The organism is Nostoc sp. JL33, assembly GCF_017114985.1.
Lineage (GTDB): Bacteria > Cyanobacteriota > Cyanobacteriia > Cyanobacteriales > Nostocaceae > Nostoc.
Window position 1 is genome coordinate 57,672 of sequence record NZ_JABXKP010000077.1, and the last position, 57,671, is coordinate 115,342.

At 42.0% G+C, this 57,671-nt stretch carries 55 protein-coding genes and 1 pseudogene (1 of these 56 only partly in view); 30 read left to right on the top strand and 26 right to left on the bottom strand.

What is annotated here, in order from left to right; all coding sequences use genetic code 11:
• Nucleotides 1–256: the 3' portion of a DOPA 4,5-dioxygenase family protein gene (locus HWQ23_RS22400; protein WP_292832987.1), read on the top strand. It extends 107 nt beyond the left edge of the window; only the last 256 of its 363 coding nucleotides appear in the window; the start codon falls outside the window, past its left edge; it ends in the stop codon at nucleotides 254–256.
• A 37-nt stretch (nucleotides 257–293) separates the two neighbouring features.
• On the opposite strand, the gene HWQ23_RS22405 is transcribed toward HWQ23_RS22400, so the two are convergent.
• Nucleotides 294–563, bottom strand: coding sequence for a hypothetical protein (locus tag HWQ23_RS22405; RefSeq protein ID WP_292832990.1), 270 nt, complete (start codon nucleotides 561–563; stop codon nucleotides 294–296).
• 473 nt (nucleotides 564–1,036) lie between these two features.
• Complete coding sequence (gene coaE, locus HWQ23_RS22410) at nucleotides 1,037–1,633, bottom strand: dephospho-CoA kinase (RefSeq protein WP_292832993.1); 597 nt, start codon at nucleotides 1,631–1,633, stop codon at nucleotides 1,037–1,039.
• A 281-nt stretch (nucleotides 1,634–1,914) separates the two neighbouring features.
• On the opposite strand from coaE, the gene HWQ23_RS22415 reads away from it, so the two are divergent.
• On the top strand, nucleotides 1,915–2,385 hold the full coding sequence (locus tag HWQ23_RS22415; protein WP_292832996.1) for a DNA phosphorothioation-associated protein 4: 471 nt from the start codon (nucleotides 1,915–1,917) through the stop codon (nucleotides 2,383–2,385).
• 31 nt (nucleotides 2,386–2,416) lie between these two features.
• Nucleotides 2,417–3,358, top strand: coding sequence for an HNH endonuclease (locus HWQ23_RS22420; RefSeq protein WP_292832999.1), 942 nt, complete (start codon nucleotides 2,417–2,419; stop codon nucleotides 3,356–3,358).
• Here HWQ23_RS22420 and HWQ23_RS22425 read toward each other — a convergent pair whose 3' ends face one another.
• Nucleotides 3,359–4,507 (bottom strand): DGQHR domain-containing protein, encoded by a 1,149-nt coding sequence (locus tag HWQ23_RS22425; RefSeq protein WP_292833002.1) that lies wholly within the window; start codon nucleotides 4,505–4,507, stop codon nucleotides 3,359–3,361. It abuts the gene before it with no gap.
• A 172-nt stretch (nucleotides 4,508–4,679) separates the two neighbouring features.
• On the opposite strand from HWQ23_RS22425, the gene dndC reads away from it, so the two are divergent.
• The 12 genes from dndC (at nucleotide 4,680) to HWQ23_RS22485 (ending at nucleotide 15,239) form a co-directional block, all read left to right on the top strand.
• Entirely contained in the window at nucleotides 4,680–6,332 is a 1,653-nt protein-coding gene (gene dndC / locus HWQ23_RS22430) for a DNA phosphorothioation system sulfurtransferase DndC (RefSeq protein ID WP_292833005.1), read from the top strand.
• Between the two features lie 78 nt (nucleotides 6,333–6,410).
• Nucleotides 6,411–6,824 (top strand): IS200/IS605 family transposase, encoded by a 414-nt coding sequence (gene tnpA, locus HWQ23_RS22435; protein WP_292833009.1) that lies wholly within the window; start codon nucleotides 6,411–6,413, stop codon nucleotides 6,822–6,824.
• Between the two features lie 107 nt (nucleotides 6,825–6,931).
• Nucleotides 6,932–8,971 (top strand): DNA sulfur modification protein DndD, encoded by a 2,040-nt coding sequence (gene dndD / locus HWQ23_RS22440; protein ID WP_292833011.1) that lies wholly within the window; start codon nucleotides 6,932–6,934, stop codon nucleotides 8,969–8,971.
• A 62-nt stretch (nucleotides 8,972–9,033) separates the two neighbouring features.
• The gene (locus HWQ23_RS22445; RefSeq protein ID WP_292833015.1) at nucleotides 9,034–9,288 is read left to right on the top strand and encodes a hypothetical protein; all 255 of its coding nucleotides are present in this window, start codon (nucleotides 9,034–9,036) and stop codon (nucleotides 9,286–9,288) included.
• Nucleotides 9,285–9,632 carry a type II toxin-antitoxin system PemK/MazF family toxin gene (locus HWQ23_RS22450; protein ID WP_292833018.1) on the top strand — a complete coding sequence of 116 codons (348 nt, stop codon included), beginning with the start codon at nucleotides 9,285–9,287 and terminating at the stop codon, nucleotides 9,630–9,632. Before HWQ23_RS22445 ends, HWQ23_RS22450 begins: the two co-directional genes overlap by 4 nt.
• A gap of 30 nt (nucleotides 9,633–9,662) precedes the next feature.
• A complete protein-coding gene (gene dndE, locus HWQ23_RS22455; RefSeq protein WP_292833021.1) occupies nucleotides 9,663–10,049 on the top strand; it encodes a DNA sulfur modification protein DndE in 387 nt (128 codons plus the stop codon).
• A 41-nt stretch (nucleotides 10,050–10,090) separates the two neighbouring features.
• The gene (locus HWQ23_RS22460) at nucleotides 10,091–11,548 is read left to right on the top strand and encodes a DNA phosphorothioation-associated putative methyltransferase (protein WP_292833024.1); all 1,458 of its coding nucleotides are present in this window, start codon (nucleotides 10,091–10,093) and stop codon (nucleotides 11,546–11,548) included.
• A gap of 153 nt (nucleotides 11,549–11,701) precedes the next feature.
• Nucleotides 11,702–13,003: an AmpG family muropeptide MFS transporter gene (locus HWQ23_RS22465; protein ID WP_292833027.1), complete on the top strand. Its 1,302-nt coding sequence runs from the start codon at nucleotides 11,702–11,704 to the stop codon at nucleotides 13,001–13,003.
• Nucleotides 12,988–13,395, top strand: a complete 408-nt coding sequence (locus HWQ23_RS22470) for an ABC transporter permease (RefSeq protein ID WP_292833030.1) — start codon at nucleotides 12,988–12,990, stop codon at nucleotides 13,393–13,395. Before HWQ23_RS22465 ends, HWQ23_RS22470 begins: the two co-directional genes overlap by 16 nt.
• Before the next feature lie 191 nt (nucleotides 13,396–13,586).
• Nucleotides 13,587–13,775, top strand: a complete 189-nt coding sequence (locus HWQ23_RS22475) for a hypothetical protein (protein ID WP_292833032.1) — start codon at nucleotides 13,587–13,589, stop codon at nucleotides 13,773–13,775.
• A gap of 23 nt (nucleotides 13,776–13,798) precedes the next feature.
• A complete protein-coding gene (locus HWQ23_RS22480) occupies nucleotides 13,799–14,308 on the top strand; it encodes a GNAT family N-acetyltransferase (RefSeq protein WP_292833036.1) in 510 nt (169 codons plus the stop codon).
• Between the two features lie 172 nt (nucleotides 14,309–14,480).
• Nucleotides 14,481–15,239 carry a HEAT repeat domain-containing protein gene (locus HWQ23_RS22485; protein WP_292833039.1) on the top strand — a complete coding sequence of 253 codons (759 nt, stop codon included), beginning with the start codon at nucleotides 14,481–14,483 and terminating at the stop codon, nucleotides 15,237–15,239.
• 156 nt (nucleotides 15,240–15,395) lie between these two features.
• Here HWQ23_RS22485 and HWQ23_RS22490 read toward each other — a convergent pair whose 3' ends face one another.
• The 8 genes from HWQ23_RS22490 to HWQ23_RS22525 form a co-directional block, all read right to left on the bottom strand.
• A complete protein-coding gene (locus tag HWQ23_RS22490; protein ID WP_292833042.1) occupies nucleotides 15,396–15,803 on the bottom strand; it encodes a phosphomannose isomerase type II C-terminal cupin domain in 408 nt (135 codons plus the stop codon).
• A gap of 179 nt (nucleotides 15,804–15,982) precedes the next feature.
• Nucleotides 15,983–17,329 (bottom strand): PQQ-dependent sugar dehydrogenase, encoded by a 1,347-nt coding sequence (locus HWQ23_RS22495; protein ID WP_292833045.1) that lies wholly within the window; start codon nucleotides 17,327–17,329, stop codon nucleotides 15,983–15,985.
• Between the two features lie 86 nt (nucleotides 17,330–17,415).
• Nucleotides 17,416–18,627, bottom strand: a complete 1,212-nt coding sequence (locus HWQ23_RS22500; protein WP_292833048.1) for an EAL domain-containing response regulator — start codon at nucleotides 18,625–18,627, stop codon at nucleotides 17,416–17,418.
• Nucleotides 18,628–18,789: 162 nt separating this feature from the next.
• Nucleotides 18,790–18,993, bottom strand: a complete 204-nt coding sequence (locus tag HWQ23_RS22505; RefSeq protein ID WP_292833051.1) for a hypothetical protein — start codon at nucleotides 18,991–18,993, stop codon at nucleotides 18,790–18,792.
• Nucleotides 18,994–19,011: 18 nt separating this feature from the next.
• On the bottom strand, nucleotides 19,012–19,206 hold the full coding sequence (locus HWQ23_RS22510) for a CBS domain-containing protein (protein WP_292833054.1): 195 nt from the start codon (nucleotides 19,204–19,206) through the stop codon (nucleotides 19,012–19,014).
• A gap of 347 nt (nucleotides 19,207–19,553) precedes the next feature.
• Entirely contained in the window at nucleotides 19,554–22,349 is a 2,796-nt protein-coding gene (locus tag HWQ23_RS22515; protein WP_292833057.1) for a glycoside hydrolase family 10-like protein, read from the bottom strand.
• Nucleotides 22,350–22,446: 97 nt separating this feature from the next.
• Complete coding sequence (locus HWQ23_RS22520; protein WP_292833163.1) at nucleotides 22,447–23,787, bottom strand: TIGR03279 family radical SAM protein; 1,341 nt, start codon at nucleotides 23,785–23,787, stop codon at nucleotides 22,447–22,449.
• Nucleotides 23,788–23,870: 83 nt separating this feature from the next.
• Nucleotides 23,871–24,695 carry an undecaprenyl-diphosphate phosphatase gene (locus HWQ23_RS22525; protein ID WP_292833060.1) on the bottom strand — a complete coding sequence of 275 codons (825 nt, stop codon included), beginning with the start codon at nucleotides 24,693–24,695 and terminating at the stop codon, nucleotides 23,871–23,873.
• Nucleotides 24,696–25,155: 460 nt separating this feature from the next.
• On the opposite strand from HWQ23_RS22525, the gene HWQ23_RS22530 reads away from it, so the two are divergent.
• The 3 genes from HWQ23_RS22530 (at nucleotide 25,156) to nadB (ending at nucleotide 28,684) form a co-directional block, all read left to right on the top strand.
• Nucleotides 25,156–25,935: a DUF3120 domain-containing protein gene (locus tag HWQ23_RS22530; protein ID WP_292833063.1), complete on the top strand. Its 780-nt coding sequence runs from the start codon at nucleotides 25,156–25,158 to the stop codon at nucleotides 25,933–25,935.
• Nucleotides 25,936–26,413: 478 nt separating this feature from the next.
• Nucleotides 26,414–26,842: a photosystem II complex extrinsic protein PsbU gene (psbU, locus tag HWQ23_RS22535; RefSeq protein WP_292833066.1), complete on the top strand. Its 429-nt coding sequence runs from the start codon at nucleotides 26,414–26,416 to the stop codon at nucleotides 26,840–26,842.
• A gap of 174 nt (nucleotides 26,843–27,016) precedes the next feature.
• The gene (nadB, locus tag HWQ23_RS22540) at nucleotides 27,017–28,684 is read left to right on the top strand and encodes an L-aspartate oxidase (RefSeq protein ID WP_292833069.1); all 1,668 of its coding nucleotides are present in this window, start codon (nucleotides 27,017–27,019) and stop codon (nucleotides 28,682–28,684) included.
• Nucleotides 28,685–28,771: 87 nt separating this feature from the next.
• On the opposite strand, the gene HWQ23_RS22545 is transcribed toward nadB, so the two are convergent.
• The 4 genes from HWQ23_RS22545 to btpA form a co-directional block, all read right to left on the bottom strand.
• Nucleotides 28,772–29,008, bottom strand: a complete 237-nt coding sequence (locus HWQ23_RS22545; protein WP_292833072.1) for a hypothetical protein — start codon at nucleotides 29,006–29,008, stop codon at nucleotides 28,772–28,774.
• Between the two features lie 837 nt (nucleotides 29,009–29,845).
• The gene (locus HWQ23_RS22550; protein ID WP_292833075.1) at nucleotides 29,846–32,050 is read right to left on the bottom strand and encodes a CHASE2 domain-containing protein; all 2,205 of its coding nucleotides are present in this window, start codon (nucleotides 32,048–32,050) and stop codon (nucleotides 29,846–29,848) included.
• A 364-nt stretch (nucleotides 32,051–32,414) separates the two neighbouring features.
• Entirely contained in the window at nucleotides 32,415–33,398 is a 984-nt protein-coding gene (locus tag HWQ23_RS22555) for a vitamin K epoxide reductase family protein (RefSeq protein ID WP_292833078.1), read from the bottom strand.
• A 140-nt stretch (nucleotides 33,399–33,538) separates the two neighbouring features.
• Nucleotides 33,539–34,387 (bottom strand): photosystem I biogenesis protein BtpA, encoded by an 849-nt coding sequence (btpA, locus tag HWQ23_RS22560; RefSeq protein WP_292833166.1) that lies wholly within the window; start codon nucleotides 34,385–34,387, stop codon nucleotides 33,539–33,541.
• Between the two features lie 723 nt (nucleotides 34,388–35,110).
• Between btpA and rimO the strand changes: the two genes are divergently transcribed.
• The 3 genes from rimO (at nucleotide 35,111) to HWQ23_RS22575 (ending at nucleotide 38,909) form a co-directional block, all read left to right on the top strand.
• On the top strand, nucleotides 35,111–36,430 hold the full coding sequence (rimO, locus tag HWQ23_RS22565; protein WP_292833081.1) for a 30S ribosomal protein S12 methylthiotransferase RimO: 1,320 nt from the start codon (nucleotides 35,111–35,113) through the stop codon (nucleotides 36,428–36,430).
• Between the two features lie 169 nt (nucleotides 36,431–36,599).
• The gene (locus HWQ23_RS22570) at nucleotides 36,600–38,105 is read left to right on the top strand and encodes a DEAD/DEAH box helicase (protein WP_292833169.1); all 1,506 of its coding nucleotides are present in this window, start codon (nucleotides 36,600–36,602) and stop codon (nucleotides 38,103–38,105) included.
• Between the two features lie 225 nt (nucleotides 38,106–38,330).
• On the top strand, nucleotides 38,331–38,909 hold the full coding sequence (locus HWQ23_RS22575; RefSeq protein ID WP_292833084.1) for a Uma2 family endonuclease: 579 nt from the start codon (nucleotides 38,331–38,333) through the stop codon (nucleotides 38,907–38,909).
• Nucleotides 38,910–38,919: 10 nt separating this feature from the next.
• Here HWQ23_RS22575 and HWQ23_RS22580 read toward each other — a convergent pair whose 3' ends face one another.
• Nucleotides 38,920–39,867, bottom strand: coding sequence for an aldo/keto reductase (locus HWQ23_RS22580; protein ID WP_292833087.1), 948 nt, complete (start codon nucleotides 39,865–39,867; stop codon nucleotides 38,920–38,922).
• Between the two features lie 54 nt (nucleotides 39,868–39,921).
• Here HWQ23_RS22580 and HWQ23_RS22585 point away from each other — a divergent pair, with 54 nt between their 5' ends.
• Entirely contained in the window at nucleotides 39,922–40,089 is a 168-nt protein-coding gene (locus HWQ23_RS22585; protein WP_292833090.1) for a hypothetical protein, read from the top strand.
• Between the two features lie 145 nt (nucleotides 40,090–40,234).
• On the opposite strand, the gene HWQ23_RS22590 is transcribed toward HWQ23_RS22585, so the two are convergent.
• The 4 genes from HWQ23_RS22590 to HWQ23_RS22605 form a co-directional block, all read right to left on the bottom strand.
• On the bottom strand, nucleotides 40,235–40,459 hold the full coding sequence (locus HWQ23_RS22590; protein ID WP_292833093.1) for a hypothetical protein: 225 nt from the start codon (nucleotides 40,457–40,459) through the stop codon (nucleotides 40,235–40,237).
• A gap of 544 nt (nucleotides 40,460–41,003) precedes the next feature.
• Nucleotides 41,004–41,702, bottom strand: coding sequence for an Rpn family recombination-promoting nuclease/putative transposase (locus HWQ23_RS22595; RefSeq protein WP_292833096.1), 699 nt, complete (start codon nucleotides 41,700–41,702; stop codon nucleotides 41,004–41,006).
• Nucleotides 41,662–41,802: a DUF2887 domain-containing protein gene (locus HWQ23_RS22600; protein WP_292833099.1), complete on the bottom strand. Its 141-nt coding sequence runs from the start codon at nucleotides 41,800–41,802 to the stop codon at nucleotides 41,662–41,664. The genes HWQ23_RS22595 and HWQ23_RS22600 overlap by 41 nt, the downstream gene beginning before the upstream one ends.
• A gap of 9 nt (nucleotides 41,803–41,811) precedes the next feature.
• Entirely contained in the window at nucleotides 41,812–41,952 is a 141-nt protein-coding gene (locus HWQ23_RS22605; RefSeq protein ID WP_292833102.1) for a hypothetical protein, read from the bottom strand.
• 100 nt (nucleotides 41,953–42,052) lie between these two features.
• On the opposite strand from HWQ23_RS22605, the gene HWQ23_RS22610 reads away from it, so the two are divergent.
• The 3 genes from HWQ23_RS22610 to HWQ23_RS22620 all read left to right on the top strand — a co-directional run bounded on the left by HWQ23_RS22610 (nucleotide 42,053) and on the right by HWQ23_RS22620 (nucleotide 45,125).
• Nucleotides 42,053–43,486: a BCD family MFS transporter gene (locus HWQ23_RS22610; RefSeq protein ID WP_292833105.1), complete on the top strand. Its 1,434-nt coding sequence runs from the start codon at nucleotides 42,053–42,055 to the stop codon at nucleotides 43,484–43,486.
• A 70-nt stretch (nucleotides 43,487–43,556) separates the two neighbouring features.
• Entirely contained in the window at nucleotides 43,557–44,363 is an 807-nt protein-coding gene (locus HWQ23_RS22615) for an inositol monophosphatase family protein (RefSeq protein WP_292833109.1), read from the top strand.
• Nucleotides 44,364–44,579: 216 nt separating this feature from the next.
• A complete protein-coding gene (locus tag HWQ23_RS22620; protein ID WP_292833112.1) occupies nucleotides 44,580–45,125 on the top strand; it encodes a hypothetical protein in 546 nt (181 codons plus the stop codon).
• A 62-nt stretch (nucleotides 45,126–45,187) separates the two neighbouring features.
• On the opposite strand, the gene HWQ23_RS22625 is transcribed toward HWQ23_RS22620, so the two are convergent.
• The 3 genes from HWQ23_RS22625 to HWQ23_RS22635 form a co-directional block, all read right to left on the bottom strand.
• Complete coding sequence (locus HWQ23_RS22625; protein ID WP_292833115.1) at nucleotides 45,188–45,547, bottom strand: cupin domain-containing protein; 360 nt, start codon at nucleotides 45,545–45,547, stop codon at nucleotides 45,188–45,190.
• Between the two features lie 213 nt (nucleotides 45,548–45,760).
• Nucleotides 45,761–46,408: a pentapeptide repeat-containing protein gene (locus HWQ23_RS22630; protein ID WP_292833118.1), complete on the bottom strand. Its 648-nt coding sequence runs from the start codon at nucleotides 46,406–46,408 to the stop codon at nucleotides 45,761–45,763.
• A 257-nt stretch (nucleotides 46,409–46,665) separates the two neighbouring features.
• Nucleotides 46,666–47,160, bottom strand: coding sequence for a hypothetical protein (locus HWQ23_RS22635; protein ID WP_292833121.1), 495 nt, complete (start codon nucleotides 47,158–47,160; stop codon nucleotides 46,666–46,668).
• A 1,166-nt stretch (nucleotides 47,161–48,326) separates the two neighbouring features.
• Here HWQ23_RS22635 and aroF point away from each other — a divergent pair.
• The 4 genes from aroF to fcmC all read left to right on the top strand — a co-directional run bounded on the left by aroF (nucleotide 48,327) and on the right by fcmC (nucleotide 51,971).
• Nucleotides 48,327–49,199, top strand: a complete 873-nt coding sequence (gene aroF / locus HWQ23_RS22640) for a 3-deoxy-7-phosphoheptulonate synthase (RefSeq protein WP_292833124.1) — start codon at nucleotides 48,327–48,329, stop codon at nucleotides 49,197–49,199.
• Nucleotides 49,200–49,468: 269 nt separating this feature from the next.
• Nucleotides 49,469–50,092, top strand: a complete 624-nt coding sequence (locus HWQ23_RS22645) for a DedA family protein (RefSeq protein WP_292833127.1) — start codon at nucleotides 49,469–49,471, stop codon at nucleotides 50,090–50,092.
• Between the two features lie 239 nt (nucleotides 50,093–50,331).
• Entirely contained in the window at nucleotides 50,332–51,486 is a 1,155-nt protein-coding gene (fcmB, locus tag HWQ23_RS22650; RefSeq protein WP_292772190.1) for a filament morphology actin-like protein FcmB, read from the top strand.
• Between the two features lie 5 nt (nucleotides 51,487–51,491).
• Nucleotides 51,492–51,971 carry a filament morphology membrane protein FcmC gene (fcmC, locus tag HWQ23_RS22655; RefSeq protein WP_292833130.1) on the top strand — a complete coding sequence of 160 codons (480 nt, stop codon included), beginning with the start codon at nucleotides 51,492–51,494 and terminating at the stop codon, nucleotides 51,969–51,971.
• A gap of 141 nt (nucleotides 51,972–52,112) precedes the next feature.
• Here the strand turns inward: fcmC and HWQ23_RS22660 are convergent, their stop codons facing one another.
• On the bottom strand, nucleotides 52,113–53,909 hold the full coding sequence (locus tag HWQ23_RS22660) for a caspase family protein (protein WP_292833133.1): 1,797 nt from the start codon (nucleotides 53,907–53,909) through the stop codon (nucleotides 52,113–52,115).
• Between the two features lie 159 nt (nucleotides 53,910–54,068).
• Entirely contained in the window at nucleotides 54,069–55,484 is a 1,416-nt protein-coding gene (locus HWQ23_RS22665) for a TolC family protein (protein ID WP_365742353.1), read from the bottom strand.
• 375 nt (nucleotides 55,485–55,859) lie between these two features.
• Here HWQ23_RS22665 and HWQ23_RS22670 point away from each other — a divergent pair, with 375 nt between their 5' ends.
• Nucleotides 55,860–57,299 (top strand): phosphoglucomutase/phosphomannomutase family protein, encoded by a 1,440-nt coding sequence (locus HWQ23_RS22670; protein ID WP_292833136.1) that lies wholly within the window; start codon nucleotides 55,860–55,862, stop codon nucleotides 57,297–57,299.
• Between the two features lie 36 nt (nucleotides 57,300–57,335).
• Here HWQ23_RS22670 and HWQ23_RS22675 read toward each other — a convergent pair.
• A pseudogene (locus HWQ23_RS22675) lies at nucleotides 57,336–57,629 on the bottom strand (RNA-guided endonuclease InsQ/TnpB family protein); the annotation flags it as partial.
• Between the last annotated feature and the right edge of the window lie 42 nt (nucleotides 57,630–57,671).

Consider the following 57,671-nt stretch of genomic DNA (forward strand, 5'->3'; position numbering starts at 1 on the left):
TGAGGTGCAACTCGGACGCTGGTTTGACAAGCCCATCGGGCCTCACCCAAAAGCGATGTATCAAGTTGCTTTCTTACCAAATCAGTTTGATCAAGTCGTTCCTTGGTTAATGCTCAATCGTCAGGGATTGGATATTCTCGTCCACCCTGAGACAGGCGATGCTGTGGCAGACCACGCGAATCATTCCTTATGGTTAGGGAAAAAGCTAGATTTGAATATTGAGTTTCTTCGACAGGTTAGTTCGATATCCAATTAAGGAAAATGCAATTGAAGCAATTGATTGACTTTTATATTTAGTCAATCGTTACTTGCTTGAGTAAAGCCATCCACATATCAGATGGATCGGAGTAATAATCAATTTCTTCAATTTGATATTGATAAGATTCACAACCTTGTCGGAAAATAATGCGATCGCCGGCTTTGATGCTTTTCCCTATTCCAGTCATGTACCCCATGATTCCTTCATTGATGCGTTCAAATACATAGTCACTTCCCCAAACTTGTTGGCTGTAATCGTGTATTTTTTTCTTCTGTTTTAATTCTTTTACTGGAGAACTAACCAAAGATAATTTATTGAAAAAACTAAAACTTAAGTTCATACCTGTTCTGATTGAAGAGAAGGCATTTAACAACAATTTAAAAATATAACTAATAATTCAAAATTAAGTTTTTTTAAGACAGAATTTTGAGAAATTAATGTTTGATTTATACTAAATTGTATTTTTTTTAAAATCAACCATTGATGTGATTAATGATGTTATGTATCTCAGGTAAAAAAATCACTGTTACTAATACTATTGATTACTTTATTACCTTCAATCTTGAATATCTCATACAACACCATCGGTGATAGCAGCTTTACTATCAACTTCAATTTACAGTATTATTAACCGCAGCTTCAACTGTAAAATCACCGAATTATTGGACAACATTGGGTCAGATATGAGTATTTTTCGCTTAATTAGATAATATTAATTTATAAATCTTTTATGTCTTAAGAATGTCGTCTAAGTATATTATTTAAAATAAATAGGTTCTAGTCTCTACTTGTGGTTTTTAGAGCTACATCTACATACTTCAGTAATACTTCTAGGGTGGAGGAGTTATCTAAAACGACATCTGCATGAGCCACTTTTTCTTCGATAGATAATTGGCTATTGATCCTAGCTCGTGCCTGTTCTCTATTTAAATGGTTTCGTTGTATCAATCTTTGTAGCTGTTGCTCTTGAGAACAACGGACTACCCAGATTTCTGTAACCAAATCAGTCATCCCAGCTTCAAATAATAGAGGCACTACTAACACCAGTGTTTGCGAAGAAGATTGGGCAATTGCTTTGAGGAAGCGATCGCGCACATCAGGATGAATCAAATTCTCTATCCAGTTGCGTTCATCCTGACGATTAAAGATAATTTCGCCTAGCTTTTGGCGGTTGAGGCTGCCATCTGGGAGTAAAATTTGTTCGCCGTAACGTTGAGCGATCGCACCCAGAATAGGCGAACCTAAAGATACTGCCTCTCTAGCATAAATATCTGCATCCAAAATCGGCAGGTTATAAGTGCTAGCTAAATAATTGGTGACAGTGGTTTTGCCTGTGGCAATACCGCCGGTTAAGCCGATTATACGTTTAGTCACGTTATTTCTCTACTATACGGCAAGGGCGATCGCTGCGAATTCAAAATTAACAATTTCCATAAATAAATTTAGCTCTTTAGTAGATAGTATGCTAAAAACCGCAAGTGTATCGTCGTAATCAGGTGGCTGAACCCGCAGTGCCAGGATAGATAATTTATTTGTTTAAGCGATCGCGTGTATATTAGTATAAAATAATGAGTTAATAATTGCGTAGGCAAAGCTAGCCGTAGGCATCGCTTTTGGCTTTCGGTTAATATAGCAACAATGTAGATATTAATATCATGGCTGCAAATAGAATTAGGGTTGCTAAAGATAAGGCTGAGTTGGTGAAATCTCTAGTAGCATCAAAAGACACAACTGGGCCTTTTCAGACTTATGTAGAAGTTATAGTGTTTGCAGCAGCATTAGGCGTTAAATATAAAAAGCGCGTTCCTTTGGGAGAAACAACAAAAAGAGAACCATCTCCAATTCCACAAGAAAATTTTGCTTCATTGGGATATGACCTGATAATTAAATTATTAGGAATCAATGAAACTAAAGATATCAACATACTCTCATCTAGAGAAGAACAAGATGAAGATAAACGTACTCAAATTTTTGAAGAATATGCTAATGGAGGACTGGAAATTTTACAAAATGAGTTACGGGGTTCTGTTGACTACTCAGAGCGACTTCTATTAGTTCTGATTTCTGAAAGAGGAACAAAAGAACAGCTAGAAGAAGAATTTGATCTCAGTAAATTCTTAAATTGATTTTTTGGCTTACTTAATTAAGTTATTAAATATGAAAAATATAACATATTATTGTCAACGGTTTGCCGAATTAAATGTAAGTAGTAGCCGGAAACGTGGTAATGCTCAATATAAACCAATATTACTTTTATCTGTAATTGATTTGATTGCACGAAGTATCATTACTACTAATGAGATTCCAGTTTCAGATGAATTAATTCAAACATTTGAGAGGTATTGGAATGTAATCGGTTCTCCGTCTTACAAAGGTGGTTTACACTATCCTTTCTTCCATCTGCAAAATGAGGGTTTTTGGTACTTAAAATTTCAGCCTGAATTTAATGGGTTACAACCAAAAACAATTAACAAACTAAAGGAGGCTGTTGAATATGCATATCTAGACAGTGAATTATTTAACTTTTTGCAAGATGAATTTTATAGAAAAGAACTAATTGACGCGCTTGTGGCAGCTTTCTTTTCTGATAATGAAAATGATATAGAAGCTATTTTACAAATAAATCAAACTTTTCAAGATGGCTCAGGAGAGATAGAAAAATTAATTGAAACGGCAAATTTAGATAATAATCCAAGGTGGAGCTTGAAACGAGCAGTGATTAGAAATGCTTTTTTTAGGACAGCAATTATACATATTTATGATTACAGATGTGCCTTTTGTGGACTCAAAGTAACTAAAAAAGTAAATCAAAACATTGTAGATGGCGCACACATAAAGCCATTTTCACAGTTTTATGATAGTAGAATTCATAATGGAATTGCTCTTTGCAAAAATCATCATTGGGCATTTGATAGGGGTTGGTTTGCTGTAGATGAGCGATACAAAATTATAGTTAGCAATGATTTGGAAGAAGTATCTCCCCATGCTAACCCTATGAAAGATTTTCATGGTGAAACAATACTTCTACCAAATACAGAGCTACACTTTCCACAACTGGAAGCGCTGCAATGGCATCGCCAAAATATATTTCAAGCATAATTACAGGACAGATGGAAGTCCTACCGCTTTCGGTTCAACAAACTTGCCATCAAAACCTATAGTTTTATCTTCCACAGTCCTAGCATCCGCCAAAGCCTTACGAAGTTCAGCACGTTCCATCTGTTCCTGAATTCCACCCAGAATATAAACCAATAACTTCGTAGCCAAATCTCGTCCAGCAACCTGTACCCGCCTTTTATTTGGGTCATACAAAACCCCATACCAAAGAGATTGGGGATATTCCATACCACTAAAACCACCTTGCTGGTCAAACTTCCGCAGCTTCTTAAAAATATCTACCAGAGAAAAACCTTTTTTAAACACTAAAATTCCCAAAGCTTGCGCTAATGCAACTTGAGCAACCGGACGGAAAAGCATATTTCCTTCACCTCCATCTTTCTCAAAGCTGAAGCGCCGCAAAGCTGGTGTATCCTCATGTTCTAAAATTTTATAACTGGAAAGACTAGCCAAATAATCAAATAGCTTTCTGAATTCCTCAATTCCCTGCTCAAGTTCTTCATCCTCTGGTCGCATGGGAATTAGACCTTTTTCCAAGGGTTTCCAATGGGGGAACTTTTGACCCAAATATCGCTCAGACATATCTTGCAGAGCTTGCAAAGTGGTCAAAACTGTAGAATCAGAAATATTTAGCAGACCTACTTTAGCGTCTTTATCTAGGGGGATAAAATCAGTAGTAGACTTTGTGGCGCGTCCTTCACTATCCCACTCAGCAGCTTTGGAATTATCCACCCACGGTTGATTAATTACTACCAGCACGGGCGGAAATTTGTGATTTTGTCGAGCTGCTAAATACTGCACTAGCGGTGCTTGACGTGACCAATCAAGCGGACGCTGCTGAATTTCATCAATACTATCCGCGTCAATCTCGACATTATCAGTCTCATGATTATACTTTTTTTGAAACAGAGGTAAGCCAGAGGCGAAGTGAACCCGACCTGCAAACCATTCCAAGGTAACAGAGCTAACATAAGCCTCAGTACCACCCATTTCGGTTTTTTGAACGAGAATCTGATCTTTTCTCCCTAAAAAGTTCTCTAGCAGTAAAGCTAGTACCTGTTTTTCCTTGTTTTCCCGTTCCAGGTACTCTCTAGCGATGTCAGCAGTTGGGTCAGATGTACTATCTTTCATGTTAAATTTTAAAAACAAAATAGTATTATGTAGTTTAATTATCCAAAAATTTGGATATTAGTAGTAAAGTTTTTAAAAACTTTTCTTCAACCCAGGTCGGTGGGTTTTGTATGTGTAGCCGCGAATTCTATTCGCCGGGATATTACGCCAGTGTTTCCAGAGAGAAGGAGAAATGACTACAGCACAACAACCAGAAAATAAAGTTCAGCAAGCACGTACTGTAGCAGAGTTAGTGGACTATATCCAAGCTCTCACCACTGAAATTCAAGAATTGTATTGTTTAGATGAGATTCCTTGGGTGGTGGGCTATTCGGGCGGAAAAGATAGTACTGCTACTTTACAGCTTATCTGGAATGCGATCGCAGCACTCCCCCAGGAAAAACGAAAAAAGACTATTCATGTTATTACAACTGACACACTGGTAGAAAACCCTGTGGTCGCTGTTTGGGTACGCAAATCCTTAGAAAGGATGAGGGTTACTGCTAAAGAACAGAAAATGCCCATTGAACCCCATTTGTTACAACCAGAAATCAAAGAGACATTCTGGGTAAGCTTGATTGGGAAAGGTTATCCAACGCCGCGAGGGAAATTTCGTTGGTGTACAGACCGTCTGAAAATTCATCCTTCTAACCGCTTTATCCGTGATGTGGTTAGAGTAAATGGAGAAGTTATTCTTGTTTTAGGTACGCGCAAGGCTGAAAGTATCAAACGTGCTATCTCAATGGAAAAACATCAAGCGGGTACCCTAAAAGATCGCCTCGTTTCTGATTCAAGTTCACCTACGTCTCTGCTTTACCATAGTGCAAGCTTACCTAATTCTTTAATTTACAGCCCCATCGAAGATTGGCGTACTGATGAAGTTTGGATTTACCTAAATCAGTGGCAAAACCCTTGGGGATATAGCAACAAAGACTTGTTTATTATGTATCGAGGTGCAACAGCAGATAATGAATGTCCACTAGTTGTTGATACTTCTACTCCTAGCTGTGGTGATTCCCGATTTGGCTGCTGGGTTTGTACAATCGTTAGTAAGGATAAATCAATGGAGGCAATGATTCAAAATGATGAAGAGAAAGAATGGATGCAGCCTCTATTAGATATCCGTAACGAACTAGATATTAAAGATGACTGGGGCAAGAGAGATTTCCGTCGGATTTGGGGAGATGTTCAACTATTTGAACGCAATAAAAACGGGGAAATTTCTGTTGAACCAATACCTGGCCCTTATACCAAATATTGGCGGGAACATTGGCTCAGACGATTATTAGAAGCGCAAACAAAAACTCGTCGGACAGCGCCAGAAAATATGCGCGACATCACCCTAATTACTCTCGAAGAAATGAGCGAAATCCGCCGCATTTGGCTAGAAGAAAAACACGAATTTGATGATAGCTTACCCCGGATTTATCAAGAAGTGACTGGCGAAGAATTTCAAGACCCGCGCCCTGGTGCTGACTATAGCCTACTAGGTCGTGATGAATGGATAGTATTAGAAGAAATCTGTGAAGGTGACGCGATGCACTTGGAACTCATGGCGAAATTGTTAGATACAGAACGCCAATATCGCAAAAAGACTCGTCGCGTGGGGATATACGAAACCCTAGAAAAATGTTTTAATACGAGTTCCCGTTCCCCAGAAGATGCGATTAAAAATGCTCGTTTGAAACGCGAATTGAGCGAAGCAGTTAGTCAAGGTGATGTTGCAAAAGTCAAGCAGATGACTTTAGGCGATGTTGCAGCAATAAATGAGGTAGATGAAGGTGAAAGTGATGAACAGGTAACTTGGGCAAGTATGAAATTTAAAAAGGAAAATTCAGAAGAATAAGAATAAGAATAATATAATACCGGGCGATTGGAAATCGCGGCTACACAGACGAAACCCACCTCCGTGGGTTGAAGAAAAATGAGAGCAAGTTTTACACAATTGTATGTGCATTATGTTTGGGCGACCTGGGACAGATTACCCATAATTACGCCTGATATTCAGAAGTTAGTTTATGCAGCGATCGCTCAGGAGTGTGAACAGTTAAAATGTACCGTAATTGCAATTGGTGGTATTGAAGATCATGTTCATCTGCTAACGGGTTTTCCGCCAACCATCAGTATCTCTGAATTGGTTAAACAAATTAAGGGAAGTTCTTCCCATTTCATCACCCACGAAATCAAGCCAGGTGAGTTTTTTAAATGGCAAGGTAGCTATGGAGCTTTTACGGTTAGTCATGATGCCATTGATAATATACCCAATTACATCAGAAACCAAGCTACCCATCATAGTCAAAAATCAATCATTCCCACCTGGGAACTAACTCCCAAATAAACCAAAAATTATGTACTAATTTAGTCCACGAAGGTGGACTTTGCTTGTGTAGCCGCGAATTCCATTCGCCCGGTATTCCTTCACCCGGTATTTAATAATCTCCAATCATGATATTTCTTGAACTCGTATTACAAAACTTTGGCCCCTACAGTGGGAAACAGGTAATCAATCTTAACCCAAAAACTGATGAAGAAAACTCGCGTCCAATTATCCTATTAGGTGGCATGAATGGCGGTGGAAAAACTACGCTGATGGATGCCATTCGTCTCGCACTTTACGGCCCCCGCGCCCAATGTTCAACCCGTGGTAATTTAAGTTATAGCGATTTTCTCAATCAATGTGTTAACAACAAAGCGGAAAGTGCGGTCTTGGGGTCTCCCCAAGAGGAGCAACTTTCCAAGAGGATAGATCCAGTTGCCGACACCCGGATTGAATTACTTTTTGAACATATCGAAAACGATAAACCAATAAAATACCGTGTTGTGCGTAGTTGGACAAAAAATCCGAAAGATGGTAAAGATACATTAGGTATTTTAGGCGACAGTGATACATGGCCTGATGCTTTAGTTAATATCTGGGATGAATATATTGAAAATCTCCTGCCATTAGGGATTTCTAACTTATTTCTCTTTGATGGTGAACAGGTTAAAGAACTCGCAGAACAGGAAATACCACCACCAGTTGTAGTAGATGCAATTCGTGGACTTTTAGGGCTAGAGTTAGCAGACCGTTTAGCAGTTGATTTAGATATTTTAGTTAACCGTAAACTTAAAGAAGTTGGTAATAGTAAGGATTTAGCAAACCTAGAGGAAATTGAAACTAGGTTAACCCAACAGCAAGAAGATTATCAAACCACAGAAGAGAAAGTAGAAATTCTCAAAAATCAGGTAGAAGAATTAGAACAAAAGCAGCAAGAAGCCTTTGATAAATTTATTTCTGAAGGTGGGAAGATTGCAGCAGAACGCAATCAACTAGAACTACAGCAAAATACAAAAACTGCGGAAATTGAACAAGTACGTCAGTCAATGTGTGAATTAGCATCTGATGTTTTACCTCTAGCATTAATTCCCAATTTGCTTACTCAGGCGCAAGCACAGGGAGAAAAGGAATTTCGCCATCAACAGGTACAAATTTCTAAAGATTTGTTAATTGAACGAGATCAGCGTTTACTCACTTGGCTAAATCAAGTAGAAATTTCTCCGATACAAGTTGAAAAAATCCAATCATTTTTAATCCAAGATGTAGATAGTTTGTATGCAAAGACTATCCAGATAGAAGCACCTTGGTTATTAGCTGATGATGAGAGTTTAAGTCAGCTAGATAATCTCATATATCACTTACAAAATTCTAAACTTTCTGCGAAAGAAAAATCAGCTATTATCAAAAATAAAGAAGAAGAAATTATCACTCTGGAAAGACAAGTGCAAACAGCAGCAGCACCAGAAGATTATACAAAGCTGCGTCAAGCATTAGAAGCTGCACAAAATCAAGTCGTTGAAGCTAAAGCAAATTACGAAACAATCCGCCGTCGTTTAGCTGAATTAGAAACTATTATTGCTAAGTCAAAAAGAGAATTAAGTGATTATACTGTAGAAAATATTAAACATAAAAATAGCGAGCATATTATTACCTCTGCGGCTAAAGTTCAAAATACACTCAAGATTTTTCGTGAAAAGTTAACCCTGCGAAAACTCAATAAATTAGAGGAGGAAGTTAAAAACTGCTTCCTTTATCTCCTCCATAAATCAGACTTAGTGCATCGCATCACTATTGATACTAAGACTTTTAGCCTTTTGCTTTATGATTTAAATGGTAAACCTGTTCCTAAACATCGTTTATCAGCAGGCGAAAAACAACTACTTGCGATCGCCTTCCTCTGGGGTTTAGCTAAAGTCTCTGGACACCGCCTACCTGTAGCAATCGATACGCCACTAGGTAGACTAGATTCCTCTCACCGCAGTAACTTAGTTGAACGTTACTTTCCATCCGCCAGCCATCAAGTAATTTTGTTATCTACGGATACTGAGATTGGCAAAAAAGAAGTAGAAACACTGCGAGAAAACGAAGCGATCGCTCGTGAATACCTGCTAAAATACGACTCTTCTACCCGTCAAACAACAGTGATAGAAAATCAATATTTTTGGTAGTAGATATCGTCTAAAAAAGATATTTACAATATATATAACGACCTTTGGAAAGTAGATAAGCAATGATGAACTCACCACATTTATTAAAAATAGAGCGTGACCTACGTGCTTTGTCATTAGAAGAACTAGAATGGCTGTTAGAACTTATGACAATACAAGTGCAAGAAAGGAAGCAAATATCAAATAAATTTACTAATGTGAAATATATGAAGGAACAACTAGCTGAAATGGCTAGCGATTTAGAGATACAGGCAGAAATGGACTCTATCAATAATGAATTCGGTGTAACAGAAATGGATGCTTTAGAAAAGTTGTGAGCATTGAGAGAGGACAAATTTATTTCATCAATCTTAATCCAGTGCAGGGACGAGAACAGGCAGGAACACGACCAGTTTTAGTGTTATCTATAAACGCTATCAATGAATCACCCTTGGTTGTGACTGTAGTTGTAGGTACGAAAGGAACGAATATTAAGCGTGATTATCCAACTAATATACGAGTCTCTGTAACTGACAGTGGATTGCTTATAAAAACAGTGTTCTTATGTTTTCAAATTCGTTCTTTAGATCAAAATCGCTTTCCTGCTGACCCATTGGGTAAAATTTCTGACTCCAAAATGCTTGAAGTTGAAACTGCGGTTCGCTACTGTTTGGGTTTATAAGCGAAAACTACCTCAATTTTTAGGAAGATTATGGAATCCCCAATCGAAAGAATAAAACTCTCCCAAGCAGCCAAAGACCAACTTACCAAACTCAGACGTAGCACCAAAATCGACCAATGGAATATCTTATGCCGTTGGGCGTTTTGTCGCTCTCTGGCAGAACCAACCACACCCTCGCCCGTCCCAATTCCCCAAGATAGCAACGTCGAAATGAGTTGGCGCGTCTTTGGCGGCGAAATGTCCGATATTCTCCTCCTCGCCCTCAAGCAACGCTGTCACAATGACGGTTATCCCACCGACAAAGAAACCCTCGCCACCCAATTCCGCTTACATTTGCATCGCGGTATTGGCTACTTAGCAGGCGATCCAAATATCAAGAAAATTGAAGATTTAATTGAACTGGCCATTAAAAATTGAAAGAATATTAGTTATCGGTGTCTTAATTACGAATTATTCTTATGCCGGAAGCGCTAGAAATCGAGCGTCACAGAGCTGCGATCGCTCGTACTGATTTATCTCGCCCCGTGCGATTGGCAATAGAATGGGCAATCCTACATCAAGACACCACTTTTTTTGATTACGGTTGCGGCTATGGTGGTGATGTCCAGCGAGTAAAAAACTTAGGTTACACCAGCACAGGCTGGGACCCTTACTACTATCCCGATGTACCACGCACCGCCGCCGATGTGGTGAATTTTGGTTATGTCCTCAACGTCATTGAAGACTCAGAAGAACGCCGTCAAAGCCTAATCAAAGCTTGGGAGCTTACCGGCAAAGTTTTAATTGTCGCGGCTCAAATACTGATTAACGCTCCCAGCAAAACCCAACTTGCTTACAATGATGGCATTGTGACGCGCCGCAATACTTTTCAGAAATATTACGAACAAGAAGAACTCAAAACTTATATTGATCAGGTGCTAAATGTAGATGCAGTACCGATCGCGCTAGGCGTCTACTTTGTTTTTCGAGATGAAGCAGAAAAAGAAAGTTATAAAGCTATCCGCTTCTTTTCTACCTCTTCTACACCGCGAGTCCGCATCCCTACTAAGCGGTTTGAAGATTATCAAGAACAGCTGCAACCATTAATGGCGTTTTTCACCAAGCGCGGTAGACTACCTGCAAAAGGCGAATTGGAAAATGAACAGGAATTAGTGAGCGAATTTGGTAACTTTCGCCGCGCCTTTGGTGTAGTTTTGCAAGCCACCGACGAAGCAGAATGGGATGCGATCGCTTACCGTCGTTCTCTAGATATCCAAGTTTATCTCGCCCTCACTCATTTTGATCAACGTCCTACATGGCAAAAGCTAGCCCCAGAAATGCGTCACGATATCAAAGCCTTTTTTAGTAGCTACGAGGAAGCTTGTCAAGTAGCCGACCAAAAGCTTTTCAGCTTAGGTAAACCTGGGGTGATTCAAACTGCTTGCGAAAAAAGCAGAATTGGTAAACATACACGCGGTGCGCTTTACGTGCATGTTTCGGCATTAGCAGCACTTGACCCGGTACTACGAATTTGTGAAGGTTGCGCTAGCCGTACCATTGGGCGTATAGATGAAGCCACATTAATCAAATATCACACTGATAAGCCGCAAATATCCTATCTGTCTTACCCCGAATTCGACACTGATCCCCATCCAGCATTAAAAGCCAGCATCGGTATTGATTTAAAAACCCTATTCGTCACTCATCGAGACTACGAAACTAGGGCAAATCCGCCGATTTTGCACCGGAAGGAAACATTTGTTACCAGCAACTACCCACGTTACGAAGAATTTGCTAAACTCACTCAACAAGAACAGGAATTAGGATTGCTCAAGGATAAAAGCGACATCGGTACGCGTGAAGGTTGGGAAAAATGCCTCGCCGCACACCGGGTAGAAATAAGGGGACATCAGGTTTATTCCATTAAGGAAAATTAAGGAAAATTAAGGAATAATCACACTGTTAGAGCATTGCTGATATGTATCTTAAATAAAGAAAATCTTAGCAGGTTTGTGTACTTACACGAAATTAGGCAGCAGTTATGGCAAGATAACTGCAATTCAATTAAATAAAAAGGAATCTTCAAGATTGTGGAAGTAAATAAATCGCTGCTACGAATTTTTGGCAGCCCGAAGATGGGAGCTTTGTTATTTCTTGGCTTTTCATCAGGGTTGCCGTTATATTTAACCAGTCAGACATTACAAGCATGGTTGACCAAAGAAGGAATTAGCTTGGCAGCGATCGCCGCTTTTAGTTTAGTAAAGCTGCCCTATTCTTTAAAATTTCTCTGGTCGCCTTTACTAGATAGATTTGTACCGCCTTTTTTGGGGCGACGTCGAGGTTGGCTGGTAATTACACAAGTAGTATTACTGTTAAGTATAGCTGCGATGGCTCTACAACACCCATCCCAAGGGCTACAACCTTTAATAATTGCTGCTGTTACCGTTGCTTTTTTTAGCGCCAGTCAAGACATTTTAGTTGATGCTTACCGCACTGATGTAGTGGAAATAGAAGAAAGAGGTGCTGGAGCATCTATTTACTTATTGGGTTATCGCATTGCGATTCTAGTAACCGGTTACCTCAGCCTATTTTTGGCAGATAGAATACCTTGGCAAGCTGTTTATTTATTGATGTCGCTGCTGATGCTCGTAGGCGTGGTAAGTTCTATTTTTGCACCAGAACCAGTCCTACGCGATCGCCCGCCTCAGACTTTAGGAGCCGCCGTCAAATTACCCTTCATTGAATTTTTCCAGCGTCATGGCTGGCTACAAGGACTTTTAATCCTGATATTCATTGTGATCTACAAGTTAGGGGATTCTTTACTAAAGAATGTATCCACCCCATTTTTGTTAGATAAAGGCTTACATTTCACTCAAAGCGACATCGCATTTCCTGGTGCGCTGGGAATTTTCGCCACTATTATTGGCACCTTAGCCGCAGGAGCAATAATGACCAAAATTGGTGTTAATCGCTCGCTCTGGATATTCGCAATATTGCAAGCTGTCGGTAATTTGGCTTTCTTTGCGTTAGCAGTAGTAGGTAAAAACTTTTATCTAATGTTAGCTGCCGTTAATATAGAACAATTCTGTGCCGGTTTAGAAACTGCTGCTTTTGTAGCATTTTTGATGAGTCTTTGTAACCAAAGCTTTTCAGCTACACAGTACGCCTTACTTTCAAGTTTACAGGCTTTTAGTAGAGATATTCTCACGGCTCCAGGAGGTACATGGGCGCAAACCACCGGTTGGTCTACATTCTTTCTACTCACAGCAATAGCTGCTTTGCCAGGATTACTATTATTGCCATTCTTTGCCCCTTGGAATCCAAAGCCAATGCTAGTATTATCCAGACCAGGACTTGAGGACGAAGAAGAGGATATATGGGGAATCAAGTAGTTATTGCTGTCGGCACATTTATTCTCTTACTCACTGGTTTATTACTTGGCTATGTTCTCTCGCAGTTAGTTCTGGGATTTCTAGCATTTAACCTCCTAACTTTTTTCGGAACACTTAGCCTAATTTTAATTTTTGGTACACTTTATTACGTTTTATTTTGGCAGTTGCGGAGAGAGCAGTCCCGGCCATCAACTATAAATGAACGAATACCAAACCAGGTAGACAATGGTGGATCTGATAGCTATCTCAAAAATAGGCTAATCGCTAAATTATCCGGTGACGCTGCGGCTGCCGAACGGTTAATTGAACAAGCAAAGGAGACTTATCCTGGGATGCCGGAGAATTGGTATTGCGAAAGAGTGCTTGATGAGTTGGAGCGCGATCGCCCATAATACTGAGGGAGTGGGGAGTGGGGAGTGGGGAGTTAGGAGTTAGGAGTTAGGAGACAAGGGAGAATTTTTCCAATGCCCAATGCCCAATGCCCAATGCCCCATTCCCAAAAAATCGCTAAAATCAATCAAGAATACTTCACAAATCTTCAGCTAGGTTCTCATAAAAGTTCATAGCTCTTTGCAATCTAAATATGGCTATATTTCGTCAGTACATTGCCCCCTTGCTTGCGGTATTGGTATTTCTCTTTGCCCTAGTGGCAGTCAGCGCCCGCATCTTTTTACCTTCCGATATGGCAGCACCCGCACCAATAGAACAGGTAGGGGTAAGTTCTCAACCTACTCCAAGTGATTTCCCACCAGCAGCACATAACGAAAGCTAGCTCCCGTCAATAAACCTATTTAAGTGTCTGAGCAACTACTACCTGGGTATATTATTCGCCGTGGCTCCGTTTTGGATCGATCGCTGCTGCTTAAATTCATGCAGCGAACTTACCAGGATCTTTTTCCCAATGAAGATTTTTCTCACCTAGAACAAACAGTTAAGCAATACTTTTCCAGCGATACGCCCTTGTGGTGGGTCGATGAGGAGGGGAAGCAAGGGAGCAATAAAGGATTTCTCTCCTCTGCCTCCCATCCACCCATAGCCTGTCTCTGGGTGGGCAATGCCATAGATCAAATACAGGGAAACCGTCATGCTCACATCTTTATCCTCTACGTTGTACCAGAATATCGGCGACGAGGTATTGGTAGAGCGTTGATGCGATATGTGGAAAATTGGGCTATTCAAAGAGGCGATCGCCAGATTGGACTGCAAGTGTTTCAATCAAACAAACCCGCATTAAATCTTTACAATCAGTTAGGTTATCAAACCCAATCCCTGTGGATGGTAAAATTCCTGAGTGCAGAACAATAAAGAAAAGCATATCGATAACATACTTTAGCGTCTGAAGTTATGACAGTTCTCGTTCGGATAAAACTCGACGAGGTGAAAATAAAGTGTATAATACTGCAATTAATATTTATAAAGCTTTAACTTATTGGTGCGGGGGTATATGTTAATCCCTTTTCGGGATTGAAATGAAATTATGTATGACGAAGACGATCTCAGCCTACTCGATGTTGAGGAGGAGCTAGAAAGCCCCTTAGATAAAATAGAGCCGCTAACTGCCGAATCAGAGGTGGCAAAGCCTGATCCAGAAGTGATGCTAGCCTTGCTGGAAAATCCCCAGCCCCAGCAAAGAATGTTAGCAGCGCGTGCTTTTTGTGATATAGAAGATGCGCGTGCTACCCCGCATCTAATTCGTCTGTTAACTGATAACTGTCCCTTAGTGCGGGTGAGTGCAGCCTATGGCATCGGACGCAATCCCACCTCAGAAGCAGTCAGTCCGTTAATTGCTCAACTAAACAATGATTGGAATGGCTATGTGCGTAAAGGTGTTGTTTGGGCTTTAGGAAACTGTCGCGATCGCCGTTGTTTACCACCCTTAGCAGATGCCTTAAGAACCGACATTTCCGCAGTGCGTTTGTGGGCTGCTAGCGCCTTAGCACAGATGGCAGAAGTGGGTTACGAAGCAGTTATCGGGGCAATACCACCATTAATTGAAGCCTTAGTCCAAGATCCCGTGGCAGCAGTGCGGAGTAACAGTGCTTGGGCAATTGGTCAACTGTGCCGCGAACTACCTTCTAATGTAGTTTATGCCACAGCGATCGATGCTTTAATTCAAGCCTTTGCCGAAGACCAAGATTTGGGAGTCCGGGAAGACGCTAAAGCCTCACTTTTAGGAGTGGGTGATCCCCGTGGCTTACAGCTGATTGAAACCCTGGAACAAGAAGGGTGGTTTTGATTGGGGATTGGGCAATTCAATGCAAGGATTTTGGATTATAGAATTGAAATTTAATCCAAAATCCGTCTTAAAAAGTTTGCTCAACGGGGGGAACCCCCGCACGCAACTTTTGTCTCCGACACGCTACGCGAACGCAAAATCTAAAATCTAAAATTCTTACTGTCCTTCAGTTCCAGGTTTGACCAAATTTAAGTCATAAGGACGCTCAGTATCATCCTCACCTAAATATTCACCATTTTGAATTTCCAGAATAACTAGCGGAATATGTCCAGGATTTTCTACTTTATGTAGGGTTGCTGCGGGAACATAAGTTGATTCGTTTCGATTCAATAATATTTCCGCATCGCCACAAGTCACCTTCGCCACACCGGAAACTACAACCCAATGTTCATTGCGGTGATAATGGATTTGTGGTTTGATACCGTGCCTGGGCTTGATTTCAACACGACTAATTCTATAGGTTTCTCCCTCCTCGATCACCTCCACCTCACCCCAATATCGTGTACCTGCATGTGGAGACAATTCGTTGATATTTGACTGAGTATTATTGTCATTCTGAGCCATAACTAATTTTTCAACCAAATGATTATCAGTATTTTTAAGTAATCTAACGTAAACACAATAAACCTGGGCATGAAAATGGTCACAACATCTGTATTAATACAACTGTTCTAACTTGACCCCTGGTAATGGATTCTATCCCTGAATTTCTGAATTATGAATTATGAATTATCAATTATGAATTATTTACTCCCCCTATACTGAATCCTATAAATCCGATTATTGGCTTCTTCTGTTAGTAGTAGACTACCATCTGGCAACACGAGTAAACCTACAGGTCGTCCCCAAGTGGTGGGTACAGAAGGATTTAGCAAAAATCCTGTGAGAAAGTCTTCGTAGTAGCCAAGCGATCGCCCTTTAGCATCGAAGGGAACAAATACAATTTTATAACCAGTGCCGCGATCGCGGTTCCAAGAACCACGAAAAGCAGCAAAAGCACCGTTACGGTATTTTTCTGGAAACGTTTTACGATCATAAAACTGCAAACCCAATGCTGCTGAGTGCGCCTGGAACAGCACATCTGGACTTTGGGTACGGGCTACTAAGTCGGGGCGTTTACTTTTGCCATCCGTCTTTTGGCGCGGATCGAGGTTGTTTGGTGCCAGATAAGCATAAGGCCAGCCGTAAAATGCCCCCTGTTTAACGCGTGTCAGATAGTCTGGAACCAAGTCATCACCGATTCCATCTCGTTCGTTGACAGTGGCGTAAAGTTCCTTAGTTACAGGATGAAAGTCTAAGCCAACAGGGTTACGCAAGCCGGAAGCAAAAGTCTGCTGCTGGGAACCATCTAAATTCATCACCTGTATGGAAGCCCGTGGTAGAGGTTCTTCATCCACATTGCTTCCTGAACCAACTGAAACATATAATTTATTGCGATCGGGCGAGACAACGACATTGCGCGTCCAATGGTTGTTATAACCTTCAGATGGCAAGTCGGCGATTTTTTTCCCCTTACCTGTAATCTTGTTTTGACCTTGAGTATAGGGAAAACGCACCACAGCATCTGTATTCCCCAGAAAAAAAGAATTACCTGCAAAAGCCATTCCGAAGGGTCTATTGAGTCCGTTGTCCCCACTAGCAAAGGTTTCTCGAACGTCGGCTATGCCGTCGCCGTTGCTGTCACGCAACAGACGAATCCGATTTTGCCCGGTTTCAGTCACTAGGACATCACCACTGGGGGTTAAAGCTAGCCAGCGTGGGGCATCTAAACCTTCAGCAAAGACGTTTACTGTGAAGCCTGGAGGTACGCGCAGCACCGGATTTTGCCCAATGGGCACAACCTCAGGCCGCTTGGAGGCACTTTTTGTTGCGAAGGGTGCTGGTAAATTCTTCAGATTGATCCGGATGGGTTTGGGTGAAAGTGCTTCAGTACGGACAATATTTTTTGGCTGTGTAGGATTCTGTGTTTGTTGGGCAGAAGCTACAGATGTTTGTGGTGTGGGATTATCCAAAGAAGCGCGACTCTGGTTACAGGCTGCTGTCAAGGTTAGTAACAAAACTGGCAGCAATAAACGCGCAGGGGCTTTCATGGCGGTAGACACTATACACAATTTTTATACTCTAGACTTGAGATTTAATAATTGTCGCCAGTCTAAAGTTTGATTTTTCTTGTTGTTTATACATATAAGCATTTGTTAGTTGACAAAAAATTTTCAAATTCTGCTACTGCCAATGGACGGCTAAATAGAAAACCTTGCATATAATTACAGTTATATTGACGCAAAAAAGCTAGTTCTGCTTCCGTCTCTACACCTTCAGCAACTACATCTAGATTGAGATTGTGAGCCATTTGAATTAATCCTTTAGTAATGGCTGATTTCTGCGGATCGTTAGTAACATTATGGATAAAATAACGGTCTATTTTTAATGTGTTAATTGGTAAGGTTTTCAGATAAATTAAAGAATTGTAGCCCGTACCAAAATCATCGATCGCAATTTTTACACCCAAGGATTGCAATTTGTTCATAGTAGCGATCGCACTATTTACATCTTGCATAATCATACTTTCAGTCAGTTCTAGCTCTAAGTAATGTGGTTCCAAACCATTTATAGCTATTAAATTGACTATTTTCTGAATCAAATCTGGTTGATTAAATTCCATTACTGACAGATTCACAGCAACAATCAAGGAATAAATTCCGGCATCACGCCAGCTTTTTATTTGTTGACAGACCCTTTTTAATACCCATTTCCCAAGTGGAACAATTAAACCTGTAGACTCTGCTAACGGAATAAATTCTGTTGGGTAAATCATCCCCAATTCTGGGCTTTGCCAGCGCAATAAACTTTCAACAGCTACTATTTTACCAGAAGCAATATCGACTATTGGTTGATAATAAATTTCAAATTCTTGAAATTTATGTTGTTTGATAGCCCGATGTAAGCTAATCTCTAACATCTGCATTTTTGGAGACAAGCTGTTAATTACAGTCGGAGGAGATAAATATCTTTTTAAAGTAGCGTACTTTTCCAACCTATTCGTGATCGCACTTAATAACTCAGCACGAGTGAATGGCTTAGTTATATAGTCATCGGCACCCATATCCATACCTTGACGGAAGTCAGATTTGCCAGATTTGGCAGTGAGAAAAATGAAGGGAATTGTTGCCGTTGATGGATCTTGGCGTAACGCTGTTAGCACGCCATAACCGTCAATTTCTGGCATCATCAGATCACAGAGAATTAAATCGGGAACTTCGGAGATAGCCAAATCTACCCCAATTCTGCCATTAGCCGCAGCAAGAGTTTCAAAATTCTCAGCTTCTAGTAAATCTAAAATATTTTCACGAACTGCTTCTTCATCTTCTATTATTAAAATTTTGGGCATAATTTACCTGAATTTATATTTTATTATTTAATGAGAAAATGACAACAAACTTTGTACCAAATCCCAACGTAGTTGTGACAAATGTTCCACTTTAGTAGATACCAGAAACTCACTCGAATGAGGCAGCCTGGTTTGTCGTGTCTGTCAGTACCATAGTGCGTGTTAGTAACCATTTATAGTCAGTAATTGTCTTTCAACGAGAATCTGATGTGCTACCTCAAAGGAACCAATACTAGCGTTCCCTCTAGTTTTCTCTGTTTTTTGCGCTAGTGCTTGACAAATACTTTCAGGGTTGACAAGACCAACAACTTGATATTGGTTGTCTACAAGTGCCAGTAGATGTAACTGCTGCAACAGTGATACCACTGAGGTTATCTTTAGAAATTATGACACGTTTAATGTCATGACCGAAGTATGGATAACTTCAGAAATATTGGCTGTTTGCAAACTAGTTCCTGAAGCTAAAAGCAGTATTATATCATACTGGGTGAAGCACCCCACTACCTGCAAATACCAAGAAATTAAGACAATCTTGCTCCGTGCTGCCATCAGTGCGTAGGCATAGCCGGTCGTAGACACCGCAATAGTATTCTTAATAGTGTTTCCGGCATAACCCATCCGCAGCAAACGTTCAATTATTCACTCTAAGCTTTGTAGCCTTAGAGGTTGAGGTAAGGGTTGCATAGATTTTTGCGATACGTGTTATTAAAAATAATAGTTTAAGGTTATTACTTAAGTATTGCCACATGTTTTGACGCCAAACAAGTAGTAATATTTGGGTTATAAACACAGCAAAAAAGTGTGTTAAGAATTACAATCTAGCTTATATGCAGCTAGTTGGATGTTAGGCATGGGGAAATTCAATTTTGGATTAAATTTCAATTCTTTAATCCAAAATCTAAAATTCTTGCTCCCCTGCTTCTTCACTAAGGACGCAACTGCACCCGCCGTTCGCCGTAACGCAATAGCCTTTCTATAGTTACAAGCCGATTTTCCCAAACTTTGACTTGATAGGAATTTGACTTAAGCTCTTGGCTCATTAATACCCGAAATTGAGACTGGAACCGAGTTAGAGAGGCTCTTGCCACTAGTAACTTACTAGGATTCGGGGAAGCAGCAAGCTGATTTAAAGCATTGCGTAAAACTTCTGCCTGGTTGTTAAAATCTGATATTGTCTGAGCAGACTTTTGTAGTTGGTCATTTTGGAAAACAAACTTCCATTCGCGTTGTAGGGCGGTGTAACGGATGGCGGCAGTTTGAAAAGGCTGGCGGTGAGGAATCGGTTGACTTTTTGTGGATTGAACCCTACCTTGGGTGCTAATAAACAGTTTTTGTAGCTCGTTGTTAAAATTCTCCGCAGCAAAGAGTGCGTAACCACTAACTGGCAAGTCCCTTACCAACTGGAGTTGATCGAATGCTCCAATTGTTGGCAAAGAAAGTAAGCGAATTCCCGGCACTAACAATGTAGCTCCCAATTGTTTAGAGGCGATCCAGGGTTGGGCTAGTCGTTGGAAGCGAGAAGTATCCAGAGCATAAGTCATGGGAACGATTAAATCTACATCTCCCCGCCTTGCCCAAGTTTCCCAGTTTTGTTGAATTTTCTGAATCCGCTCTAGTTCTGGCAGAGGAAATACTGCAACCGACAAAATCAAATTCGGTCGTTTTTGCCGCAACTGCTGTGAAACTTGGGCAACAAAGCTATCAACTTGCATGGTGCGAAATGTTGTCCACTTTTGCCACAGTTCTGGTTGGCTGGGGGAAATATTTATCGGATCTACACCAGTAAGTTGCTGAAACTGCGCTCTTGCAGCTTTGCCATAGCCATAGGTTCGACCTGCTGATGGGTCTTGAAAGGGGTAGCGAATGTAGTCTAGCTGTAGACCATCGACGTTATAGCGAGTGACGATTTCATCGTACAGCTTGAGCAAATACTGCCGCACTTCCGGGTTGGCTGGGTCGAAGAATGGCTTAGTCTGACCAACCGGAATCATGTTACCCAGGTTATCGTAGTTTGCCCAATCGGGATGAGCCGCCAGTACTGGCCCGGGATAATTAAGACTAACGTTGATGATTTGATTGTGACGTTGGTTCCCAGCTGCAAAAGTCCAAACCCAAGCGTGTAATTCCATGTCTCGCTCATGGGCTAATTTCACCGCATCTGCCAGTGGGTCCCACCCACGAATTAATGGGTTTTGCTCTTTTGCGACTTGGCTCGGATAAATGGTATAGCCAGCGTTAACAGTTTCAAAGAAGACGGTATTAATCCCAGTTTGGGCTAGGCGATCAAAAATCTGTGCCAGTCCCGCCTTGCTACCAGCACGAACAATCGTCCCCCGATCTAACCAAACTGCCCGAATTTCTGGTTGAGCCAGCCTCCGATCAACAGGAAACTGCTGCCACAAAATCGTCTTCGCTACCAGCCACTGCTGACGAGCCAGAGCGTAGTTTTTTTGGGCAATCAATTGGGGTAAGTTTTTGGCAATTACTCTTACCTGTGCCAAGGCTTGGTCTTTATTTCTGACTAGCCCCCCCAATTTAGTTGAGGCCAATTGCGTCGTCGGCTGCTCCTTGACAGATTGGGGGGTGTAGGTGTCCAGATCCCTAGAGGACTGCTTTTGCTCAGATATCGCAACACCTTCATTAGCCGCATCGGCTGACACTGCTAAATTAGCACTTTCCACCCGACCAATGAGATTTTCTAGCTCTTGCTGGAGTGCGATCGCTTCGTTGTTGTTAATCGGCTGATTGGAATTAGGTGCAACATCCAGACGCACCGCTTGTTCCAACTGATCTATAGCCTCCTGAGAATTTGGGGGTTTGACTGTAGTTAGGGGTCTAGGTATGGGAGCGGTGGCAGTTTTAGGAGGAGGGGATGAGGGGGATGAGGGGGATGAGGGGGATAAACTGCCTCTCTGCCCCTCTGCCCTTGATGCCGCCGCCACCCTTGTCGAGCAGTTTTGGGAACCTCCTGCTACTTTTTTCATGCGATTTGATGGCGGTGGTGCTGTCAAATAGTGATTGAGAGCAGCTTTTAACCAGGCATTATCTAACTCGGCGGCTGAGGCTGTATTTGTTCCCCAGCGCCAGCCCAAAAGGGTGGAACGCTCAGTTGTCACTACTGCGGCAGAATTATCTTTGGAATTCCAAACAGCAGCAGATTCAGTGCCCATATCATTAGGAATCACAACGCCGCCGCGTACTTTGCCAAAGAGTTGAGTTTGATTTGCCCATTCTGGGATATTGGTTTTTACGGGTTTAATCTCTTCTGTATCACTGAGGCTGAATCCCCAATAACCTCCCAAAAGCGATCGCAATAACTGCCGCACTCCTGGCGCTGATAGACTACCTACTGGCCCACTGGCAATCAACCGCCCCCCTTTACTCATCCATTCTTCTAGGGCGATCACTTGGGTTGGGGTTAATGTCTCCACATTTGGCAAAAATAATACCCGGCGATCGCCCCAATCTGCTGCACTCTTGACATCATTTAGGGGAATTACACAATATTTCACCCCTATTGCCTGTAAGCGATCGCTTATCCCTACCCATTGATTTGCATTTTCTTGCCCATACACTACGCTCAATACAGGTTCTTCAGTCGCTGCCCTGACTGGCAAAATACTAAAACTATTTAAAATTAAAAAATTAAAACTTAAAATAAATAATCCGGCTTTTTTAATTTGTGAATTTGCCTTTTTGTGATACTTTTCCTGATATTTCACTCCTGACTCCTCAGTGGATTATTTATTAAGCATTACTTCTTATTTATCATCTAGCATAACAATAAATTACCTCCGAGAAACAACTGATCTTTGATAACTAAACCTGACCATAATTGAAAATACATGTTTTGATTAAATCTTCAACTCCTGCTACTGGGAAAATTTTTGTATTTAGTCTGCCAGCTAATTCCTCAATACTCATATCATCTAAAAACACTAATTCCCCATTTTTTAACATGACATTCGGTAGCAAAATCCCATCACCTAAATCTTGCCCTTCTAAATTTATAAGCAAATCATGACCAGTTAATAATCCAGTTACACTGATAGTTTGTCCCCAATAATCACTACATAAAGCACGCATATTCACTTCTAAACCTTCAACAAAATTTAAGCGTTTCAAAATCGGTTGAAATGCTTTTTCTACGGCGTTGCCTACTACCCAAGTTAATTTCCTCTGAGGATAAACTTTTGGCGGTAGTAATTCTGCTGCAACGGTGGCAAATTGCTTCAGAAATAATTGAATCGAACCAACTCCGTTATCAATTTGGGGATATTCTTCATATTCAGATTCGCTGGGTAATTCCTCACCTGCAATCAAAAACCACTCATCGGCTAACCAAACAACGCTAGAACCGAATTGTTGGCGAAATTGCTGTGAGAGCATTTGCACTTGAGAAATCACTTCTTGGGCTTTTTCCCTAGTTACGGGTATGAGTTCATCTTCTGGAGGCCGAAACCGTGTCAACCCAACTGGCACAACTGCCACCGATGCGACCGCAGGCACTTCACCAGTATGAAAGGACGCTAAATCTTTGAGAGTTTGTTCCAGATGTTTGCCATCATTTATACCAGGACAAACAACCACTTGAGCATGAATTTGTAGTCGCCTTTCTTGAAACCACTTGATTTGTTGCAAGATTTGTCCCGCACGCGGATTTTTTAGCAGTCTAATTCTGACTTCCGGCTCCGTAGCATGAACAGAAACATACAACGGAGACAAGCGCATTTGCTCAATTCGCTGCCATTCTCTTTCTGGTAAATTGGTCAGGGTAAGATAAGAGCCGTACAAAAAGCTCAGGCGGTAATCGTCGTCTTTTAAATACAAGCTGGTGCGCTTACCTGGTGGCTGTTGGTCGATAAAGCAAAATGGGCAACGGTTATTGCACTGAATTAAACCATCAAATAGGGCAGTTTCAAATTCTAGCCCCAAGTCTTGGTCGTAATCTTTTTCGATTTCCAGGCTATGAGTTTTACCAGTAGCGTCTAAAACCTCTAGTTCCAAAACTTCATCAGCACACAAAAACTGATAATCAATTAAATCGCGGGGACGTGTACCATTGATAGCAACGATCGCATCCCCGGATTCAAAGCCTATCTCTGCGGCTATTGAGTCTGGAAGAACCTTAGTAATTCGGGCAGGATGAATTCTAGTCATGGGGTATTGGGCATGGGGCATGGGGCATTAGTCATTTGCTTTGGACAAAGGACAAATGACTAATGACAAAGGACTAATGACTATTATCCCTTCCAACCTGCTGCGATCGCCAGTAAGATAACACTACCGAATGCTAATCTATACCAAACAAAAACTAAAGTGTTTTTGGTTGCTAAGTATTTGATCAAAAATGCAATCGATAGGTAGGAAAAAATAAAGGTTGAAATAATCCCTACAATTAACAGTCCAACAATGTTATCTGGCAACTGGTGGGCTTGAAACAACTTGAATATTTTTAGGCTTTTATACAGCGTAGCAATGGTAAGAGTTGGAAACCCTAACAAAAATGAGAATTTCGCTGCTGTATCGCGTTCTAATCCTAAAAATAAGGCAGTCGTCAACGTCGAGCCAGAACGAGAAACGCCCGGAATCAAAGCAAGTGTTTGCCCCAATCCAACTAAAATCCCATCCCGAATCTGCAATGACTCAAAACCTCGCTTGCGAGTGCCAATTTTCTCTGCCAAACCTAATATAAGTGCCATGATGATCGACATAATGGCAATAATTAATGCACTCTCCGGTAGAATGTCTTTCAAAAGAAAGCCAAAAATTAAGGCAGGCATTGTTCCGACTACAATACCAACAAGAATTTTCCACTCCTCCCGTTGCCAGTCTCTGTCTTTTAGTGCTTCGATTCCACCCTTGACAATACTGTAAATCAGTGACCAAAAATACCCTAAAATTGCGATAACACTGCCAAATTGAATTGCATCAACAAAATCTTTAGAACCTAGTTCTTTCCAACCAAATACCTTTGTCACAATCAAAAGATGTGCAGTACTGCTGATTGGCAAAAACTCTGTAATACCTTGAACAATACCCAAAATAAAAGCTTGAATAAACTCCATATGTAATTAAGACCTTTTTCCTGTTCTAGACATGATTATGAACATTGTTTAGCTGATAATGTTATTTTTTATACTCTTTGCTGCACCCAATCTTGTAGAAAATTCAATTTTAGTGATCAATAACATCATCGAAGACGCTGACCATGTTCTTACACCCATGTCAATAAGTCAACGCAATTTTGGCAGTTCATCAAACTTTAATATTTCGCGGACTGATCCCTGTTGACTTTTTAACCGTTAAATTTACCCTCACCTCTGTGTAGTCCCCATTTACAAGGGACTACAGAGGAGTTGTGTACATAGTGCAACTTTGGTGGATTAGTCTGGTGTGGCGCAGAGTGTTTTGTCTGATTTGCGCCAGCGCTCCCCGAAATTTCAGTATAATTGCAATACCCCAGGGGGGGATTTTAAAATGTGATATCTTAAATAAGATAAAGTTTAGTAACAAATATTAAAAACTTTGATTAATAATACATTGTCCTCCTATACCGTTTCTACCCCTCCGATTGATACCGACTTGGATTTAGCTGATACTGGGCAGAAGGATATCAGGCAATTGGAATCTACACTCTCCTTTTCTCCCTCTCTCCCCTTATCGGTTTTTGGGCGACAAAGTTGGTTAGTGTTTGCGACGGCGGTATTTTTGGTAACAGTGCCAGTATTTATAGAAGCGCCAATAGTGCGATCGCTACCAAGTCTAAGTTTAGCGCTGACAGGATTTTGGGTGTGGCTAAGTTTTACCTTGATGTCACGTCCTGCAACTTACGTCTGGGGGGATTTGCTCTTAGGATTTAGCTCAAGTTGGTTAGCAGGAGCGATTTACTGGGGTTGGTTACGTTGGGAGCCTTTATGGCATCTGCCAGTGGAGTCTATAGGTTTACCGTTTGCTTGCTGGTGTTTGGCGAAGAATTGGGGCAAGGTGGGTAACTGGTTTTATTTAGGTTCTTTACTCGGTACAGTTTTAACAGATGTATATTTTTATATAGCAGATTTGATGCCCTATTGGCGGCAAATTATGATAGTAGATGCTGATGTAGTACCGCAAATATTACAAAATGCCTTAACGCAAGTACAAACGCCTTGGGGACAAACTTGGGCTATAATTCTGGGTCTAGTGCTGTTAACAGTCGGAATTTTACCTTTAGGTCGAAAGCAAAGACACTGGTATGCCTTTAGTGGCGCAGTTTTAAGCACAATTTTGGTAGACAGCCTATTTTTGTTAGCTGCGATCGCAGCCTGAATAAGGCAAGAGGCTGCATTTTTTGCCCAAACTCCCAGCCCAATCTACGGCAGATCGAAAATGATGCTGTAGATGATTAATTAGTTAAGAAATATTACATAACAGTTGCTCACCATCAAGTGTTTTTTGGTAGGCTTTTCGGTATTAGACATCGCCAGAATCAGCCACCCCAAAAAGGTTTCCTCTAGCTCTTAATGCTACCAGGATCATGGATGCAAGGCTATTGCAGCTATGCAGGCACTCTTACCACTATGAAAAATGAAAATTTTTGTCAAAAGTACAGTCAAACCCAGTAACGGCAAATATTGTGGATATTAATACGCTGTATATTAGTTTTTGATGACTGCTGTGTTGATTAAGCTATCAGGTTTTGTCCAAAGTCCAATTGTCTTTGGCGCTCTGACTAATGACTAATGACTAATGACGGCTGTTAGCTTAAAACTTTTGTTTCTGTTTGATGGAAAGAGGTAGAAAAATCGTGAAAAGATTAGCGCGTTTATTAACAGTGTTTAGTTTGTTACTTAGTTGCTGGGGATGGTTGGGAACAACTCAGATAGCCCAAGCTGCTAGTTTCAACAGTTTTGCTTTTCCCCAAGTCCCAGTTTTGGCAATTGAGCGGCAGAATCGGGCAGACGCTAAACTAGGAACGGAATTTGGTAAAAAAATTGATTTGAATAATACCAACGTCCGAGCTTTTCAACAGTATCCAGGGCTTTATCCCACCCTGGCTAAGAAAATCATCACAAATGCTCCCTACCAAAAGGTAGAGGATGTATTGGATCTTCCCGGATTGAGCGATCGCCAAAAACAAACCCTGCAAGCCAACTTCGATAAATTCACCGTGACAGAACTAGAGCCTGCCTTCAACGAGGGAGACGATCGCTTTAACAACGGCATCTACAGATAACTGCAAAATGCAGTCAATGTAGCAAATAGCAGCCCACTCCTGATTTTAAGTAGTGGGACACGATTATAAGTTAGGAGTTAGGAGTTAGGAGTTATGAGTTAAAAATTCAAAATTCCTAACTCCTCACTTCTAACTCCTCACTTCTGATTTCTCACTCTCCCCTGTGCTTTTACCTTGCCTCAGATAGATATTCCTAGCCAATTTGATGTCTTAGTAGTCGGCGCTGGTGCTGCTGGACTATATACAGCGCTGTGTCTACCAGAGTCTTTGCGAGTCGGTTTGATTACCAAAGAAACTGTTGCTTTGTCCGCCAGTGATTGGGCGCAAGGTGGCATTGCCGCAGCTGTTGCCCCGGAAGATTCTCCCACGCTGCACATTGAAGATACGATCCGCGCAGGTGCAGGTTTATGCGATCGCACCGCCGTCGAATTTCTCGCCCAACTTGCCCCTAACTGCATTCAATCCCTAGTTAACTTGGGGGTTGCTTTTGACCGTCATGGTCAAACCTTGGCTTTAACTTTAGAAGCTGCCCATTCTCGCAACCGCGTTCTCCACGCCGCCGACACCACAGGGAGGGAAGTTACCACCACCCTCACCAACCAAGTATTACGTCGCCCGAATATTCAAGTCATTCAGCAAGCTTTGGCTTTGAATTTGTGGATTGAACCCGAAACTGGTCGCTGTCAGGGAATAAGCCTGTTTTATCAAGGTAAAATCACCTGGATAAGAGCTGGTGCTGTGGTATTGGCAACTGGCGGCGGCGGTCAGGTATTTGCCCAAACCACTAACCCGGCTGTGAGTACAGGTGATGGGGTAGCGATCGCAGCTCGGGCTGGGGCGATCCTCCGCGATTTGGAATTTGTGCAATTTCACCCCACTGCCCTAACTAAACCTGGTGCCGATCGCTTTCTGATTAGCGAAGCTGTACGCGGCGAGGGGGCGCACCTTGTGGATAACGAAGGGCGGCGTTTTGCCTTTGACTACCACCCGGCGGGTGAACTCGCGCCCAGAGATGTGGTCAGTAGAGCAATTTTCAGCCATTTACAACGTACCGCCCTTGATTTGGCGACTGCCCATGTCTGGTTGGATATGCGCCCCATCCCCGCCGACAAGATTCGTCACCGCTTTCCCAACATCATCAAAGTTTGTCAGCATTGGGGCGTTGATGTCTTCCATGAACCAATTCCTGTAGCGCCAGCTGCCCATTACTGGATGGGTGGGATTGTCGCGGATCTGATGAATCGCACAAATATCAAGAGTTTGTATGCGGTAGGTGAAACCGCTAGTACCGGCGTACATGGGGCAAATCGCCTTGCCAGTAATTCCCTACTGGAATGTATTGTGTTTGGGGCGCAGATGGCTAATATTGAGTTGGAAAATATTGGGCTGCCGTCAGAAACACCAGTGCTACCATTACGGAAATTTAGTGTTGATGCTAGTGAGTGGCACATTCAGCAAGCACACCTAGAAGCACTCAGAGAGAAGTTACCACGTCTAGTGTGGGAAAGTGCTGGTATTTGTCGGGAGCAATCAAGGTTGGAAACTGCGATCGCTACTATTGAATCTTGGCAGCAAGATTTCGCTGCCTTGCCTTTAAGTCAATTCTTGCTTGCTTTACGTCCCGCAGAACCAGCTAGTTTTGACATACCAGATGTTGAACGGCAATTGGGACTTTGGGCAGAAACCCGCAATTTATTAGATGTGGCTGATTTAATTCTTAAAAGTGCTGCTTTTAGAACCGAAAGTCGAGGCGGACACTACCGTTTAGATTACCCTCAACCAGACCCAAATTGGCAAGTCCACACACTTGTACAAACACATCATTGGTGGAAATCTGTATAGTTTTGTCTATTTAATTGTCAACTAGACGACTCTCACTGGCTGCTTTACCACAATTAAAAATTGAAAATCTAAAATTCAAAATTGCCATCAGCGAGTGCCGCTACCATGATGACTGTCGGGGCCACCATAATTTGGTGGAATATATGTGTCGTCTTTTAAATTTTGAGAATTGAGTTTGCGGGCGATTGAGGTGTTACTGGTAGTAGCGCCAGCATTAGCACTTGCAGTACTGACCATATTTGTGCAAACGGCAATTTGCGGTATTAGGATGGAAGCAGCTATAGATAATATAATAAACTTTGTGATTCGGAAGTTAGTTTTCATAAATTTAAGCAAATTTACTAATTTTTCATTTAAGAGTGTTTTTTTATTTTCAACCGTATATTTACTGGCTTTTTCGGAAAATAGATTTTTACTTTATTAAATCTTTGCTAGTAGTCTACAAGTAATAGTGGTATGTGCTTGTAGATTAACGTTAATCTGCTGGGATTAAACACTCTTTATACTTAAGTGATATTCTTAAATTTGCTCTTTCTACATCAGTCTAAAGTTAGATATGTTGAGAAATTACTGTGAGCATTGCACTTGATTCACTATTTATTAATAGTACCTTAGTAATATTTTAAGCGCCGTAAGTAAAAACAGCATATTCAGTGAATAATCATGCTGAAAAAAATATCAAGTAATACTTATTTCCTTGTCTAGTTAAGATTTAATTACAGTAAAGATACATAGATATAATACAACGAAATTCCGAGACTACAAGGATTTGAAAAACTATGCAACTATCAAATATCGTAATCAGGCTAGTACGCCCGTAACCCGGATTTCTCACAAAGGTTTAAACGATTAGCCCAAAACGCTTATGCCACTTAGACTTGAGATAAAATCCCCCGTTCACATACTGCTGTGATTCATGCAGTGTCTAAAACGCTCAAAATCTAAGCCTGATAAAGGTTTGGTCATAGCGATCGCACCGCTTGTGAGAAATGCGGGGTAAATAGAGCAACCATTTCAAATCCCTCTCATAGCTTATTCCATAATACTTTTGAATGCGTGAATGCGTGACTTCCGCCTTGCAGTACTAGTAAGTATAAGTATATTTTTATCAAGTAAAAATACTTACTAAATTCAGTTACCTTCCTAATTACCCTTGGTTAATTAAGCAAACTCGTAACGATTTTTACCCAGGCGCTTGGCACGGTACATTGCTGCATCGGCTTGTTTGATCAAAGTTTCACTGTCTTGACTGTTGTATGGGTAGACACTAATGCCAATACTGGCAGAGACTCGGATTCTATTGCCGTCCAAAACAATTGGCTTGTTAATGCTGCTTAAAATTTTTTCGGCGACTTTAGCAGCTATTTGAACATTAGGAATTCCCCGTAAAATCACAGTAAATTCATCACCACCCAAACGAGAAACTCTATCACTAGCGCGTAAAGAGTTGCTGAGTCGTCCAGCAATAGTCATTAGCAAGCGATCGCCCATCTCGTGCCCCAGAGTATCATTGATTTGCTTAAAGCCATCTAGATCAATAAACAGCAGCCCCACCAAGAAGTTGTTGTATTGTGCCCAATGTAACGACTCGTAAAGTTGTTCAGCAAAAAATTTGCGATTGGATAAACCGGTCAGGGGATCGTGATCTGCTAAATAGCGCAAGTGGTCTTCTTTGAGTTTTAATTCATTGTTAGAGCGGAATAGTTCAGCAGCAGTACGCTTGAGATGTTCCTCCTTGAGCTTGCGCTGAGTAATATCTCGGATGACCCCAACTAAAAAGGAATTGCCAGCTGCGTCTTTGTGGAGCGATCGCTTAGTGGCAATTTTATGAGTCTGACCAGCGGCATTTGTAAATTCTTCTTCATGTTCCTGGGGTTGCTTAGTCTGAAAAACAAGCTCATCCTGTTGTCGAAATACATCAGCTTCATGTTTAGGGAAAAAGTCATAATCTGACTTTTCAATTAACAACCTATTCGGATAACCAATAAATTGACAATACGCCTCATTTAAAACGATCCATTGGTGTTGTTGATTTTTCACAAAAATTGGATCAGAAATCGTGTTGATTACGTGATACAAAAATTCTTTGGAACGTTTCCCCTCTTGTTGGATATGGGCAATATGACTGATCATCCAAATAGCTGAACTGCCAAAGCTAAACACTGAGGGAATGAGCGGTATCCACCAACCATATAAGAAAGCTAGATACGCACTCAGGGTTAATACAAAACAAGAAACTAGGATACTCAGCAGGCTTATAATTGCGTGTCCTATCCGCAATGTGGTAATGGCTCCCAGATAAGACCAGATAAAAATCCACAAGTATTCCACTAAGTCAGGCCACACTTTGAGTAATGGTCGTCCTTGCAAAGCAGCTGAGATTAACTCACTAATAAAATAAGCTTGCAGTTGAATTCCAGGTACAGTCTTTGCCGTACCCATTAGACTGCTGGAGTAGGGAATGAATACAAAATCCTGGACACTGGGTGCAGTGGAGCCAATGAGTATAATCCGATCTTTGATTAAGTTTTCTTTGACTTGATCAGCTAGTACATCTGTTATAGATACCTGGGTAAAAGGATAAAATTCTCCAGATGAACTTTGATATTTGGGTTTGGGAAAATTGGTCAAAATTTGGTAGCCTTTATCATCAGCTGCCACATAAGCACCATCATTAGCCTCAAAACGAGTAAATACTGCCTTACCTAATTGCAAATACTCAGGGTTTATTTTTGCTTTGGTGGGAGTAATTTCCTCTGACTTTAAATACAATAAAGCCAACTTCATGGCAAAACTTTCGTGTACCTGATCATCAACGTACCAATACAACAAACTGCGACGTACTTTACCATCAAGATCAAATACCACATTGTTAAAGCCCACTTGATCCTGATTCAGTCCCGGTGGAGGCGAAACACTAAAGTTTTTGTTTTTGTCATTTGTTAGGAGTTCAATACCAATCAAGTTGGGCATTGATTTATAAGCATTACGCAGTTCTTGATTACCAGTCTTTACTGGGAAATTTCTGTAGATATCTAAGCCAATAGCACGAGGTTTGTGGACGTTTAATTTTTGCAATAACTGGGCAATCTTTATATCTGGAATTGGCCACGAACCTACTTTGTCTAAATAGGTTTCATCAATCACTACGATCGTAATACGCTCTTCTGGCGGTTCATCTGGACGTAAGCGAAAAAATTGATCCAAAGCTGCCAACTCCAAAGCTTGCAATAATCCGATGGAGTGCAAAACCAGGATGAAGGCTGCAATGCTGGCGGCAATAATCAATTCTCTGTGTCCCCGACTAAGCGATTGTTTCAGTCTAAAGATTAATTTTACAAAATGGTTGCCTAGCTGCTGATTCATTCCCATTACCTAATAGGGAGAAATATTCTCTATTTCCTATAGCTATTAAGTATCGGACTAAAATAGCTCAAGCGGGAGTTAAATAGAGTTCCTAAGAGGATGTTTTAAAAGTCGTCTTTTCGGTAGCAAAACGTTCTTGATCCCGGCTAGCACATGGCGTGCGCTATCCGGGATCAAAAAGTGCCTAAAATCACAGCCAACCACTTTGAAAACAACCTCTAAGAGTTTTTTCAACTCAGCAAGGTTCTTCAAGACATCGTGGTATTGACCCAGTTGACTATGGGGTGTGAACTACACCGTACCACTAGGTCAGTGTAGCCTTCCCAATTCATTGAAAACCGACGCTGATGCTGACTCAAGTCAATTACTTGAAATACTTGAAGTTACGAGGGCCCGTGTAACCAGAAACTTTCGCTAGTTCCTCTAAGCTTTGGATTCCGCTATAGCTTTTACCATTGATTATCCAAGTGGGGAAGCCTTCAATTTTTGCGGCTTTACACACTTCTGCTATAACTTTCGATCCATTAGGAAAGCACTCTACCTTAATATCATTGTTGATTATTTCCTCGGCTTCTTTACCAAAAAGCAGCTTTTGTTCATGGCAGTGAGGACACCAGTAAGCAGTATATTCCTTCGCCCCTACCTTTGCAAGCTGGCGTGCTAAGGCTATTTCTGCCTCACCAGAAGTAGTGGTAACTTCCCAACCGAATGCCGGGTTAGGATCTACCTTGGGAGTAAAGTTAATCTGTGCGGGTTGTCCAGGAGTTCCAGCTGTAACATCTGATTTATTCACGCCAGCATAGACGCCTAAAGTACCAATCAGCGTCACCATTCCGACAATAATGGCGGTAAAAAAGATTTGTCCAATATCCTCCCAAGTCCGACCGATTATCGTCAGTACCAAAAGACTCAAAGAGAACAAAGCTGAACCGATACAGTAAGGACAAGTAGCTTTAATTTGAGATGCCAGCACGTACATTAAGTAGCCGCTAAAGACAGACATAGCGATCGCACCCGCCAGCAGCAGAAACCACGTCCAATTTTCCAATTGTTTGCGGCGATTGTTTTCCCCTGAGTTGAATACCAAGGGAGCCAAAGCAAATATCACCATACTGGTGTATGCCAAAAACCCAAACAAGGCTAATGGCTGGCCAAAAACCGTTGCCCAAGGACTGGAAAGCACATCATTACAACCCTTAGCACCAGCCTGTGCCACACAAGCTGCACTGCCTCCTGTTAACTTTTCTATGGTGAGATAAGCTGTTGTCAAGGCACCACATCCAGCGATCGCGGCAATCAATGGACGTGACCATTTATGAATCCAAGGAGTAGAACGACGGCGAATCATAAATATTGGGGAATGGGGAATGGGGAATGGGGAATCGGGAATGGGGAATCGGGAATTGCGGAATCGGGAATTGCGGAATCGGGAATAATAATTAATTGTTCGCTTCCTCCCCCTACTCCCTACTCCCCACTCCCCACTCCCTAAGAATGTAACTTCACTTGTTCTGCTGATTTGTTTTCACCTTTGGAGTTCCAATTGCGACGCGCGGCTTCCACAAATTGGCTGACGCGAATTGGATCAATTGGTTGCTCTATGCGTCCGTGACGTTTCAGGGAACTGGAAACTATTACACCATCTGCTGCCTGCATCAATGTATCAATATTTTCCCAATTAGCCCCACTACCGATGAACACTGGCGTGCCAGCTGCTGCACCACAAGCGAGTTCCAAATCTTCTAAGTTAGGAGGGCTACCAGTAGCCCAGCCAGACAAAATAACCCCGTCCGCTAAACCCCTTTCAATGGTGTCTTTCACGGCGACTGTGAGATTTGGAGAACTCAAAGGACGGGCGTGTTTCACCAACACATCGGCCAGGATTTTAACATCGCAGCCTAACTCCCGTCGATAGCGGAGTAGTTGATAGGCTTCTCCCTCAATTAATCCCTGATCGGTTGCCATCACCCCTGTGAGGACGTTGACGCGGATAAATTGCGCCTGCACACAGCTAGCGATCGCCATTGCACTTTTGGCATCGTTTCGCAAAACATTTAAGCCCACAGGCAAAGTCACCAAATTCTGTATCCGCTGCACCACAATGGTCATGGCACTCACAACCACTGGATCGACTTGGTTTTTGGTAAACGGCGCGTCGAAAAAATTCTCCACAATCAGACCGTCAACCCCTCCACTTGCCAGAGCTGCGGCTTCTTGTTCGGCGCGGTCAATCACCGCTTTTAGGCTACCTCCCCAACGCGGTGACGTAGGCAGTGGTAGCAGGTGAACCACGCCAATAATCGGTGAGCGAGTTTTAAATATCTGATATAAGTCCACGTCTTTAATCCGCCTCGCAAAGTCCAGAGTCCAGAATTTTTTGACTATTGAACGCCAGTTCAACGCCACTCCCCTTAAGATCGGGAAAATACGCACCAGACCGGCTCCTCTTGACCCTTGACTCTTGAGTTTTCATTAACTAATCAAATGTGTTTTATAATAGTTGGTTTACTGCCTCCTTCCTCCGATGGAAATGGGCGTGAAACCTCCCATAAGATATGTTAAGATAAAACTTGGCTACAAGAGGAGTTTGCCACTCACTAGACGCAAGGCAGCTTTCCGTGGTTTAGGCTCTCGTCCGCGCCCAGTCGTAGGACTTGCCAATCGCCAGGGTAGCATTACTGCTTTATAGGCGTAGTCGCTTTCGTCGATTTCCCTGAGGGTAGCGACTTCTCACAACAAGCCCTTTGGGCGGCTTCCCGATGGGTAGGTTAACAACGCACACGCTGCGGTAATATAAAATACCAATATGCGAATTGTTAAAAAACATTACAAGTGTCAAATGTACCCAAAGACACTTCAATTTACCCTGGGGAACAGATTGATAAAAATATCATAACATGACCTCTATTTTTATTATTGATAGGGTCATAAGTCCACGGACAGTTGCTGACAGTGGGAATTTGCCAGTGTACTGTTTTCATGAGGATTCTGATAGGAAAAAAGCTTAATTTTGCGCCAGAATGTTTGACTACAAGAAAAAAATGAAGATATTTTCAAAATATGGGTGACAAGCCAACAATTGCCATTTCTCACTTGGGCTGCGAGAAAAATCGAATTGATACAGAACATATGCTAGGACTGCTTGTAGAAGCAGGGTACGGTGTAGATACAAACGAAGAGTTAGCAGATTACGTTATTGTTAATACATGTAGTTTTATTGAAGCAGCGAGACTTGAATCTGTCAGAACTTTGGTAGAACTGGCAGAGGCAAACAAAAAAATCGTAATCACGGGCTGTATGGCGCAACACTTCCAAGAACAACTTTTGGAGGAGTTGCCTGAAGCAGTAGCGGTTGTGGGCACTGGCGATTATCACAAAATCGTAAATGTAATTGAGCGTGTAGAACAAGGTGAGCGGGTTAAACAGGTTAGTATTGAGCCAACCTACATTGCCGATGAAACTACACCGCGCTATCGCACTACAACCGAGGGCGTAGCTTACCTGCGGGTTGCGGAAGGATGTGATTATCGTTGTGCATTTTGTATAATTCCTCATCTTCGAGGGAACCAGCGATCGCGTACTATTGAATCTATCGTCGCCGAAGCGGAGCAGTTAGTTAGTCAAGGGGTAAAGGAAATTATTCTAATTTCCCAAATCACGACTAATTACGGTCTAGATATTTACGGTCAGCCAAAATTAGCCGAATTACTTCGCGCTTTGGGGAAAGTAGATATACCGTGGATCAGAATGCATTACGCTTATCCCACGGGACTGACCCCAGATGTGATAGAGGCGATCCAACAAACACCCAACGTCTTGCCTTACCTGGATTTGCCCTTGCAGCATTCTCATCCAGAGATCCTCCGCGCCATGAACCGTCCTTGGCAAGGACGTGTAAATGATGGGATTATAGATCGCATCAAAACGGCGCTACCAACAGCCGTACTGCGGACAACATTTATTGTTGGTTTCCCAGGAGAAACAAGCGAGCATTTTGAGCATCTACTAGAGTTTGTTCAACGGCATGAATTCGACCATGTTGGTGTCTTCACCTTTTCCTCTGAGGAAGGAACCCCAGCTTACAAGTTGCCAAATCAGTTGCCCCAATTGGTGATGGACGAGCGGCGATACCAACTTATGGAAATCCAGCAACCGATTTCCCAAAACAAAAATCAACAGGAAGTAGGCAAAATAGTTGATGTCCTGATTGAGCAAGAAAATCCTGAAAGTGGTGAATTAATCGGTCGTTCAGGTAGATTTTCCCCAGAGGTTGATGGTCTGGTGTATGTCAAAGGCCAGGCAAAGTTAGGAACCATCGTGCCAATAGCGATTCACCACGCTGATACATACGACCTCTATGGTCAAGTAGTCAATAACTAAATTGTCATTTGTCTTTTGTTAAATGACCCTTACGGGTTTGCCTTTCTGCTGAGGTATTTCCTCATGGGGGGTTTCCCCTAAGACTTTGCTGGCTGACTAATGACTAATGACTAATAACTAATGACTAATGACTAATCCAAAAATCCTTACAAAAAATTTAGGAGAATTAATGACTCTTTCATTTCAAGAATTAGGCATTTCCCAAGAACGTGTCGAACAACTAGAAAAAATCGGTTTCACTGAACCGACTAACATTCAAATGCAAGCAATTCCTCAATTGCTAGCCGGTCGTGATGTCGTTGGTCAATCTCAAACTGGAACAGGCAAAACGGCAGCATTTTCACTGCCAATCATAGAGCGGCTGGATATTAATCAAAAAGCCGTGCAAGCCATAGTTTTAACACCAACTCGTGAATTAGCAATGCAAGTTCACGATGCGATCGCTCAGTTCATCGGCGATGAAGGATTGCGGGTGTTAGCAATCTATGGTGGTCAATCAATTGACCGCCAAATGTTACAACTCAGACGTGGCGTTCACATGGTCGTGGGTACACCAGGACGGGTGATCGATTTGCTCGATCGCGGCTGTTTAAAGCTCGATCAAGTGAAGTGGTTTGTGTTGGATGAAGCCGATGAAATGTTGAGCATGGGCTTTATTGACGATGTGGTGAAAATCCTCTCCCAAGCGCCCGTAGATCGCCAAACAGCTTTATTCTCAGCAACAATGCCACCATCAATTCGGATGTTGGTGAACAAGTTCTTGCGATCGCCTGCAACTGTCACCGTTGAGCAGCCAAAAGCCTCTCCCAACAAGATTAATCAGGTAGCTTACTTGATCCCCCGCCACTGGACAAAAGCCAAAGCTTTACAGCCGATTCTGGAAATGGAAGATCCAGAAACAGCTTTAATCTTTGTCCGCACCAGACGCACAGCCGCAGAACTCACCAGTCAGTTACAATCTGCTGGTCATAGTGTCGATGAATACCACGGAGACTTGTCCCAACAAGCGCGGGAACGCTTATTACTCAGATTCCGTAACCGTCAAGTCCGTTGGGTGGTAGCAACTGATATTGCTGCACGAGGGTTAGATGTCGATCAACTCTCCCATGTGATCAACTACGACTTACCCGATAGCGCAGAAACCTACGTCCATCGCATTGGTCGTACTGGTCGTGCTGGTAAAGAAGGAACAGCAATTTCTTTAGTACAGCCATTTGAGCGGCGCAAGCAGCAAACATTTGAACGTCATAACCGCCAAAATTGGCAAGTATTGACGATTCCCACACGCGCACAGATTGAAGCAAAACACATTCTGAAATTGCAAGAACAGGTGCGAGAAGCTTTGACAGGTGAGCGTTTGGCTTCATTCTTGCCGATTGTCAGCGAACTGATTGAAGAATACGATGCTCAGGCGATCGCCGCAGCTGCACTGCAAATCGCTTACGATGAAACTCGTCCCGCTTGGTTGAACTCAGACGTGGAAATTCCCCAAGAGGAATCTTCCGCTCCCAAACCCAGACTGGGCAAGCGTCGCGAATCTTCCAGCGATCGCCCTCGTTCTGCATGGAAATCAGATAGCAGCAATGGAGATGAAGAAAGACATTCTTCTCCCAAGCCCAAACTGCGGACAAGTGGTCGTGAGTCTTCTGCATCCCCTAGTAAAAAGCTAGGTTAACCTACAGCTAGGGAATCAGCTTCTTAGTCAACAGTTAATCAATTTTGGATTTTAGATTTGAGATTTTTTCTTCAATCCGAAATCCAAATCTAAAATTGGCAAAGTTGAGAGTTAAGAGTCAAGAGTTAAGATTTTGACTTTAGACTCTTGACTTTTTGGCTTTTTGGGTAACTTTTTCTACCAGTTTGTAGCAAGATAAATTAAAGATGCATTCTTCGTGGTCTTATGTTCACTATTCCAGACTTAGAGCAACTACAAGCAGAGCATCCAGAATGGCAGATGGAGCTAGTAGACGGAAATATACTTCTTATGGGGCCATCAGATTATGAATCACAAGAAATAGGTGCTGAGTTAGTTAGATTACTCGGTAACTGGGTGCGCCCACAAAGACTAGGACGGGTGACTGGTTCTAGCGCTGGTTTTATTTTGCCTACCTTAGAAACTGAAAACGGTAAAGAAGCTGAGAACGAAAAACGAAATCTCCGCGCTCCTGATGTATCTTTTGTTCGTGCTGATAGACTGAAAACAAGCAAGCGCGATTTTGTGGAACTGGTGCCTGACTTGATGGTAGAGATAAAATCTAAGTCAGACCGGATCAAACCACTCGTAGAAAAGATTCAGCTATTCCTACAACTTGGATGTACAGTTGGTATCTTGATTGATCCTGACAACTTGACGCTCACAGTTTATCGACTCAACCAAGAACCAATTCTCTTGCAGGACAACAACAAACTGACACTACCAGACTTACTACCAGGTTGGGAGCTAGTAGTGTCAGAACTGTGGCCGCCTGTGTTTGAATAGTTTAGAAATACTACAGCCAAGGACGACTAACTTGTTCTAATTCTCCAATTTCATCATCGCTCAATCTCCAGCCCAAAGCACCAGCATTCTGACGCACCTGTTCGGCTGTCTTCACCCCGGCAATAGGAATAACGTTCCCCTGAGCAATTAACCAGTTGAGAGCAACTTGGGCAGGGGTGCGATCGTATTTTTCCCCGAAGTTGCGTAGCAAAGATATGACTGGGGCAATTTTTTGCAGACCTTCTTTTTTAAATCGTGAGTCTATTTTCCTCGCACCAGTAGGGGTTTCAGTACTATCAATACTGTATTTACCTGTAAGTAATCCCTGTGCTAGAGGACTATAAGCCAAAATAGTCACACCCAACTCACGGGCAGTTGCTATAATACCTTTGCTTTCGACTTGACGAGTGAGTAAAGAATAGCGTACTTGGTTCACAGCCAAAGGCACTCCACGGGCCGCCAATATTTGATGCGCGTCTCGCATTTGCTCTGCTGAGTAATTACTCACACCGACTGCGGCAATTCTACCCTGCTTCACTTCATCCGCTAAGGCATTCATCAAAGTTTTTTGACTTAAAAAGAAAGCAAAAGGCCAATGCACTTGGTACAGGGCGATTTGCTGTAATTGTAAGCGTTTGAGGCTGTCTGTTAAAGCATTAGAGACGGATTGGGCTGTAAATCGCCACGGTAGGGGGCCAAATTTTGTGGCGATTTGTACAGGTTGTTGTGTCTGTTGCAGAAATTGCCCCAAAAATTCCTCGCTCTTTCCCGTTCCGTAGATTTCCGCAGTATCAAAGAAGGTAACACCAGCCTCTAAGGCTGCTGTAAAGGCTTCTTGTAACTGTTCTGGCCCATAGCGATCGCCATAATTCCAAAAGAGTTTATCACCCCAAGCCCAGGTGCCAATGCACAAAGGTGTAACTGCTGGGCCATTTTGCCCCAATGTGATGGTTTCCACGGTTGCAAAATTTAATTTATATTTCTTTACTTTTATAGTCTATCGAAATGGTTGATGCAATATCTTCACAGTGCGATCGCCATTGCCCCCAACTCTTGTTGTGCTGCATCTACGCCCGTCGTAGACATCGCGGCTTGCATAAAGATTTATAAATTACACTTGACAACATATCTATTCTCAGAATTAAGGGAGGCTAATATAACGTTTCCTGGTACAGCTTAACCTCACCCCGATAAAGCCGTGGTTTATCTCCCCTGTCTTAACCCACAAAGAAGGGTTGGGGGCGAGGTTTTGATCTGATGTACTTCATCCACCTGGGAACCGCTATAACCTCCCTTTTATAATAGTTGAGTGTATTTACTTGTATTTACGAATTAGATGATTTATCCTGCTTGGCTTTTTTGATTAATTCCATGTAGACATTAATCTCACTAATTTCTAAATCATGCTCAACTCTGGTTACTTTCCATTTCTCCTTTTTTAGGTAAACTTCCTCTCCGACTCTGGGAGTAAATTGGAGATCATAGAACTTTTTTAGAAAATCTTTTTGGTTTTCTTCCCATAATATTACTTTGACTGGTTCTTTACTCATTGCTTATGCCTTTTTGGTTACTAGATGAAGGTAAGTAGTTTGATGACATACATACGGCAAGTTTATCTTACTAATTCAATGCAATAGCGTAGTTAAAACCACATTTTCACATTGATATTTTTATGTAGCTTGATTGTGCCCGATAAAGTTATAGTGCAATAGCATAACTCTAGTAAGTATTACTCTTAGGTTTACTTTAAAATCTTTTTTAGTGCTGTTTTTGCTTGTATCAGGTTAGAAGGCAATCAGGGGGACTGCATCCAAAACGAGACGCTTCATCCTTGTATCAAATAATCTTCATTATCCTTCGATAAGCTAAAGCTTTGAAGAATACGTCCCTTTACTTCGCAAGAAAGATGCGAATAAGAGGCTCTCAAGACCTTTGATATCGCTGAACTATGCCAAGAATTGATAAGAAATACCGTGCTAAAGTTTCTTACTTTAGCCATTTTTCAAGCTTTTTTACCATTTGCTGCTTTGAGGCGATCGCTCTGGATACCAGAAAAGGGCAATTGAGGATTTTAATCAAGCTCTCGTCATTATTTTATGTGCTTGATTGTGCAGCAATCTGGACAGCTTCTATATCAACATTGAGGTGTTGAGCAATCTGCTCCACACTCATCCCTGTTTTTAGTAACAGAGGCACGGTAAGTTTCAACATTTCAACTTCCCGTTCTTCTCGACCCTCGGCTTTCGCTTCCTGATAAACCCTTGTTTGTTCCAAAGTCAGTCCCAGCATAGCTTCAACTTCCTCTCTACTCAACGAAGAAAACTTATAAACGGCGATTGTGGTTATGATGTCTAGTATTTCGTTTTTCGGCAGTGTGTCCGTTGACTCTAATTTTACCCGCTCAATCAATTGCTTTGCTTGCTGTGCCATTACTTCATCCGATGCTAGAGTCAACTGCATCAAGTTGATACCTATTGGCTGCTGATTAGTCGCGCCTAACTCATCTAAATAGATTCGCTGCACTTGGTCGCTGTTGAGAAATATTCGATGAGTTTTTTGATCCCTTGGTTCCAAAGAGCGTGATGAAAAAATTACCACACAGAACCAGTCATCGTACTGAGAACGATTCCGGTTCAGATACATCAGCGACTCGGTAAAGAACCGATGGTAGAGGGCTTCATCTTTTTGGAATTGAACTTCAGCAAAAAATATCACCCTAGATGTTGCATCCTCTGGAGGTAAAAATACACCATCAATGCGAAACAGCGGTTTCTTTGACTTCAAGTGATTCAAATCGATAGTTTTGCGCTTGTAGAGGAGGATGATCAACCAGTTCAAACAGTAACCCAGGAAAGCGCTTAAAAATTTGATAGTAAATGGAGTCTCGTTTCACTACTTCATCCTAAAATTCTCTCGTTATCCGTAGGCGTAGCCCGTCGTAGACATCGCGGATTACAACCAAGCCATAAAGATTAATCCTAACTTGGCTGAAGCATACGCTAATTGAGGTGTATAATTGCCTGCCAAATAAGTGCCATTGCATCGCAACTTCCATTTTTCGTTCGCTGATTTCGAGCGGCTAGGGTTTATCTTTATTTAAAGAGAGAGAGATTAAATCCGATAAACTATACGAAAAAGTAGCTATGGCAAGCGGTGAAATATTTGATACCAACAAAAAATCCCTATCTGTGCCAAGAGTAAACCTGCTGACCATGTTCCGCCTGGGTTTATTTCAGATGGGGTTGAGCATGATGTCCATTTTGACTCTGGGGGTACTCAACAGAGTCATGATTCAAGAAATAGCAATTCCGGCGACGCTAGTTTCAGTAGTTCTAGCACTGCCTTTATTTGTTGCTCCTTCGCGTGTCTGGTTCGGCCAGATTTCCGATGCCAAGCCGTTATGGGGATACCACCGCACAGCTTATGTTTGGGTGGGTGCGGCAATATTTGCGATCGCAGCATTTTTAGCTGTACAAGTAATGTGGCAACTCAATATTGCCGCTACTAGTGCAGGTACTTGGGCATGGACAAGCCAAACAATCGGCTGGACAGCACTTTTGGCTTTGGTTTTTGCTGTATACGGTCTAGGAATTTGTGCTAGCGGTACTGCTTTTGCTGCTTTGTTGGTGGATATATCTGAAGAAGATAACCGTTCCAAAGTAGTCGGTGTGGTTTGGTCGATGCTAATGGTGGGGATTATTGTTGGGGCAATTATTAGTGGCAGCTTGCTAAAACAGTTAACCCCAGAAGCAACCATAGCAACCTTGCAGCCAGCAATCAACAGGCTGTTTACTATCGTCCCAGCAATTGTATTTGGTTTAGCGATCGCAGCAACATTCGGCGTAGAAAAAAAGTACTCTCAATACTTAACCCGTTCCACACTGGTGAACCGGGAAGACAGCATTACTCTAGGCAATGCTTGGAAAATCTTGACAGCTAGCCCACAAACAGGTATATTCTTCACCTTTTTACTGGTGATGACTATCAGTTTGTTTATGCAAGACCCGATTTTGGAACCTTATGCGGGTCAAGTTTTTAAAATGCCCCTAGCGGAAAGTACCAAACTGAATATTTTTTATGGAACGGGTCTACTGATTGCCTACGGCGTTACTGGCTTTTATATTGTGCCGCGTTTGGGTAAGCGCAAAACTGCACGCTTGGGCTGTATATTGGTAGCATTCTGTTCCTTATTGCTAGGAATATCAGGATTCACTGCTAATCCAGCCTTCCTAAAGCTAGGTTTGGTCTTGTTCGGTTTAGCCACAGGTTTCTTAACTACAGCAGCAATTAGCTTGATGTTAGACCTCACAGCAGCAGAAGCCGCAGGTACGTTTATTGGAGCATGGGGATTAGCGCAGTCCCTCTCTAGAGGAGTGGCGGTGGTAATCGGAGGTACGGTTTTGGATATTGGACGCAAGGTGCTACCTAGCCTAGAGCTAGCTTATGGACTGGTATTCGTTCTAGAAGCCGTGGGAATGGTGCTATCAATTTGGTTTCTGAATCGGGTGAACATCACAGAATTTCAAACAAGTACAAAGCTTGCGATCGCATCTGTTTTAGAAAGCGATTTAGACTAAACTAGAAACTTAACCCAACCCGAATCTACTTAATCTTGGCTCAGGGGAGTCTTTGCGCGAGAATTAACCAATGAATGATTTTTGGACAACAATTCTTGATTTTGCCCAAACTACCACTACCAGAGTGGGCAAGCAGCTAATGCAAGATTTTGGGCAAGTACAGGCTGACCAAAAAGCTGATGGTAGTTTGGTGACGCAAGCAGATAAATGGGCAGATCAGGAAATTCGGGATGCGATAGCTTCTAATTTCTCTGGTTACGGCATTTTGAGCGAAGAGAGCGATCAGTCATTTCCCGGTACAGAGTGGTGCTGGGTAATTGACCCTCTAGACGGTACAACTAACTTCACTCGCGGCATTCCCATCTGGACAATATCTTTGGGTTTATTGTATCGAGGTACACCCATTTTTGGGTACATTTACGCACCAACTTTGAATCAAGCTTTTCATGGTTTCTGGCCAGGTTCATCTGGTTTAGCAACACCAACAGGAGCTTTTCTCAACCACCGCCCCATCCACACTAGTATTGATAGTCCCAGCAATAACCACTTTTTTAACGTCTGTTCCCGTAGCACCGCAATTATCCAAAACAGCTTTCCCTGCAAAATTCGGATGTTGGGTGTGGCTAGCTATAACTTTTTGACGGTTGCGACTGGAGCAACATTAGGTGGTATTGAGGCGACACCAAAAATTTGGGACTTAGCCGGGGCTTGGGTAATTGTCCAAGCTGCTGGCGGTGTCTGGTTATCGCTGAATTCAGAGCCGTTTCCCTTATCATCAGGAGAAGATTATAGCGATCGCTCTTTTCCCACTCTTGTAGTTAGTCGCCCAGAATTAGTTCCGGTATTTCAACCTTTTCTCAAAGGCGTAAAAATATAATTTGCCGCTCGGATGTCTGGAAACAGTGATTTATGTCAACCAGCTTAGTGGACGGCGGCATATCGATATTAAACTTAACAAAACTCTAGTCAAACAAAGAATTGACTATAAATAAACCTGGTGATAATCCTGATTGAAGTGTAAGACCAGTGTAGTTAATAATTTCAGTAGTTTTGTAGCTTAAGTTACACTGATTAAGTTAGTATCAATAATTTTATGTTGGCTAATCTAGATTTAATTCGAGAGTTTGTGCAAAGCTCTATCGAGAAAAAAGAAATTTTGTTATCAAATCTTTCTTTGACAGCGCAAACAGTGTATAAGACCAACCAACTAGCAGCGAAATCTGAAGGCATAATTGCCACCGCCCAACTATCTAATACCTTACCTGAATTCTTGATTTATTCAAAATCATCCCAATGGGAATTTATAAATGAGGCATTAGCAGAATATGGTTATCTCCTCAAAGGAGAAGTAGATAGTCGGGGTTTCTATCAGTATGAATACTGCGAAGTTCCCAAAGGCTATCAGATGCACTGTACTAAATCTGTCTTTCTATGGCGAGCTTGGTGGAAATATCGCAAGTATAGTTTAAGACCAGGGATTCCGTTGGAACTTTTGATCAGAACACGAAATTCATGGTATCCAATCCGAGATTTAATTATTAGCAACAGACTTCTTTATATCAAAACTTTAGGAAGTGAGATAGCACTTGACTCAGATGACTTGGTTACTTGGTTAAACAAAATTGACGACTTAAAGTGAGTAATTGTTGAAAAATGCTGAGTTTTTTTCGCTTACTTTGAGACTATGACTCTAACTGGTTTTTAATAAACTGTTTCATCTTCTTTACGCCATGCTGGATCAACAATACAAATAAATACCAGAGGTTCGATGCCAGAGTTAGAAATAAATTGCCGCGTGTTAGGAGGAATATACACAGTGTCTCCCGGCTGAACTATTTGGGTTTGATCATCAATGTGCATTTCTCCGGTGCCACTGAGAATATAATAGACTTCTGAGGTAGAGAGCGAGTGGGGTTGAGAGGTTTTTCCGACTGGGAGTGTTGCATGAGCCAAACTATAGCGCAATGCCAGAGGTTGCTTATCTGGATGTAGCAGTTCTCGCAGAATGGTGTTATCTCCTGCGATGAATTCTGGACAGTCTTGAAGTTTTTGAACTAGCATCAATGAATTTTTGGTTTGAGCTTTTCAATCTCACTATAAAAGTATAAGCCCACTTCCCGCACTTCATTTTGTAATATACGCAGATTACCAAATATAGCGATGCTTAGGTTGGGCTGCGCCTACGCTATCTAATCACAAGCATAGCCCACCAATAATCTCACTATTGACTTGAAAAAGAGCCGCAATGAGGAGCATTTCCAACCACAACCTCAGTTATTGATAAACTGCACCATCAGGCATAATTGCCCCAGCTAAGTTAGCACCAATTAGTTTAACCAGAAGGCGCTCGCCAGAGCGAATCCGCGCTCCCGTCAAGTCGGCTCCTCGCAAGTCGGTTCCACTGAGATCCGCTCCAATCAAATTAGCACCACGTAAATTTGCCTCCCTGAGATCCGCTAAAAGTAGGTTTGCCCGAAATAAATTTGCTTCAGATAAATTTGCACCTCTGAGGTTGACTTTGTGCATAAAAGTATCGCTGAGATTAGCACCACTCAAATTGGCATAACTCAGATTTCTGCCAGATAAGTCTTTATTGCTCAAATTTGCCCGACTGTAGTCTTTACCGCTCAAGTCTGAGCTTTGCTTTGGTGGTTTCTGGATTGTTTGAGATGGTTTTTCCTGTTGAGGTGGCGGTGAGTTAAGCGTGGTTTGATGTTTGGTTTTTAGAGAGCGCAACTTTTCACGAGCTTCATTTATGGCTTTGAGCTTGTCTTGTGCTTTCTGCTGTAAACGGAGATTGTCTTTGGGAATGCGATCGGGATGCCAAACAAAAACTAAATCTTTGTAAGCCTGGTTCACTTCCTCAAGTGTTGCCCCAGGCTCTAATTCCAAAACTCTATAGTACCGCTCCAGATCGCTCATACGATATTTTGGTGAACAATCAACTTAATTATCAGTGATGGAGCCATCTATTCGCTGCATCATTTGTTATTGATCATGGGGCATTGGGTATTTGTCAGAGACAAGGAAGACAAAAAGAGAAGTCTGTTGAGCGCCAAAAACCGGCGTTGGCGCAGCCTGTCGCAGGCATCAGAACTTCCCAAACAGGGGAAAGACAAGCAAAAAACTTGTTGAATAATCCCCGTCCCCTTGTCTTTCTGTGCTCAAGAACTGCTCCCTCATCTCCCTATCTCCCCATTTCTCCATCGAGCGATCGCTCTTAAATATGCTCCAACTGGAATCTGATAGACTTCAATAAAAATCCAAACAATAATTGATAAATGTGATAAGAAAGTTAATATTGTCCAAATATATGGCATCCAGGTAATAGGTTCCTTGAGATTAGCAGGAAAATAGTAAGCTACCATGCCAATTAAAGTAGTGGGAAGAATTACAAAAACTGCTGCTGCTAGTCCATAACCCCAACCTAATTCCACACCTTCTAGCTGGCCTTCTGTCCAACTAAACCCATTCCAACGCCAACTTAAGGGTGGTTGCCTAGAAGGCATCTTGATTTGCTGTAGTTCTAAGTTGACTGTAAAAATCTCATGGCAAAAGTCACAAGCCATAGCTTCCATCAATGGCATATGAGAAATCTTACCTATCCGACAGACTGGGCAGGGGTAAACTCCATAATAGTCGAAAGATTGGGCTAAGATTTTGGAACTGAGCATAATGATGAAACCGATGATCCTAAAAAGTTGATCTCTTCAATGAGGACTTGAGAAAGAATAATCTATGACGATTGTCAATTGCCTGCAATAACCTTTCGCAAGGTGAGGTGACAAGTCAGGAGAATTTAATTTTAACTTCTCAACCCTGTTTGGAACTTCTCAGGGACTCAAGCCACCGCCGAGAGTTCTCTGTGCTTACCTTGAGTTGGCTATATTCTACTCATTAGAGAATGGCCATATTCGGAATTTTTAGATTTTTCACCATTGATTTATGATCATTTACACTACCCATTAGTCATGACACAACAATATTTGTAAACTATATAACTATGGCGATGTCCAATAACAAGCCGCTTTCTTCGTCTACGCAAACAAGCAACTAATACTTCACCACACAATCAGAACAGGGCGTGATTTTGAATTTTGCAAAGTGTTACTAGTACTTTGTGAAGCTAGTGCAAGAGGGTTTGTAGTGAGTTAGGGCAAGAACAGGGGTTTCCACGCCACTTGCGACTAACTTTCCCGTTGGGTAAGCAGAAAGCGTGCTTAGAAAATAAGGACGCTTTCTGCTTACTACCTACCAACTTGCTTACCGATCAATTTAAACTTGACAGCTACTAGTCTTGATCCCCACAGTTGTACTGAGTCTATCGCTTTTTTAGAGGTTGTGGGGGTCTTGACACCGCCAACTCTTCCTGTTAATGTTACTGTACATAGGTTTTTGGATTAAGTTTTTTTCAGCCAAAGCGCCACGAAAATGTTTAGCAGAAATTCCTACTTTTATTTTTGGTTTAGGGTGGTTCACCGGGGGTGAATCGAGTTTCCTAACGGAAACCGCCCGGTGAACCGCAGAGCGAACTCTGCGGTTTTTGTTTTTTTAAGGAGAATTTCATCGTCATGACTTATTGTAGTAGCTGGTTTTATGGCTTTTACTTTTGGCCCAGAGTAAGTTCCGGGTAAATAGCGTCATGCCGATGAATCAGAACGCGCCCGGAACTCCTCAAAGGTTTCGGGCTTTTTTGTTGTTAGTGGGAGTGGGGGGAGTAAGAATTTTAGATTTTAGATTTTGGATTTTGGATTAAATTTCAATTCTTTAATCTAAAACCCAAAATCCTTGGATTGAATTGCCCAATACTTAATACTTAATTTTTTAGGAGAATGAAACCATGATTAATGCCAAACTTGCCGCACAATCTCATCCGAATCACCAGACAATTGTTAAACTTTCAGAAAAAGTCGCTTTCGGGGGCAAAGAACTGGTAATTATTGGCGGCCCCTGTACCGTTGAAAGCTTAGAACAAATGGTGAGAGTCGCCCAAAAGCTATCTACTGCATCTGTGCAGGGGTTGCGTGGCGGTGTCTACAAACCCCGCACATCTCCTTACGCTTTCCAGGGTATGGGAGAGTCAGGATTAGAGATTTTAGCAAGGGTGCGATCGCATTACAATATGCCAGTTGTCACGGAGGTGATGTCAATTTCCCAAATTGAAGTAGTTGCCGCCCACGCTGATATGCTGCAAGTTGGTAGCCGCAATATGCAAAACTTCGACTTGCTCAAAGCTTTGGGACAAGCTGGTAAACCAATACTGCTCAAACGTGGTTTAGCAGCGACAATTGAAGAATTCGTCATGGCTGCTGAATATATCCTCAGCCACGGTAATCCTAATGTGGTGTTGTGCGAAAGAGGTATCCGCAGCTTCGATGATTACACTCGCAATGTCCTAGATTTAGGGGCAGTGGCAGCACTCAAGCAAATCACTCATCTGCCTGTGATTGTAGATCCTTCCCATGCCGTCGGTAAACGGGAACTGGTGGCACCTGTGACTAGGGCGGCGATCGCTTGCGGTGCAGATGGGTTAATTATTGAATGTCATCCAGAGCCAGAAAAATCTGTTTCTGATGCCCGTCAAGCACTTTCTTTAGAAGATATGGTGCATTTAGTTGATAGTTTAAAGCCTGTCGCAACAGCCGTTGGGCGGAGTATATCAGAAGCGATCGGGGCGGGTTTGGAACCTGCCCCGATTTTTTGTGCTGCTTAAATTTCAGTTGAGAGCGTAGTTTACCGCCAACTCTTCTCTACGAGAGGCTGCGCCAAGGAGACGCTGTTCGCGTTCGGCATCGCTTCTGCTGAATGTCTGAGCCAAAAGATTTATTTTGGCTTAACGACAAACAGCGATCGCATTCGCAAAATAAAGTTGTTCATTAATTGAACTGTAGCTGCAAATACTAAAGTTTTAATCCTACCTTTAAAAAAGCTAAGACTGAATTTAGCAACAAAACTAGTGCAACAATTTCAGGAATTAACTCAATGCTTGAATGGGTAACTAATACTATCAACTATTTTGGCTATTGGGGAATCGCCCTACTAATGTTCCTAGAGAACCTTTTCCCCCCCATTCCTTCAGAATTGATCATGCCATTGGCTGGATTTACAGCAAGTCCATACCAACCAGGAGGAGCAAAGCTGAATATCATTGGAGTGTTTTTTGCAGGGCTTTTGGGTTCTGTATTGGGCGCACTTATTTGGTATTATCCGGGTAAGTTTTTAGGCGAAACCCGTTTGAAGGCTTGGGCTGACAAGTATGGCAAATGGCTGGCTATATCCAGTAAAGATATCACCAAGGCTAAAGAGTGGTTTGACCGACAAGGTAGAAAAGCAGTATTAATTGGTCGTCTTGTACCGGGAATCCGCACCTTGATTTCTGTTCCCGCAGGTATCAGCAATATGCCTTTGCTACGATTTTTGTTTTACACAACATTAGGTAGCGCTGCTTGGGTGGGTTTGCTAACATACTCAGGATATGCGTTGGGTAGTCAGTATGAACTTGTGGACAAGTACCTTGCTCCTGTATCCAAAATCGTACTTGGTGGTTTGGTTTTGGCATTTGTTTTCTGGATATTCAAGCGCCAGTTAAGACGTACTAAAAGATGAAACATGGCGGCTTTTGGTTTGAAAGCAGTAAAAGCAGGGGTTACATCTGGCCAAAATTAGCCTACACTATGCCAAATAATACTAGATGTACGTTGGCATAGTCTACCGGAGGTTTCGCCGGAATTAATTTTTGGCGTATTTCTAGCTACACTTGACGCAATCTAGAATTTCTGGTTGCTCGCATTTTTGTAAGATCAGCATGACAACTTTTTACAGTTAAGTTTGAAATAGGAGCTTTCATGACAGACCAACCTTCCGCCGCTACCCCAATGAATGCCGCTGCTATACCCATGAATAGAGCAGCAGTTCCCATAAATGCAAATCCTGTTAATAATCCCAACCCAGGCGCGGGCAACATTCCAGGAAAAACCATTCTCAGTGTTGATTTAGGTAGAACTTCCACAAAAACTTGTGTGAGTCGCGAACCAAACAATGTGGTGTTCGTACCTGCCAACGTGAAGCAAATGTCAATAGAACAAGTACGCGGTGGTGTTTTTGAAGCTAGGGCTACTGATCCCTTAATGGATTTGTGGCTGGAGTATCAAGGAAATGGATATGCTGTTGGTCAACTGGCAGCAGATTTTGGGGCAAATTTAGGAGTCGGCCAATCTAAGGTAGAAGCTGCACTGGTAAAAGTGTTAGCAAGTGCTGGCTACTTCAAACTCAAAAATGATATCTCAGTCGTACTCGGTCTGCCTTTTCTTTCCTTAGAGCAATTTGAAAAGGAAAAAGCACAGTTGATTAGCCAAGTAGGTGGCCCTCATGTGTTGAACTTCCGAGGCGAATCTGTATCGCTGAACGTCAGTAAGGTTTGGGTAATGCCAGAGGGCTACGGCAGCCTACTGTGGTCTGAAGCTCAACCGAAGAAAAGTCCTGGCAGTCCCGATTTTACAAAAATATCGGTGGCGATCGTCGATATTGGACATCAAACCGTCGATCTTTTGATGGTAGATAACTTCCGTTTTGCCAGAGGTGCTTCTAAGAGCGAAGACTTCGGGATGAATAAGTTTTATGAATTGGTGTCCGCCGAAATCGAGGGAGCAGATAGTCAATCTCTAGCGCTGATTTCCGCCGTTAACAAACCCAGAGGTGAACGCTATTACCGTCCTAAAGGCGCTAGCAAGCCCACCAACCTAGACGATTTTCTTCCCAACCTTACGGAGATGTTTTCTCGCGAAATCTGTAGCCGTGTGCTAGCCTGGTTGCCAGAACGTGTCACCGATGTAATTCTCACTGGAGGGGGTGGTGAGTTCTTCTGGGACGACGTTCAACGTCTGCTCAAAGAAGCAAAGATTAATGCTCATTTAGCAGCACCTTCACGACAGGCGAATGCTTTGGGGCAGTATATTTATGGAGAGGCACAATTATCCTCCAATCGCGCTGCTAGGGCATAAAGCTGATGTTCCAATGGTCAAAAAAGGTAGTTAAATCCGTCACGTTCAACCCAGAGCTTGCTGATGAAAGCTTGTTAGCGCAAGTAGAAAGTTATTTGGAAAAACAACCAGACAAGACTTTCAGTGACCTCTGTAAAGAAGCCTTGTGGCAATCTTTATGTGTACCGGAATCTGTACAACCTGCTCCACGCACAGCAGCAACAACACCGATTGATCAACAAATTGGTGAATTGCAACGTCAAGTGGCTGGACTTGAGGAACGTTTTTTTGCCAAGGGATCTAATCGTTTGGAGGCGATGGAACATCATTTACTGCAACTTTCTCAACAAGTTGCACAACTGGCGCTCATAGTCAATGATCGATCATTCATTCAGTCTCCATCTCAATTAGAAGTAGTAAATAATACTTCTTATACTGTTGCTACTCCTCCTCAAGAGGTTGACCCCGTAATCAGTCGCCTTAGTCAGTTTCTCGATGATTTTTAAGGAACAATCAGGTTTGTAAGCAGTTTTTGCTCATGTTAACAATCCTTAATAGTAATACTATTAAGGATTATTAATGTTTATATATAGAAAGAGATTTAACTCTTGATTAGTTAATCACTTCAGACCCCCTGTGATCTTATCTTAATTAGGGCGGCGACCCTTTAGTAGAGCAACAGGAAAGTCTTCAGACTCGACACTAAAATAAGGGGTCTGTTCTTCTTGACACAGAGTGCGAGCGCTGACAGGTACTTGATGACTAAGATGTTTCATAAGATGAGAAATCTTGACAATATTCTCATGAGCTTGATTTGCTTCTCCCTTCATAGCTTCAATGAGGTGGTAAGTATAAATACTCATTTGTTTATCAGGTCTAATCCAGGAACTTTCCTCTCCTTGGGATGAAGTAAAAACTACCCGACCCTTACCTTGTTTTAAGTTATCAATCACACTCTTTGGAATAGGAATTTCCTCAAAGTCAGAGGGAGCTTTTTTAGCCGTTGCCATTCCTGCTGCATGGCAACTATCAATGATAACCAAGAGTCGCTCGGACTTAATCTGGCGCAAAGCAGTAGTGAAATCTTCTGCACTCAAAGATGAGCTTTTAAGGTCGAAAGGGTTAATATCATGTGGCAATAGATAGTACAGATTTTCACTTTTATTAAACCACCCATGCCCTGAATAATAAACAACCACCGTAGCTTTTGGGTTAGCTTCCGCCTGTTCTTTGAGCCAGTTCAATTGTTCCAAAATTTTACTGCGTGTGGCTTCTTCATCATGCAACAGTCGAACATACTGTGTGTCATTAGGATAAGCACAGAAATTTGGGTCAATTAAAACTTGATGAAGTGCTTGAACATCTTTGACAGTCACTGGTAGCGACAAAGGTTGATAGGCAGATTTTCCAACACCAATCAGTAAACCATAACCATTAGCAAATATAGGAGTTTTTGGGTGAAGATTGGGCTTTATTTCTGGTGAGGAATTTTGTCGTCTGAACCAATACATATAACCTGCCAAAGTCAAACCAAAGCCTGCTACTATTATCATCAATAAAATAATATTAGAAATTGGTTTACCGGATGATTTAGTAATTGGTGTAGGAGTTGGTGTAGGAGTTGGATTAGTGACAGGAGGATTCGGATCAGTAGTGTGTTTTTTAATTAGTACCGCTATATCATCTTTTTTATCAATAAAAAATTTGTTGATAATTTTTATCCATTCAGGATCATCACTTGGTAGTATTAATCCATAACTTTCGTAACTTATTACTAAGTCGGAGTCAATGTAAAATTCATTTGGATTTACTATTTCTAGCTCTTTAAGGAATTCTTTAAGAAGAATTTCATCATTAGCAAATGCATCAACTTTTCCTTGTTTAAGAGCATCAATAGCACCTGCTTTACCATCTTTTATCTTGACTATCTCGATCTCTGAAGTTAGATAATTAAAGAAATTTTGTAACCTATAAGGTGTTACACTAGTATCAATAACTCCAATCTTAAGTCTGGAATTATTTGAAAGGTTAGGTGGCGTATGATTTTTTAGGAATGATAATTTTTTATTTTGAGACTTACGTATTAAAAGTAAAGTTTTAGTTATGAAGAACGTCTGAGAAAACTTAATCCCTGTTTCGTTTTGTCTAACCGAGTCTGAACCACATTCACCCGCCAGATGAATATCATCTTGATAAGGGAATCGAGTATGTTGAAATCTTTCTTTAATAGCAATTGGAGTTTTATCTATAGAGACATTATTTTGTAGAAACTGATTTCCTTTTAAATACTTATCTAGTAAATCTATTAAGCTTGGGCAAAATCCTTGCCAGTGTGCAAGATTATCTTGAAAGCTAATAGGTGGAGAACCTGTTCTGAGTCCCCAAGTCATTTTATTATTACCGTTGGATTCTTGCAAAATTCTAGAATGTGCTAAAGTTTTCACCGAAGATTCCTGTGCTATCCCAACAGAATTTAATAGTAGAATTAGTCCTGTTAAAGTTGGAAAAAGCAAAGTTTTTATGTTTATCATTCTGATAATAAAATTCCTATTTATAGCCTAATTTTTTTTACAAATCTGACTTTATTTCCTGAATCAGCGAACTTAGCGTATTCCTCTGGAGGTAACAGATCGTTGTAATTGAGCTAAAGCACGGTTGTAATCCAAAATCGCTTGGACTCTATTACCTTCTGCCCTGGTCAAATCGTTTTCTGTGTTGATAACTTCAGTTTGAGTATCAACACCTGCTTGGAAACGTAAACGTGCAAAATTCAAGGCTTCCCTAGCTTGATTTAAAGCCACAGTAGAAGTTGCCACATTATCCAAGTTAGACTGCAATTGTGAATAAGCTTGTTCCACCTCAAACCGAATATTATTACGTTGGTTGGCAAATTGCGTCTCAGCAATTCTAATTTCTATATTCCGTTGAGCTGCCTGAGCTTTTGCAGTTCCTCCATCGAACACTCTCAAGCTTCCTTGGACTCCTAAAGAATAACTATTGAGAACACTAGCGCGATCGTCAAATACATCTTGCAGATTGTAGCTGGAAACAAAGCTCACTTGTGGTTTAAGTCGAGAAAGCGCTACTTTTTGCCGGAATTGAGCAATGCGCCGCTCTACCAACCGTTGTTTTAATTCTGGTCGGTTTTGAAAGGCTAGCAAAATAGTCTCTTCAACTGTTAACTGCCACAAACCAGCTAATTGTACAGGGTCAGATGCACTGATATTCACTGACTGCGCCAAACTTAACCGAGTTGCTAATTGACGACGGGCAATTTGCTGCTGGGATCTAGCATTAGTCAAGTCTTGTTGGGCATTTGCTAAGTTTACCTGCGATCGCAGCACATCAAACCGCGTACCTACGCCAGCTCTTTCTAAAGCTTCTGCATCCCGCAAACTAGCTTCTGAATTTTGCACAGCCGACGAATTAATTCGTACTTGTTCATCTGCTTGCTGCAAATTGTAGTAATCCAGCGTGACATTCAGGCGAATTTCCTCTGACTGACGCTCTACTTCCAATTCATCTAGACGCACCTGTTCTTGAGCTGCTCCTCTACTAGAAGCACCCGGCCCAAAATTATAAAGACCATAACTTAGCTGCACACTCCCATTAAAAGTTGTAGTAGGTTCATCTTGACTCAACTTCTGAGTAGATGAAAATTGAGCTTGTTGTTCTGTAAAAAGCTGACTAAAAGCAGACTGAGTACGACTCAAATCAGCACTCAGACTAATAGCTGGATATATGCCAGCTTCAACCTCTCGGAAAGCAGCGCGACTGCGTTCTACCTGGAATAACACTCCTTGTAATTCAAGATTGTTACGTCGTGCTAATTCCAAAGCTTGCTGTAGAGTAATCGCCTTATTTCCTTGAATCTTAACTTCTTCTGGTCGGGAGGGAAACTGTAAGAGATTGGGACTAGGATTAAGATGATCGGTTACTTGTGCGGCTCCAAATCCAATATTAGTGAAAGCGATTGTATAATTTATACACGCAATTATTACATAGCGATGAGCCGACATAATTAATATTTGATACCATTTGCAATAAATTCAGATATTAATACACTTTGTACCACAAATCAAATACATTAAGTAGCTCGACTTATTACACCATTAGCTATGGTATTAACTGGGAAACTGAAAGTAAGTGGATCTCAAAACAGTCTTGACAAAAACCTTAGTTAATGAATAAAGGTAAGAATCAGATTTATCGTTTGATTTATTTATCAAGGATCAAAGCGATGTCTACAATGGGCGTAGCTGCGACACCTTCATTGCACAAAATTGCTAACCTTTGTATTGAATATTATTAGTACATATTTTTACTAGATTCTTTTTTTACTTTATACACTGTATGAATGCTAGAATCCTCAAGTAGACAGTTAGGATACCTAGATGCCAGTTGTAGCTAACTCAATCAAGTTTGGTACAGACGGCTGGCGGGGCGTTATTGGTGACGAGTTCACCTTTGAACGTCTAGCCCTGGTCGCGCCAGTTGCCGCAAAAGTATTATATGATACATATTTTTCTACGGCGGGTAGCCGGACAATAATTGTTGGTTACGATCGCCGATTCATGGCCGAAGACTTTGCTCGTGCTGTCGCCGATACTGTCACCGCTATTGGATTTGATGTGCTGTTGAGCGAAGACTATGCTCCAACCCCAGCTTATAGTTGGGCAGCAAAACAACTCAATGCTTTAGGGGCGCTGGTAATTACAGCCAGCCATAATCCTGGTACATATTTGGGTTTAAAAGTCAAGGGACATTTTGGTGGGTCAGTACCGCCAGAAGTCACAAAAGAGATAGAAGCCCAGTTGTCGGTTGGAGTAGTACCACTAGCAGCTACCCCAGGCAAGCAAGAGAAATTCGATCCTTGGCCTAGTTATACCCAAGCACTAGAGGGTAAAGTTGATATCGCCAAAATTCGAGAAGCGATCGCCTCTGGTAAATTGACGTTATTTGCCGATGTCATGCATGGCGCTGCTGCTGGCGGATTGGCGAGACTACTAGGCAATCAGGTCAAAGAAATCAACTCAGAACGCGACCCCCTATTTGGTGGTGGTGCGCCGGAACCCTTGCCTAAATACCTTTCAAAGCTATTTCAAGTCATAAAAACTCACCGAGAAACTGATAAATCGGGTTTAACAGTGGGGTTGGTATTTGATGGAGACTGCGATCGCATTGCAGCAGTGGATGGAGAAGCCAACTTCCTAAGTTCCCAAGTATTAATCCCGATATTAATCGACCACTTAACCTTGCGGCGCGGCTTTACGGGTGAAATAGTCAAAACTGTTAGTGGTTCCGACTTGATGCCCCTTGTAGCAAAACTACATAACCTCTCAGTCTTTGAGACAGCAGTTGGTTATAAATACATTGCTGACAGAATGTTAGCAGCAGAGGTGTTGCTGGGCGGCGAAGAGTCGGGAGGAATTGGCTATGGTAGCCATATTCCCGAACGTGATGCACTGCTGTCAGCATTGTACGTCCTAGAGGCGATCGTAGAATCTGGGTTGGATTTAGGTGAATATTATCGCCAGTTGCAGAAACAAACAGGGTTTACCTCAGCATACGATCGCATTGATTTACCCTTAGCAAGTATGGAAGTGCGATCGCGTCTTTTGCAACAACTGCAAAGCCAACCCTTAACGGAAATTGCCGGGTTGGCAGTGATTGATTGCCAGACAATTGACGGCTACAAATATCGCCTAGCTGATAAAAGCTGGTTAATGATTCGGTTTAGCGGTACTGAGCCAGTTTTACGCCTCTACTGCGAAGCCCCGACAATTGAGCAAGTACATCAAACTCTTGCTTGGGCGAAACACTGGGCGGATTGACATACTCCCCACCCTTGAAGGGTGGGGATTTTGGGGTCAAACAGCAATAGCAGGCGTAGCCAGACTTACATCACCTAACCCAATGGTTGATGCCCCAACCATTTGAATATTTTTAGCGGCGTTTTCGTCTCTACCATTTACCGACTGACAAGAAGGGCAGCGCCATTCCCTAACTGACAAATCAAGACTTTCTAAAACGTGACCACAATTAAAACAAGTTTTGCTTGATGGATACCATCGGTCGATGAATACAAGCTGCTTGCCCTTCTTTTTAGAAACCCATTCTAGGATTTGAATAAACTCACCAAAGGCTAGGTCTGATATTTTTCTAGTTAGAGTCGAGAGGGGATATTATTCCCCGTCCCTCTCTGT

Excerpts from the sequence above, each read along its gene's own strand:
- HWQ23_RS22415 (WP_292832996.1), top strand. The coding sequence starts at position 1,915 with ATGGCTGCAAATAGAATTAGGGTTGCTAAAGATAAGGCTGAGTTGGTG.
- HWQ23_RS22420 (WP_292832999.1), top strand. The coding sequence starts at position 2,417 with ATGAAAAATATAACATATTATTGTCAACGGTTTGCCGAATTAAATGTA.
- HWQ23_RS22425 (WP_292833002.1), bottom strand. The coding sequence starts at position 4,507 with ATGAAAGATAGTACATCTGACCCAACTGCTGACATCGCTAGAGAGTAC.
- dndC (WP_292833005.1), top strand. The coding sequence starts at position 4,680 with ATGACTACAGCACAACAACCAGAAAATAAAGTTCAGCAAGCACGTACT.
- tnpA (WP_292833009.1), top strand. The coding sequence starts at position 6,411 with ATGAGAGCAAGTTTTACACAATTGTATGTGCATTATGTTTGGGCGACC.
- dndD (WP_292833011.1), top strand. The coding sequence starts at position 6,932 with ATGATATTTCTTGAACTCGTATTACAAAACTTTGGCCCCTACAGTGGG.
- HWQ23_RS22445 (WP_292833015.1), top strand. The coding sequence starts at position 9,034 with ATGATGAACTCACCACATTTATTAAAAATAGAGCGTGACCTACGTGCT.
- dndE (WP_292833021.1), top strand. The coding sequence starts at position 9,663 with ATGGAATCCCCAATCGAAAGAATAAAACTCTCCCAAGCAGCCAAAGAC.
- HWQ23_RS22460 (WP_292833024.1), top strand. The coding sequence starts at position 10,091 with ATGCCGGAAGCGCTAGAAATCGAGCGTCACAGAGCTGCGATCGCTCGT.
- HWQ23_RS22470 (WP_292833030.1), top strand. The coding sequence starts at position 12,988 with ATGGGGAATCAAGTAGTTATTGCTGTCGGCACATTTATTCTCTTACTC.
- HWQ23_RS22475 (WP_292833032.1), top strand. The coding sequence starts at position 13,587 with ATGGCTATATTTCGTCAGTACATTGCCCCCTTGCTTGCGGTATTGGTA.
- HWQ23_RS22485 (WP_292833039.1), top strand. The coding sequence starts at position 14,481 with ATGTATGACGAAGACGATCTCAGCCTACTCGATGTTGAGGAGGAGCTA.
- HWQ23_RS22490 (WP_292833042.1), bottom strand. The coding sequence starts at position 15,803 with ATGGCTCAGAATGACAATAATACTCAGTCAAATATCAACGAATTGTCT.
- HWQ23_RS22495 (WP_292833045.1), bottom strand. The coding sequence starts at position 17,329 with ATGAAAGCCCCTGCGCGTTTATTGCTGCCAGTTTTGTTACTAACCTTG.
- HWQ23_RS22500 (WP_292833048.1), bottom strand. The coding sequence starts at position 18,627 with ATGCCCAAAATTTTAATAATAGAAGATGAAGAAGCAGTTCGTGAAAAT.
- HWQ23_RS22520 (WP_292833163.1), bottom strand. The coding sequence starts at position 23,787 with ATGACTAGAATTCATCCTGCCCGAATTACTAAGGTTCTTCCAGACTCA.
- HWQ23_RS22525 (WP_292833060.1), bottom strand. The coding sequence starts at position 24,695 with ATGGAGTTTATTCAAGCTTTTATTTTGGGTATTGTTCAAGGTATTACA.
- HWQ23_RS22545 (WP_292833072.1), bottom strand. The coding sequence starts at position 29,008 with ATGAAAACTAACTTCCGAATCACAAAGTTTATTATATTATCTATAGCT.
- HWQ23_RS22550 (WP_292833075.1), bottom strand. The coding sequence starts at position 32,050 with ATGAATCAGCAGCTAGGCAACCATTTTGTAAAATTAATCTTTAGACTG.
- HWQ23_RS22555 (WP_292833078.1), bottom strand. The coding sequence starts at position 33,398 with ATGATTCGCCGTCGTTCTACTCCTTGGATTCATAAATGGTCACGTCCA.
- rimO (WP_292833081.1), top strand. The coding sequence starts at position 35,111 with ATGGGTGACAAGCCAACAATTGCCATTTCTCACTTGGGCTGCGAGAAA.
- HWQ23_RS22570 (WP_292833169.1), top strand. The coding sequence starts at position 36,600 with ATGACTCTTTCATTTCAAGAATTAGGCATTTCCCAAGAACGTGTCGAA.
- HWQ23_RS22575 (WP_292833084.1), top strand. The coding sequence starts at position 38,331 with ATGTTCACTATTCCAGACTTAGAGCAACTACAAGCAGAGCATCCAGAA.
- HWQ23_RS22585 (WP_292833090.1), top strand. The coding sequence starts at position 39,922 with ATGCAATATCTTCACAGTGCGATCGCCATTGCCCCCAACTCTTGTTGT.
- HWQ23_RS22590 (WP_292833093.1), bottom strand. The coding sequence starts at position 40,459 with ATGAGTAAAGAACCAGTCAAAGTAATATTATGGGAAGAAAACCAAAAA.
- HWQ23_RS22605 (WP_292833102.1), bottom strand. The coding sequence starts at position 41,952 with ATGCAATGGCACTTATTTGGCAGGCAATTATACACCTCAATTAGCGTA.
- HWQ23_RS22610 (WP_292833105.1), top strand. The coding sequence starts at position 42,053 with ATGGCAAGCGGTGAAATATTTGATACCAACAAAAAATCCCTATCTGTG.
- HWQ23_RS22615 (WP_292833109.1), top strand. The coding sequence starts at position 43,557 with ATGAATGATTTTTGGACAACAATTCTTGATTTTGCCCAAACTACCACT.
- HWQ23_RS22620 (WP_292833112.1), top strand. The coding sequence starts at position 44,580 with ATGTTGGCTAATCTAGATTTAATTCGAGAGTTTGTGCAAAGCTCTATC.
- HWQ23_RS22625 (WP_292833115.1), bottom strand. The coding sequence starts at position 45,547 with ATGCTAGTTCAAAAACTTCAAGACTGTCCAGAATTCATCGCAGGAGAT.
- HWQ23_RS22630 (WP_292833118.1), bottom strand. The coding sequence starts at position 46,408 with ATGAGCGATCTGGAGCGGTACTATAGAGTTTTGGAATTAGAGCCTGGG.
- HWQ23_RS22635 (WP_292833121.1), bottom strand. The coding sequence starts at position 47,160 with ATGCTCAGTTCCAAAATCTTAGCCCAATCTTTCGACTATTATGGAGTT.
- aroF (WP_292833124.1), top strand. The coding sequence starts at position 48,327 with ATGATTAATGCCAAACTTGCCGCACAATCTCATCCGAATCACCAGACA.
- HWQ23_RS22645 (WP_292833127.1), top strand. The coding sequence starts at position 49,469 with ATGCTTGAATGGGTAACTAATACTATCAACTATTTTGGCTATTGGGGA.
- fcmB (WP_292772190.1), top strand. The coding sequence starts at position 50,332 with ATGACAGACCAACCTTCCGCCGCTACCCCAATGAATGCCGCTGCTATA.
- fcmC (WP_292833130.1), top strand. The coding sequence starts at position 51,492 with ATGTTCCAATGGTCAAAAAAGGTAGTTAAATCCGTCACGTTCAACCCA.
- HWQ23_RS22665 (WP_365742353.1), bottom strand. The coding sequence starts at position 55,484 with ATGTCGGCTCATCGCTATGTAATAATTGCGTGTATAAATTATACAATC.
- HWQ23_RS22670 (WP_292833136.1), top strand. The coding sequence starts at position 55,860 with ATGCCAGTTGTAGCTAACTCAATCAAGTTTGGTACAGACGGCTGGCGG.